The 57,671-nt window shown below is 60.5% G+C and carries 43 protein-coding genes and 1 tRNA gene (2 of these 44 cut by a window edge); 33 read left to right on the forward strand and 11 right to left on the reverse strand.

Features of this window, described 5'->3' with window-relative positions; all coding sequences use genetic code 11:
• From ACQZAB_RS04815 to ACQZAB_RS04850, 8 genes are all read left to right on the forward strand, one after another.
• Positions 1 to 420 carry the 3' end of an ABC transporter permease gene (locus ACQZAB_RS04815; RefSeq protein ID WP_428387579.1) on the forward strand. 519 nt of this gene lie to the left of the window's left edge, so the window shows 420 of its 939 coding nt (coding positions 520-939); the start codon falls outside the window, past its left edge; it ends in the stop codon at positions 418 to 420.
• A 213-nt stretch (positions 421 to 633) separates the two neighbouring features.
• Positions 634 to 1,047, forward strand: a complete 414-nt coding sequence (gene mce, locus ACQZAB_RS04820) for a methylmalonyl-CoA epimerase (RefSeq protein WP_428387581.1) — start codon at positions 634 to 636, stop codon at positions 1,045 to 1,047.
• Positions 1,048 to 1,128: 81 nt separating this feature from the next.
• Entirely contained in the window at positions 1,129 to 2,670 is a 1,542-nt protein-coding gene (locus ACQZAB_RS04825) for an acyl-CoA carboxylase subunit beta (RefSeq protein ID WP_428390138.1), read from the forward strand.
• A 28-nt stretch (positions 2,671 to 2,698) separates the two neighbouring features.
• The gene (locus ACQZAB_RS04830; RefSeq protein ID WP_428387582.1) at positions 2,699 to 3,082 is read left to right on the forward strand and encodes an OadG family transporter subunit; all 384 of its coding nucleotides are present in this window, start codon (positions 2,699 to 2,701) and stop codon (positions 3,080 to 3,082) included.
• 36 nt (positions 3,083 to 3,118) lie between these two features.
• Positions 3,119 to 3,508: a biotin/lipoyl-containing protein gene (locus tag ACQZAB_RS04835; protein WP_428387584.1), complete on the forward strand. Its 390-nt coding sequence runs from the start codon at positions 3,119 to 3,121 to the stop codon at positions 3,506 to 3,508.
• Positions 3,509 to 3,605: 97 nt separating this feature from the next.
• Positions 3,606 to 5,006, forward strand: coding sequence for a sodium ion-translocating decarboxylase subunit beta (locus tag ACQZAB_RS04840; protein WP_428390139.1), 1,401 nt, complete (start codon positions 3,606 to 3,608; stop codon positions 5,004 to 5,006).
• A gap of 13 nt (positions 5,007 to 5,019) precedes the next feature.
• The gene (locus ACQZAB_RS04845) at positions 5,020 to 5,772 is read left to right on the forward strand and encodes a biotin--[acetyl-CoA-carboxylase] ligase (protein WP_428387585.1); all 753 of its coding nucleotides are present in this window, start codon (positions 5,020 to 5,022) and stop codon (positions 5,770 to 5,772) included.
• Between the two features lie 72 nt (positions 5,773 to 5,844).
• Entirely contained in the window at positions 5,845 to 7,347 is a 1,503-nt protein-coding gene (locus ACQZAB_RS04850; protein WP_428390140.1) for a succinate CoA transferase, read from the forward strand.
• 11 nt (positions 7,348 to 7,358) lie between these two features.
• On the opposite strand, the gene lgt is transcribed toward ACQZAB_RS04850, so the two are convergent.
• The 4 genes from lgt to ACQZAB_RS04870 form a co-directional block, all read right to left on the reverse strand.
• Positions 7,359 to 8,345, reverse strand: a complete 987-nt coding sequence (gene lgt / locus ACQZAB_RS04855; protein ID WP_428387587.1) for a prolipoprotein diacylglyceryl transferase — start codon at positions 8,343 to 8,345, stop codon at positions 7,359 to 7,361.
• Positions 8,346 to 8,381: 36 nt separating this feature from the next.
• Positions 8,382 to 10,748, reverse strand: coding sequence for a ribonuclease R (rnr, locus tag ACQZAB_RS04860; protein WP_428387589.1), 2,367 nt, complete (start codon positions 10,746 to 10,748; stop codon positions 8,382 to 8,384).
• A gap of 20 nt (positions 10,749 to 10,768) precedes the next feature.
• Positions 10,769 to 11,788 carry a HEAT repeat domain-containing protein gene (locus ACQZAB_RS04865; RefSeq protein WP_428387591.1) on the reverse strand — a complete coding sequence of 340 codons (1,020 nt, stop codon included), beginning with the start codon at positions 11,786 to 11,788 and terminating at the stop codon, positions 10,769 to 10,771.
• 79 nt (positions 11,789 to 11,867) lie between these two features.
• Positions 11,868 to 13,493 carry a sigma-54-dependent Fis family transcriptional regulator gene (locus tag ACQZAB_RS04870; protein ID WP_428387593.1) on the reverse strand — a complete coding sequence of 542 codons (1,626 nt, stop codon included), beginning with the start codon at positions 13,491 to 13,493 and terminating at the stop codon, positions 11,868 to 11,870.
• Positions 13,494 to 13,725: 232 nt separating this feature from the next.
• Between ACQZAB_RS04870 and ACQZAB_RS04875 the strand changes: the two genes are divergently transcribed.
• The 13 genes from ACQZAB_RS04875 to ACQZAB_RS04935 all read left to right on the forward strand — a co-directional run bounded on the left by ACQZAB_RS04875 (position 13,726) and on the right by ACQZAB_RS04935 (position 25,518).
• Positions 13,726 to 15,102 (forward strand): phage portal protein, encoded by a 1,377-nt coding sequence (locus ACQZAB_RS04875; RefSeq protein WP_428387594.1) that lies wholly within the window; start codon positions 13,726 to 13,728, stop codon positions 15,100 to 15,102.
• Positions 15,103 to 15,133: 31 nt separating this feature from the next.
• The gene (locus ACQZAB_RS04880) at positions 15,134 to 15,547 is read left to right on the forward strand and encodes a hypothetical protein (protein ID WP_428387596.1); all 414 of its coding nucleotides are present in this window, start codon (positions 15,134 to 15,136) and stop codon (positions 15,545 to 15,547) included.
• Between the two features lie 49 nt (positions 15,548 to 15,596).
• Entirely contained in the window at positions 15,597 to 16,775 is a 1,179-nt protein-coding gene (locus tag ACQZAB_RS04885; protein WP_428387597.1) for an SU10 major capsid protein, read from the forward strand.
• A gap of 80 nt (positions 16,776 to 16,855) precedes the next feature.
• Positions 16,856 to 17,485 (forward strand): hypothetical protein, encoded by a 630-nt coding sequence (locus ACQZAB_RS04890; protein WP_428387598.1) that lies wholly within the window; start codon positions 16,856 to 16,858, stop codon positions 17,483 to 17,485.
• 21 nt (positions 17,486 to 17,506) lie between these two features.
• Positions 17,507 to 17,881, forward strand: a complete 375-nt coding sequence (locus tag ACQZAB_RS04895; RefSeq protein ID WP_428387600.1) for a hypothetical protein — start codon at positions 17,507 to 17,509, stop codon at positions 17,879 to 17,881.
• Positions 17,874 to 18,569 carry a hypothetical protein gene (locus ACQZAB_RS04900; RefSeq protein ID WP_428387602.1) on the forward strand — a complete coding sequence of 232 codons (696 nt, stop codon included), beginning with the start codon at positions 17,874 to 17,876 and terminating at the stop codon, positions 18,567 to 18,569. Before ACQZAB_RS04895 ends, ACQZAB_RS04900 begins: the two co-directional genes overlap by 8 nt.
• Positions 18,566 to 19,738: a hypothetical protein gene (locus ACQZAB_RS04905; protein WP_428387603.1), complete on the forward strand. Its 1,173-nt coding sequence runs from the start codon at positions 18,566 to 18,568 to the stop codon at positions 19,736 to 19,738. The genes ACQZAB_RS04900 and ACQZAB_RS04905 overlap by 4 nt, the downstream gene beginning before the upstream one ends.
• A 16-nt stretch (positions 19,739 to 19,754) precedes the next feature.
• Positions 19,755 to 20,213 carry a hypothetical protein gene (locus tag ACQZAB_RS04910; RefSeq protein WP_428387605.1) on the forward strand — a complete coding sequence of 153 codons (459 nt, stop codon included), beginning with the start codon at positions 19,755 to 19,757 and terminating at the stop codon, positions 20,211 to 20,213.
• A 173-nt stretch (positions 20,214 to 20,386) separates the two neighbouring features.
• A complete protein-coding gene (locus ACQZAB_RS04915; protein ID WP_428387607.1) occupies positions 20,387 to 20,977 on the forward strand; it encodes a LamG-like jellyroll fold domain-containing protein in 591 nt (196 codons plus the stop codon).
• On the forward strand, positions 20,974 to 23,067 hold the full coding sequence (locus ACQZAB_RS04920; RefSeq protein ID WP_428387609.1) for a hypothetical protein: 2,094 nt from the start codon (positions 20,974 to 20,976) through the stop codon (positions 23,065 to 23,067). Before ACQZAB_RS04915 ends, ACQZAB_RS04920 begins: the two co-directional genes overlap by 4 nt.
• 12 nt (positions 23,068 to 23,079) lie before the next feature.
• On the forward strand, positions 23,080 to 24,720 hold the full coding sequence (locus ACQZAB_RS04925) for a hypothetical protein (RefSeq protein ID WP_428387611.1): 1,641 nt from the start codon (positions 23,080 to 23,082) through the stop codon (positions 24,718 to 24,720).
• Positions 24,721 to 24,722: 2 nt separating this feature from the next.
• On the forward strand, positions 24,723 to 25,010 hold the full coding sequence (locus ACQZAB_RS04930; RefSeq protein ID WP_428387613.1) for a hypothetical protein: 288 nt from the start codon (positions 24,723 to 24,725) through the stop codon (positions 25,008 to 25,010).
• A gap of 13 nt (positions 25,011 to 25,023) precedes the next feature.
• Positions 25,024 to 25,518, forward strand: coding sequence for a hypothetical protein (locus tag ACQZAB_RS04935; protein ID WP_428387615.1), 495 nt, complete (start codon positions 25,024 to 25,026; stop codon positions 25,516 to 25,518).
• On the opposite strand, the gene glmM is transcribed toward ACQZAB_RS04935, so the two are convergent.
• Both glmM and ACQZAB_RS04945 read right to left on the reverse strand, forming a co-directional pair.
• The gene (gene glmM, locus ACQZAB_RS04940; RefSeq protein ID WP_428387617.1) at positions 25,515 to 26,873 is read right to left on the reverse strand and encodes a phosphoglucosamine mutase; all 1,359 of its coding nucleotides are present in this window, start codon (positions 26,871 to 26,873) and stop codon (positions 25,515 to 25,517) included. The two genes, ACQZAB_RS04935 and glmM, sit on opposite strands and share 4 nt — an antisense overlap.
• Positions 26,870 to 27,583 (reverse strand): HAD family hydrolase, encoded by a 714-nt coding sequence (locus ACQZAB_RS04945; protein WP_428387619.1) that lies wholly within the window; start codon positions 27,581 to 27,583, stop codon positions 26,870 to 26,872. Before ACQZAB_RS04945 ends, glmM begins: the two co-directional genes overlap by 4 nt.
• Positions 27,584 to 27,642: 59 nt before the next feature.
• Here ACQZAB_RS04945 and ACQZAB_RS04950 point away from each other — a divergent pair, with 59 nt between their 5' ends.
• The 10 genes from ACQZAB_RS04950 to ACQZAB_RS04995 all read left to right on the forward strand — a co-directional run bounded on the left by ACQZAB_RS04950 (position 27,643) and on the right by ACQZAB_RS04995 (position 44,096).
• Complete coding sequence (locus tag ACQZAB_RS04950; protein WP_428387621.1) at positions 27,643 to 28,155, forward strand: DUF2721 domain-containing protein; 513 nt, start codon at positions 27,643 to 27,645, stop codon at positions 28,153 to 28,155.
• A 111-nt stretch (positions 28,156 to 28,266) separates the two neighbouring features.
• Complete coding sequence (egtB, locus tag ACQZAB_RS04955; protein WP_428390141.1) at positions 28,267 to 29,556, forward strand: ergothioneine biosynthesis protein EgtB; 1,290 nt, start codon at positions 28,267 to 28,269, stop codon at positions 29,554 to 29,556.
• 31 nt (positions 29,557 to 29,587) lie between these two features.
• The gene (egtD, locus tag ACQZAB_RS04960) at positions 29,588 to 30,553 is read left to right on the forward strand and encodes an L-histidine N(alpha)-methyltransferase (protein WP_428387623.1); all 966 of its coding nucleotides are present in this window, start codon (positions 29,588 to 29,590) and stop codon (positions 30,551 to 30,553) included.
• Between the two features lie 99 nt (positions 30,554 to 30,652).
• A tRNA-Val gene (locus tag ACQZAB_RS04965) sits at positions 30,653 to 30,726 on the forward strand.
• Between the two features lie 271 nt (positions 30,727 to 30,997).
• Positions 30,998 to 37,111, forward strand: a complete 6,114-nt coding sequence (locus tag ACQZAB_RS04970) for a hypothetical protein (protein WP_428387625.1) — start codon at positions 30,998 to 31,000, stop codon at positions 37,109 to 37,111.
• Positions 37,112 to 37,146: 35 nt separating this feature from the next.
• Positions 37,147 to 38,532, forward strand: coding sequence for a dockerin type I domain-containing protein (locus ACQZAB_RS04975; protein ID WP_428387627.1), 1,386 nt, complete (start codon positions 37,147 to 37,149; stop codon positions 38,530 to 38,532).
• Positions 38,533 to 38,631: 99 nt separating this feature from the next.
• Positions 38,632 to 39,924, forward strand: coding sequence for a hypothetical protein (locus ACQZAB_RS04980; RefSeq protein WP_428387629.1), 1,293 nt, complete (start codon positions 38,632 to 38,634; stop codon positions 39,922 to 39,924).
• A gap of 250 nt (positions 39,925 to 40,174) precedes the next feature.
• Positions 40,175 to 41,245: a M20/M25/M40 family metallo-hydrolase gene (locus tag ACQZAB_RS04985; protein WP_428387631.1), complete on the forward strand. Its 1,071-nt coding sequence runs from the start codon at positions 40,175 to 40,177 to the stop codon at positions 41,243 to 41,245.
• Positions 41,242 to 42,480 carry a cyanophycinase gene (locus tag ACQZAB_RS04990; protein WP_428387633.1) on the forward strand — a complete coding sequence of 413 codons (1,239 nt, stop codon included), beginning with the start codon at positions 41,242 to 41,244 and terminating at the stop codon, positions 42,478 to 42,480. Before ACQZAB_RS04985 ends, ACQZAB_RS04990 begins: the two co-directional genes overlap by 4 nt.
• On the forward strand, positions 42,477 to 44,096 hold the full coding sequence (locus tag ACQZAB_RS04995; RefSeq protein ID WP_428387636.1) for a YfcC family protein: 1,620 nt from the start codon (positions 42,477 to 42,479) through the stop codon (positions 44,094 to 44,096). The genes ACQZAB_RS04990 and ACQZAB_RS04995 overlap by 4 nt, the downstream gene beginning before the upstream one ends.
• Positions 44,097 to 44,144: 48 nt before the next feature.
• Here the strand turns inward: ACQZAB_RS04995 and gcvP are convergent, their stop codons facing one another.
• Positions 44,145 to 47,036, reverse strand: coding sequence for an aminomethyl-transferring glycine dehydrogenase (gene gcvP, locus ACQZAB_RS05000; RefSeq protein WP_428387638.1), 2,892 nt, complete (start codon positions 47,034 to 47,036; stop codon positions 44,145 to 44,147).
• Between the two features lie 113 nt (positions 47,037 to 47,149).
• Between gcvP and polX the strand changes: the two genes are divergently transcribed.
• A complete protein-coding gene (gene polX, locus ACQZAB_RS05005; protein WP_428387640.1) occupies positions 47,150 to 48,961 on the forward strand; it encodes a DNA polymerase/3'-5' exonuclease PolX in 1,812 nt (603 codons plus the stop codon).
• Positions 48,962 to 49,010: 49 nt separating this feature from the next.
• Here polX and ACQZAB_RS05010 read toward each other — a convergent pair whose 3' ends face one another.
• Entirely contained in the window at positions 49,011 to 50,204 is a 1,194-nt protein-coding gene (locus ACQZAB_RS05010) for a 6-phosphofructokinase (protein ID WP_428387641.1), read from the reverse strand.
• Between the two features lie 164 nt (positions 50,205 to 50,368).
• Here ACQZAB_RS05010 and ACQZAB_RS05015 point away from each other — a divergent pair, with 164 nt between their 5' ends.
• On the forward strand, positions 50,369 to 51,676 hold the full coding sequence (locus ACQZAB_RS05015; RefSeq protein ID WP_428387643.1) for an ATP-dependent 6-phosphofructokinase: 1,308 nt from the start codon (positions 50,369 to 50,371) through the stop codon (positions 51,674 to 51,676).
• 110 nt (positions 51,677 to 51,786) lie between these two features.
• Here ACQZAB_RS05015 and ACQZAB_RS05020 read toward each other — a convergent pair whose 3' ends face one another.
• The 3 genes from ACQZAB_RS05020 to ACQZAB_RS05030 form a co-directional block, all read right to left on the reverse strand.
• Positions 51,787 to 53,022, reverse strand: coding sequence for a PEP-CTERM sorting domain-containing protein (locus tag ACQZAB_RS05020; RefSeq protein ID WP_428387645.1), 1,236 nt, complete (start codon positions 53,020 to 53,022; stop codon positions 51,787 to 51,789).
• A 228-nt stretch (positions 53,023 to 53,250) separates the two neighbouring features.
• A complete protein-coding gene (locus ACQZAB_RS05025) occupies positions 53,251 to 56,670 on the reverse strand; it encodes a hypothetical protein (protein WP_428387647.1) in 3,420 nt (1,139 codons plus the stop codon).
• A gap of 222 nt (positions 56,671 to 56,892) precedes the next feature.
• On the reverse strand, positions 56,893 to 57,671 hold the 3' portion of the coding sequence (locus ACQZAB_RS05030; protein ID WP_428387649.1) for a SulP family inorganic anion transporter. The gene runs 868 nt beyond the window's last position; the window shows 779 of its 1,647 coding nt (coding positions 869-1,647); the start codon falls outside the window, past its right edge; it ends in the stop codon at positions 56,893 to 56,895.

Raw genomic sequence — 57,671 nt, forward strand, 5'->3', positions numbered from 1 at the left:
TGGGGGAGGCCTGAGCATCTGGTGCTGCCTGCGATTGCGCTGGGGTTCTTTCCGGCTGCGTATGTGGCCCGGCTGGTGCGGTTGGGGCTGGCGGACGTGATGAGCAGCGACTACGTGCGGACGGCTCGAGCGAAGGGGCTGAGCCATGTGGGTGCTTTGTTCAAGCACGCGTTGAAGGTGGCGTACCTGCCGGTGCTGAGTTTCATGGGGCCGGCGGCGGCGTCGGTGATGACGGGTTCGTTTGTGATCGAGAAGGTGTTCGCGATACCGGGGATGGGGGATTACTTTGTGAACGCCGTTCTCAACAAGGATCAGTTTCTGATTCTGGGGGTGGTGCTGACGTATTCGACCATGCTGGTGGTTTTCAATTTGCTTGTGGATGTGGCTTACGCGTGGATAGACCCGCGGATTGAGCTTTGAGCCATCGTTAAGGGGGTTTTGAGGGGTGTTGACGGTCTGGAGTTGCAGGCTGGGCGGGGGTTGATTATCTTAAGACTCGAAAGTCGCATTTAGGCGGTTTTCGCCCGATAGAAGCCCAGGTCGTGCAGTTGCGACCCGTGACGGGGCCCATGGCGGCGAGCCCCATCCCTCTTGAGACGGCCCCGACGCCGGTTGGGGAAAGGCAGGCAGGCGATGATTCAGGCCGAAGCGGTGAATCACCTAGGGATTGCGGTGCGTTCGATCAACGCGCACCGGGCGTATTACGAACAGGTTCTGGGGGCGGAGTTTGAGTCTGAGGAGGTCGTGCCTGAGCAGAAGGTGAAGGTGGGCTTTTTCAGGGTCGGGGGTGTGCGGCTGGAGTTGCTTGAGCCGACGAGTGAAGACTCGCCTATTTCAGGTTTTCTGGACAAGCGTGGCGAGGGGCTGCACCACGTGGCTTACACCGTGCATGGGATCGAGGAGCGACTGGCTGAATTGAAAGAAGGTGGGGTTCGGCTGATCGACGAGACGCCGAGGGATGGCGCGCATGGCAGCCGGATTGCGTTTTTGCATCCGAAGGCATCGGGTGGGGTGTTGACGGAATTGTGTGAGCCGGCGGAGCACTGAACCGAAGCATGGATTCGGTCGCAGCGATGGCTGGGCCGTGAGAGGATTTTGACGATGGCTGAGAGCGCCGTACGCAGTGGGATGACGGTCAAGGAGCGGATTGAGGAACTGCACGCCAAGAAACAGGCGTTGCAGGAGATGGGTGGGAAGGATCGGGTTGAGAAGCAGCATCAGGCCGGGAAGCTCTCGGCCCGTGAGCGTGTGGATGTGCTGTTGGACGAGGGGTCATTCCAAGAGCAGTATGGCTTCGCGCAGCATCGGTGCACGTTCTTCGGCATGGACAAGAAGGAGTTGCCCGCGGATGGCGTGGTGACGGGGAGCGGGACCATCGATGGGCGTCTGGTGCATATGGCGTCGCAGGACTTCACGGTGGTGGGCGGTGCCTCGGGCGAGGTTCACTGCGACAAGATTGTGGCGATGATGAAGGACTCGTTGAAGACAGGCTCGCCCTTTATCTTCATCAATGACTCAGGCGGTGCGCGTATTCAGGAGGGGATCGACAGTCTGTCGGCTTACGGGCGCGTGTTCTACAACAACGTGCTGCTGTCGGGCGTCGTGCCGCAGATTTCGCTGATCTGCGGTCCGTGTGCGGGTGGTGCGGCTTACGCTCCGGCGTTGACGGACTTCATCATTCAGACGAAGAAGGCGCAGATGTTCATCACGGGTCCTTCGGTCATCAAGCAGGTGACCGGTGAGGATGTGACCGCGGAGCAGCTGGGTGGGCCCGAAGCACAGATGGCCTATTCGGGAGTCGTGCATTTCGTGGCGGAAGACGATGCTCATGCGATTGAGATCTGTAAGGATCTGCTGAGCTATCTGCCATCGAACAATATCGATGACACGCCTGAGGGTGAGCCTGGGGATCTGGAGCTGGATTTTTCGCTGAATGAGCTGATCCCGGACAACGCGAAGCAGGCGTACGACATGCACGAGGTTATTTCCCGGATCGTTGATGGCGGGAAGTATCTGGAAGTCCAGGCGACGTTTGCTCAGAACATCATCATCTGTTTTGCGAGGATCAACGGTCGGACCGTCGGGATCATCGCGAACCAGCCGAAGGTGAAAGCGGGTTGTCTGGATATTGACGCCTCGGACAAGAGTTCTCGGTTTATTCGGTTCTGCAACGCGTTCAATATTCCGCTTGTGACGCTGGTGGATGTGCCCGGCTTCATGCCTGGTGTGGAACAGGAGTATGGCGGCATCATTCGCCATGGTGCGAAGATGCTGTTTGTGTATTCGGCGGCGACGGTTCCGAAGGTGGCTGTGATTCTGCGGAAGGCTTACGGCGGCGCTTATCTGGCGATGAGCGGCAAGGATCTGGGGACGGATCGTTGTGCGGCGTGGCCGACGGCAGAGATTGCGGTGATGGGTGCCGAGGGTGCGGCAGGTGTGGTATTCCGTAAGGAGATCGCCGCGGCGGACGATCCGGAGGCCAAGCGGGCGGAGTTGATTGAGAAGTATCGCCAGACGTTTTCGACGCCTTATGTGGCAGGTGGGCGGCGGATGGTTGACGAGGTGATTGAGCCTGCGGCAACGCGGCGGTATCTGGCGATGGCTTTGGATACGCTGGTAAGCAAGCGTGAGCTGCGGCCCGAGAAGAAGCACGGCTTGATTCCGTTGTAAGAGAAGGGATTGTCTTCGGATGCAGATGATGAGCCCCATGATGCTGGCGGAATCGGGCGGTCTCCAAACGGGGCTGCTACTGATGATGGTTGGGATGACGGTGGTGTTCGGCTCGCTGGTGGTGCTGCTGTCGGTGGTGCAGTTGGTGAAGGCGTTGCTGTCGGATAAGCCGGAGCCTGTGCTTGCTGAGAAGCCCTCTGTGGCCCCGACGCCCGTGGCCGTGGCGGCCGTTGATCCACCTGTGGAAGGGCTTGTTGATGGTGCGTTGCTGGCTGTGTTAACGGCTGCGGCGACGGCTGCGTTGGGGACACGTGCGCGGGTTCGTGGGGTTCGTCTGATCGCTCGTCGCGATCGGGCTTGGTCGCAACAGGGCCGCCGATCGATCATGACTTCGCACCGGCCACAGCGTTAGTGGCAGCTGCGTTTTTCACTTGAATTGGAACTGATTATGAAGCTTCGGATCACCGTCGAGGGAAAGACCTACGAGGTCGACGTAGAGGTTTTGGATGAGGGAGCGGTTGGTGGTGTTGCCCCGGCGTCGGCTCCGGCGGCATCCAGTCCGGCGGCTCCTCCTCCACGTCCGGCTGCGGTTCGTCCGGCTCCGGCGGCAGCCGGTGATGCGGGGGCATCTGAAATTCCCAGCCCGATCGCGGGGAACGTGCTGGATGTGAAGGTGAAGGCCGGTGACACGGTTGAGGCCAACGATGTGCTGCTGGTCCTCGAAGCGATGAAGATGGAGACGAACGTTTCCTCGCCACGGGCGGGCACCATCGCGGACGTCAAGGTGGCGGCGGGTGATGCGGTGCAGTCGGGTCAGGTGCTGATCACCTTTGCCTAATTAGCGAGCGCGGTGCTTCATGGAACAGTTGTTAAGCGTCTTCGGCAGCTACTTTGCTGCATCGGGTTTTGGTCAGATCACGTGGCCGAATCTGGTGATGATTGGTGTGGGCTGCCTGTTTATCTGGCTGGCCGTTCGCAAGGGCTTTGAGCCCCTGCTGTTGGTGCCGATCGGTTTTGGGATTCTGATCGGGAACATTCCTTATGACACTTCGAGTCTGTCGCTGAGCGTTTATGACGGGCCGGTGAGCGATCATGACATCGTTTATTACATGATCGAAGAGGGGGAAGTGGGTGATGGGGTGGTGGTGCTGGAGGAGATCGAGGAGCTTGAGGCTTCACGTCGGACGGAGGGGGATTATCTGGTTCACGAGGGCGAGGCGGTGATGGTGAACACGCACTCGCTGTTCGCGGCGCCTGCGTGGGTGGCGGTTTCTGATCCGGAGATGGAGGATGCGCCAGCGGGGTTGATCGTAGAGATGGGTCAGGGGCGCAGGCTTTTTGTGTCTGAGTTGTCGCAGACACCCGATGGGAAGTACCCGGAGGTGTGGTCGCCTGAGCGGCAGGATGTGTTCAATGCGTCGATTCTGTGGTGGTTGTTTGCGGGAGTGGGTTTGGCGGGGTTCTATCCGCCTCTGATTTTCCTGGGGATCGGGGCGTTGACGGACTTTGGGCCGATGCTGGCGAATCCGAAAACGTTGTTACTCGGGGCGGCGGCGCAGTTTGGGATTTTTGCTGCGTTGCTCGGTGCGGTAGCGATCGGCTTTACCAACCAGGAAGCGGCGGCGATTGGGATTATTGGTGGGGCGGATGGACCGACGGCGATCTTTACGTGTTCGCAGCTGGCCCCTCATCTGCTTGGGGCGGTGGCGTTGGCTGCTTATTCGTACATGGCAATGGTGCCGATCATCCAGCCGCCGATCATGAAGCTGCTGACGACGAAGGAAGAGCGTCTGATCCGGATGGAGCAGATGAAGCCGGTATCGAAGCGGGTGAAGATCGTGTTTCCGATCGTGGGCTTTCTGCTGACGGCGTTCATTGCTCCTGGTGGTCTGCCTCTGCTTGGGATGCTGTTCTTTGGGAATCTGCTGCGTGAGTCGATGGTGACGGACCGTCTGGCGAAGACGGCGCAGAGCACGTTCATTGATATCGTCACGATTCTTCTGGGTGTGACGGTGGGTGCGAAGACGAGTGCGGCCAACTTCCTGACGCTGGACACGATCAGTGTGTTTGCTCTGGGCATCTGCGCGTTTGCGATTGCGACGGCGACGGGTGTGTTGTTTGCGAAGCTGATGAATGTGGTGTTCAAGGAGAAGATCAACCCGCTGATCGGGGCGGCGGGCGTGAGTGCGGTGCCGATGGCTGCTCGCGTCGTTCATAAGGTCGGTCAGGATGAGGACCCGCAGAACTTTCTGCTGATGCACGCGATGGGGCCGAACGTGGCGGGCGTGATTGGTTCGGCGGTAGCGGCGGGTGTGTTGTTGAGCCAGTTGGGCTAGGAGGCGTTTGGTCGTGTGGGTTTCGTGGCACGATTGTGTTGGATCGACGAACGACGTGGCTGCTGCGCTGGCGGCAGAGGGGCGGGTGTCGCCTTTTGTTGTGGCTGCTCGTCGTCAGACGGGTGGGCGTGGGCGAACGGGGAGGCGGTGGTCATCGCCTGAGGGTGGGGCGTGGTTCACACTGGCGTGGCGGCCACCTGAGGATTGGCGTGGTTGGGATCTGGCTTCGTTGGCGGTGGGTGTTGCGGTGCGGCGGGTGCTGCTAGAGCTTCTGGGTGCTGAGACGGCGGTTGCGATCAAGTGGCCGAATGACTTGCTGATTAACGGCCGGAAGGTCGCGGGGGTTCTGTGCGAACGGCCCTGGGCTGGAAGAGATCCTGAACAGGGTGGGGACTGGCTGATTGCTGGTGTTGGCGTGAATGTTTGTGTCGATCCGACGTCGCTGGGTGAGGGCCTTCGCATCCCGGCGGTTTCGCTGGATACCTATGTGGATCGGCCCGATGTTTGTGGGGTGGTGGAACGCTGTGCCGAACGGATGGTTGATGTGCTGCGGCTGCTGGGGGGAAGCGCCGGTTCGGAATGTGTGCTTAAAGACGTGGTGTCATCGCTTGCGTGGCGTCATCAGGTTGTGAGAGTGGGTGAGATTGAGGGCCGGCTGGAAGGGCTGGACTCTCGGGGAAGGCTGATGATAGAAACTCGTGCGGATGGTTTGCAGACCGTTGTCGCCGGTGATGTCGAGCGAGCCAGTCTGTCGTTGTGTTCGTAGACAACAAAGGCAGCTTTGCCGGAGTGAAGGATGTTTGAGATGTCGAGTTCGAGTTTAGGAAATGGACTGGCTATGGCGGAACGCGAGCGTTGTCAGCGTTGTCAGGCGATTACGAAGCTCACAGCCGAGGAAGCGGCGGCGATGATTCCTCATGGAGCGACGGTGGGGTTTTCGGGTTTCACGCCTGCGGGTGCAGCCAAGGCGGTTCCTCGTGCGTTGGCGGAACGCGCCAAGGCGCTTCATGCAGCGGGTGACCCGTTTGCGATTCGTGTGCTAACGGGTGCCTCGACCGGGAGTGCGTTGGATGAGGCTCTTGCGGAGGCGAATGCGATCAGCTGGCGTGCGCCGTATCAGTCGAGTTCGACGCTTCGGAAGCGGATCAATGCACAGGAGTCAAGGTTTGTGGATATGCACTTATCGCATGTCCCACAGATGATGGCGGCGGGTTTTTTTGGTGAGATGGATTTTGCGGTAGTGGAGGCGACCGATGTGACGTTTGATGGTCGTGTGTACCTAAGCACGTCCGGTGGGGCTTCGCCTAGTTATCTGCGTCATGCGAAGAAGGTGATTATCGAATTGAATCGGTATCACTCGACGCGGCTGGCGGAATGCCATGATGTGGCGGTGTTGCCGCCTCCGCCTCACCGGAGCCCGATTCCTATTCATGATCCGCTCTCGAAGATGGGCACACCTTTCGCGACGGTAGATCCCTCGAAGATTGTGGGTGTGGTTGAGACGGATGAGCCCGATGGTGTGGCCCCTTTTTCTGCGCCTGATGGTGTGAGCGAGCAGATTGCCGGGCATGTGATTCGGTTTTTGCTTGATGAGATGAAGGCGGGGCGGATTCCGCCTGACTTTCTGCCTTTGCAATCGGGTGTTGGGAATGTGGCGAACGCGGTGATGGCGGGTCTTGGGGCTTCTTCGGATGTGCCGCCTTTCTACATGTACTCGGAGGTCTTCCAGGATGCGCTGGTGGATCTGATGCTCAATGAGAGTCTGCTGGGTGCTTCGTGTACGAGCCTGACGCTGAGTGATGAGCAGATGCAGCGTGTGTACGGCAACATGGACTTCTTTGCGCCAAAGATCGTGATTCGTCCGCAGGAGCTATCGAACAACCCCGGTGTGGTGAGGCGCATGGGTGTGATCGCCATCAACACGGCGATCGAGGTGGATATCTATGGGCATGCCAACTCGACGCATATCTGTGGGACCCGTCTGATGAACGGGATCGGGGGGTCGGGAGATTTCATGCGTAATGCGTATCTCTCGATCTTTGTGGCCCCGAGTATGGCGAAAGGGGGCGCGATCTCGACCGTGGTGCCGATGGTTTCTCATTGCGATCACAGTGAGCACGATGTGCAGATTGTTGTGACGGATCAGGGGTTGGCGGACCTGCGTGGCCTTGGACCCGTGGAGCGTGCGCAGGCACTGGTCGAGAATTGTGCGCACCCTGACTACCGTGACTATCTGACCCGGTACATGGAAGAATCACCGGGTGGGCATCTCAAACACGATCTGAGCAAGTGTTTTGAGATGCACCGGGCGTTCCTTGAAACGGGCTCGATGAAGATCTGAAAGAGCTGGATTCAGGTAGTGGCTTGCTTGACCCAGGAGCCGAGTGGCTCGTTGCTGCATCGGTGTGCCTGTCTGATCAGGTAGAGGCCGAGCAGGAAGAGTAGGGCTGAGAGCCATTGTCCTCGGGTGATACCGAGGGCTGCGTACTCGCTGTTGAGCAGGTGAGCATCGGGCATGCGGAATTGTTCGTTGATGATTCTGGCGATGGCGTAGGTGCAGCAGAAGAGGCCGGCTATGAAACCGGGTTTGCGGGGCTTTAGCCATGCCGCAGCGAGGACGGCGAAGAGCACCAGGCCTTCGAGTGTGGCTGCGTAGAGTTGCGAGGGATGTCTTGGGGTTAGTGCGGGTTCGACGATCTCGATGATGCGGGGGTCGTTCTTCTGGACTCTGTCGATGGCTCGGTAGGCCCAGAGGAGTGGTTCGTTCCCGAGGTCGGGTGCCTGGGCCATCAGCGGGGCGAGTTGTTCTGCGGAGAAGTCGAGTAACTCCTGAGGGAATCTGGTGGCCCATCGGAAGTCTGCAGAAGTAGCGCGTCCGTAGAGTTCGCCGCCGATGTAGTTAGCGACACGTCCGAGGAAGATGCCGAGCGGGGCTGAGAAGGCGGCGAGATCAAGGATGTGTCTGAGTGGCACGCTGTTACGTCGAGCGAAGAGCCATGCGGCGAAGATGGCTCCGAGCATCCCGCCGTGCGAGGACATCCCGCCTCGGTTGATGGCGATGAGGCTCCAGAAGGGGGGCTCTGCGGTGAATTCAAGCAGGAGGTGGGGTTTGTAGAAGAGGACGTAGCCGACGCGCCCGCCAGCGACGAGTCCGAGTGCGATGTGGATGATGAGGTCGGCGGCGAGATCGGGTTTGAGTGGCGAGCGGCCGACCGTGAGTACGCGGCGGACAAGAATAAATGCGAGGAGAAACCCGGTGAGGTAGGCGAGGCCGTACCAGCGGATCGGCAGGCCAATGCCTGGGATCGTGAAGGCAATGGGGTCGAGGGTGTGGAGCATGCGTTGCTCGGTAGATAGCTAGAGGACAGCAGGGTCTTAGCGTCTTCTGGGCTTGCGTTTGCTTTTACGTCCTGTTTGTTTGAGGCTGGATTTCTTGGGTGGTTTTCGGGCTCCGGGTGCGAGCTGTCGGGGCTTGCGCTTGGAGCCGGTTTGTTTGTCGGCTGCTTTGGTCTTGCCGCCTGCTGCAACGACGGCGAGTTCGAGTTGTCGTTTGGGCAGGTCGACAGCGGCGATACGAACGGTGAAACGGTCGCCTATGGTGATGGTCTTGCCTGAGCGTTGCGCGACGAGAGCGCCTGTCTGTCGGTTGAGGGTCCAGCGTTCTGATGGGGGGCCGGGGAGCTCGGAGGTGCTGACGAAGCCGTCGACCAGGAAGCGGTCGATCTGGACGAAGACGCCGCGGTTGGTGACGCCTGTGACGGTGCCCGGGTAGTCGTCGCCTAAGTGGTTGGCGAGGAGTTGGAGTACGAGGAAGTTGCGGAGCTGACGCTCGGCGGCCTCGGCGTTGCGTTCGGTGGTCGAGCAGTGTTGGCCGGCTTCGGTGAGCTGTTCCTCGTTGGGGAGTCGCTGAGCGAGCTTCTTGGCTGCCGGTGACTTGCGTTTGAGCGGTTTGCCGGCGTTGGCTTTCTCGGCGGCGATGTAGTCGGTGAGGGCTCGGTGGAGGATGAGGTCGGGATAGCGGCGGATGGGTGAGGTGAAGTGGCTGTAGTGTTCGGAGGCGAGTGCGAAGTGTCCCACGAGCGCGGGGCTGTATTCGGCTTTGGCGAGGGTCTTGAGGACGGCGAGGTGAACGGCTGTCTGGGAGGGTTTGCCCTGAACGGACTGGAGGAGGCCCTGTAGTTCCTGGCGGGTTGGATGAGCGGGGATGTTGTAGCCGGCGACCCGGGCGAAGCGACGGAGGTCGGACATGTCGTGGGCGGGCGGATCGGGGTGGATCCTGCGGATCATCGGGATATCGAGTCGATCGAAGAGTGAAGCGGCTGCTTCGTTGGCCTCGACCATGAACATCTCGATCAGCTTGTGGGTGAAGGCGTCGTCTTCGGGCTGGGCGTCGATGACGTGGCCGGCCTCGTCGAAGACGAGTTCGACTTCGGGCAGACCGAGCACGATCATGCCGTTGCGGAGGCGTCGCTGGCGGATGCGTTTGGCGAGCTCGTCCATGTTCTTGAGCATGCGGACAAGGTCGCGGGGGTATTTGGCTTCGGTCTTGCAGTGTTTCTTGGCTTCGCGGATGTCGCCATCGATCACGGCCTGGGCTTCGAGGTAGGTGAAGCGTTTGTTGGAGTGGATGCGGGTTTTGGCGAAGCGTGAGGAAACGACGTTGGCGTTCTTGTCGTAGCGGATGAAGCAGGTGAGACAGCAGCGGGGCACGTCTTCCTGGAGCGAGCAGACGCCGTTGCTGAGTACTTCGGGCAGCATGGGGATGACGTGTCTCGGCAGGTAGACGGAGTTGCCGCGTGCTCGCGCTTCCTTATCGATGGCGGAATCGGGTTGAATGTAGAGTGCGACATCGGCGATGTGCACGGCGAGTTCGAGGACGGCGGGGGAGTCGTCGTCGATCTCGACCAGTGAGATGGCGTCGTCGAAGTCGCGGGCGTCGGGGGGGTCGATGGTGCAGGTGAGTACGTTGGTGAGGTCGAGCCGATCGGGGTTTTTTTGTTCGGCATCGAGCTTTTTAATGGCCTTGCGGGCGTCTTCGAGGACGGCTTCGGGGAATTCGCCTGGAAGATCGAATGCCTGGATGGTGGCGAGTGTTTCGATTTCCGGGATGCCGGCTTCTCCGAGAACTTTGGTGACGACGCCTTCGGCGAGCTCGTTGGGGGCCTGCGGGTAGGTGATGATTTCGAAGGCGACCTTGTCGCCTGGCTTGGCGTTGGCTGACTCTGCATCGCGGAGGACCACATCGTTGGCGAGGGCCTTGCCGTCGGGCCGGGCGATCAGCAGGCGTCCCTGCTTGATGACGGTGCCGGTGAATTTCTGAGCACCGCGTTTGACGATCTCGATGATCCGGCCTGTGTACGAAGGTCCATCGGAGGGTCCGCGTGCCCGGTCTCTGAGCACACGGGCTCTGACGGTATCGCCAGTGAGTGCGCCTGCGGTGTCTCGCGCGGGGACGAAGAGGTCGCTGTGGGAGCGGTCGTCATCGGGGGTGATGAAGCCGAAACCTCTGGGATGCAGGGAGAAGCGTCCACTGATCTCGCGGCCTGGCGGCGGGAGAGCGAGGGTGTCGGCGGTGCCGAGGATGAGGTGCTTATCTTTGAGCAGCTGCTCGATCGCGAGATCGAAGTCCTTGCGGTCCTCCGGGTCGATGTTGAGCTGCTTGGCGAGTTGGCTGGTAGAAGCTGGCTGGTAGCGTCTGTCGCTGATGTGACGGACGATGGCGGCTTTGATCCGCTCTGACATTCGTTTGTTGCCTGACTAAATTAGGGTGTGAGGGCGTCGCGGGCCGAGTCGCTAAGGCCGATGGCCGGTTCGATCATGAGGGCTGCCCATGTATCGAGGTCCTGATTGAGCGTGGCCCAGTTGGAACGGGCGAGGTTGCCCGCAAGGCTGTCGGGGGTTGGGGTATTGGGGAAGAACGTATTACGTGTAAGGCCGAGGATCTGATCGGTGATTCTGATCAACTCGGCTGCGTTTGGTGTTTCGGGGTCTTGGATTAGCTGGGAGATAGCTATTCGGGATTTTGCGATGGCGAGAGCGGTGGTTTCGGCGAGGAGTGATTCGATGTCGAGGCCTTCTGCGCGGCTGCGGATCAGCCACTGGAAACAAGCGGTGAGTGCTCGCTCATCGGCTGAAAGCGAGTCGTCTTCCCTGTTGATCAGTGCGTTGATCAGCCGGCTGATGGCTTCGGGATCGTTGTAGGCACCCAGGGCATCGATGATGCGGATGGCGGTGGGGTCGTTGGTCTCGGTGGCGAGGGCTGTGGCGAGGGCATTGATATATCGCTGGACATCTGCGGTGCTGATCTCGATGCGGTTACCGACATCCTGATAGCAGCGGGCGGCCCAGTAGCGGACGGCGGGGTTGGCGTCGTCGAGGGCCTCGCTGGCGAGGTCGAGAGCCTGAACCGTGTAGAGCTCGGATACGGCGATGATGGCGTTGAGGCGGGTCGCGAAATCATCACTTTCGAGGAGCGGCTCGAGTGCTTCAGCGGCGATGAGGGAGTAGGTGGTCTGGAAAGCTTCGGTTGCATCGGGACGATTGAGTGGGCCGACCAGCTCGCGGCGGGTTCTTTTACGCAGGTCGGCGTCGGGCTCGGCGAGCTGCGGGGCGAGACCGTTGAGGTAGACCCGGATCTGCTGCTCGAGGGTGGGGGTGATGCTCTCGGACTGGATCGTCTCGGCGGGGAGTCTTTCCTGCGCGTGGAGGTGGGGCGGCGTTGAGAAGACGAGTGCGAGACCCAGGAGGAGGGACGATCTTATTGGAGCTGCAGGGCGATTCATAAGCAGTTATCGCGCAGGGGTATGAATGACGTTTCGAGATGGGACGGTACCGCTGGGGCTGGTTTGCGTCAATCCGGGGTCAGTCCTGTGTTTGGGCTGATTCCGGGTCCTCGAGACCGAGATCCTTGACTTTTTTGTTGAGTGTGTTGCGGTTGATGCCCAGAAAATCAGCGGTGCGGATCTTGACGCCATCGTTCTGGGCCAGGGCTTCTCGGAGCAGCTGACGTTCGACCTCGTGGATGACCGTGGCGTAGATCTGGCCTTCTTCGGTCTGCTGCTGTTTGATGGCAAGCTGGGCGAGATTGGCACAGATGGCATCGAGCGACTGATCCGGGGTTGAGGTTCTGGTCTGCTGCGCGAACAGGCGGATTTGCAGGGGGAGCAGTTGCTCGGTGAATTCTTCGGAACTGGCGAGAACGACGGCTCTTTCCATCGCGTTTTCGAGTTCGCGGACGTTTCCGGGCCAGGGATAGCGCAGGAGCGTGTTCATGAGGCTGCGTGAGATCTTGTGGAGGTTCTTATTGTTTTCCTTGTTGTAGCGGTCGAGGAAGTGGTCCACGAGCTGAGGGATGTCTTCTCTGCGATTGCGCAGGGGTGGAAGGTGGATGGTGACGACGTTGAGGCGGTAGTAGAGGTCCTCGCGGAAATTACCCTTGCGGACCTCGTGTTCGAGATCGAGGTTGGTTGCGGCAATGACGCGGGCGTCGACCTGCTGGGTGCGGTGGTCTCCGACGCGCTCGAATTCGCGTTCCTGGAGGACTCGGAGGAGGCGTACCTGGAGTTGGGGATCGAGGGTTCCGATTTCGTCGAGGAAGATGGACCCGCCTTGGGCGGCCTCGAATCGGCCGGTTTTGTCGCGGATCGCTCCGGTGAAGGCACCTTTAACGTGGCCGAAGAGTTCTGATTCGAGGAGTTGGGGAGCAAGGGCGCCGCAGTTGACTCGTATGAGGGGCTTGTGGCGTCTCGGGGAGTTGTAGTGGATGGCCTTGGCGACCAGTTCCTTGCCGCATCCGGTTTCGCCCAGGACGAGGACTGTGGCCCTGGATTCGGCCACCTGGGCGATAGAGGAGAGGACATCCTGCATGGCGGGGGCGGTGCCGACGATGTTGCCGAAGGTGTAGCGGTCTCTGAGGTCGTCTCTGAGGATCTGGGTTTGGGCGAGCCAGTGGGACCGCTCGATCTGGACGAGGTTGTGGATGCGGTAAGCCTGTGACATCAGGCCGGTGATGATGGTGAGCAGCTTGGCGTCGGCCTGGAGTTGGGTGTCGCTGATAAAGGGTTTATCGATGCTAATGGCCCCGACGAGCTGCTGGTCGTCTTTGACGGGGATGCAGATGAAGCTGATGGGTGGGGCCTGCGGGGCGGTGTCGTCCTCGGACCGGGCCTGTGTGCGATTGAGGAAGTCGGGGTGTTTGCTGATATCGGGGATTATGGCGGGTTTGCCGGTTTCGAGCACCGTTCCGGTGACGCCTTCACCTCGGGCGTAGCGTCCGCGTTGTTGTTCCTGGGGTGAGAGTCCGACAGCAGCAACGGTTCGGTAGGAGTCGTCCTGCTGGTCCAGGAGGATCAGAGAGGCTCTGAGAACGCCTAGCCGCTGGGTGAGGACGGTCATGGCCCGCTGGAAGACCTGCGGCAGGTCGAGTCCATCGCCAAGGATTTGGCTGATTTCCTCCAGTATGTCTAATTCTTGTTCATATCCACCCATGCCATGCCTATTAAAGCATCACTTGTGCGGAATCTCAAGGCAGAAGCAGGATTTCAACAGGCTGGGCGCTGGAGCGTGTGGTTTGGGTGCCGGGTCTGAGTTGCTTTTAATGATTGTTTGTAATTGTCTTATTTGGATTTATCGCTGAAGAACAGTCGTTTCTGGGCGCACGGAGCTGTATGCCTGAGCTGGGGTGTCAGCTTTGATTGGCCTCTGGAAGGATGGTTGCTAGATGGCGCGTTACGAAGATGCGGATTTCCTTCTGAGTCGTGTGTCGGAGCATCGTCAGCAGCGTGAGCCGTGGTTGCGTCGGCTGTGGTCCTATTACAGGAACAATGTTCATTCGGTGCCGCATGGGGGCGGCATCCGGCATGCGACGGCTCAGGAGCAGGGTTTGCCGGAGCGGTTGCGGGAAGCCGACCGTGAGCTTGTGACTGAGAACGACATCGCGTGGCGGGTGCACGCCCTTGTTGACTTCATGTTCGGGAAGCCGGTTGCGATCCGGAGCGAGGCGGGCCAGCCAGAGCGTCGGGCGTTCATTGAGCGATTTCTGGCGTCGTTGTTTGAGCAGAGTGGGGGGGTGGCGTTCCTGCAGAACATGGCCTTGTTGGGGTCTGTTTATGGCTACGTCGATGTGCTGCTGCGGGTGGATGAGGATGGCGCGGCGGCTGCGGGCCTGAACGAGGCAGAGGTCTTGGCGTCTCGTCTGAGGCTCGAGCTGGTAGAGCCGCCACGAGCCGTTCCGCAGACGGATGATGAGGATTACCGTCGGCTGGTCGGCTATGCGGTGCAGAGGCGGCCTGGATCATCTGGTGCTCAGGGGCGGCTCGAGGTCTGGACGCCTGAGGCCTATCGGCGGTACTACGAGGCTGAGGATGGGAGCCTGACGGCGGAGGTTTCAGCCGAGAATGTGCTGGGCCGTGTGCCGGTCGTGCATATTCAGAACCTCGCACAGCCGCTTCGGTATTCCGGTTTGAGCGACGTTGAGCCGCTGATCCCGCTGCAGGACGAATTGAATACACGGCTTTGTGATCGTGCGAATCGTGTGACGTTTCAGTCATTCCAGATGTATCTGGGTAAGGGCATCGAGGGTTTCACAGACAAGCCGGTGGGGCCGGGGCAGATGTGGGCTTCTGACAACATGGAGGCGAGCATCGAGTCCTTTGGTGGAGACGCGTCGAGCCCGTCGGAGGAGGCTCATCTTCGCGAGTTGCGGGACGCGATGGACAAGATGAGTGGCGTCACGCCCATTGCGGCTGGACTCATCAGAGGGAAGGTCGGGAACCTGACCAGCGAGAACGCGTTGCGGGTGATTCTGATGGGAACGCTTGCGAAGACGGAGAAGAAGCGGGTGACGTATGGGGATGGGCTGGCTCGTGTCTGTGAGCTAGCGCTCTACACGCTTGACCTGATGGGTTGGTATCGGCATCCGGTTTCGGACCGGAAGGTTCGTCTCGAATGGCCGAGCGCCCTGCCAGAGAACGAGGAACAGGTTCTGAGGAATGCGGAGGTCAAGTCGTCCCTCGGTGTTCCCCGGGAGCGGATTCTGGATGAGCTTGGTTATTCGGGGTCGTCGGCCGGAAGCTCATCCGACTCGGCAGTCAACTGAGAAATTGGATATTCAGCAAGGAGTTCAATCGATGGATCAATCGACAGATGTTGTGCGCGATGAGGCGGCGGAAAGCACATCGGCTTCGAGCGAGAGCGAGGCTTTGGCGGCAAGGCTTGTCGAAGCAGAAGCAACGATCGAGCGGCTGGAACGGCGTGCTCGCATCGACGCCTTGCTGGCGGAGACGGACGTTGTTGATGTCGAAGCGGCGAGGCTGCTCACGGAAGCGGCGGTGGCTCAGATGGACGATGAGGACCTCGAGCTGGCCGTGGAGGACCTGAAGAAGCACCGGCCCTATCTGTTTCGCAGAAAGATGGTTGATGCGGGCATCGGGGTGATGGGTGAAGAGACAGACGGTGTGGACGGCGCTGCGGCGCAGCGTGCCCGGGCTTCCGGGAATCGGCGTGATCTCCTGGCTTATCTGAGGCTTCGGCGATCGCGCTGAATCGGTCGGTGATTGGTTTGTAACAGCTACCTGATGAAGGAGGTTTGGCATGGCATTTACGGGTAAGGCGACGTATTCGGGTGGTTCGGGACTGCCCGAACTGGCTGAGGATGTTTCGGACATTGTGGGGATCGTGAGTCCTTATGAGACGCCTCTGCTTGATGCGCTGGGCGATCCGACCAGGGCTGCGGCGGGAACGGTGCACGAATGGCTGGAGGACGCGCTGCTTCCGAATTCCGATCGGATCAACGATTCGAGCTTCACTGAACCTGATGCAGACACAACCTTTGTCGTGGAGCACGCGGATCGTTTTCGGGTTGGTGATCAGGTTCAGGTCGCTGGCTCTCAGGAGGTCATGCTGGTGACCGGTGTTGTCATTGGCACGAATACGCTGACGGTCGTCCGTGCTTATGGCGGGACCGTTGCCGAGAACCTGGCCGACGATCAGGAGCTTCGGATTCTGGGGAATGCCGCGTTAGAGGGAGATTCTTCGCCGGAAGCTCGGTTTACGAACCGGGAACGGCGACAGAACACCACACAGATTTTTACGTCTACGGTTGAGGTGTCGGGCACGATGCTGGCAGCCAGGCGGGTCGCGGTCTCAGATGAGATGGACTATCAGAAGCAAGAGCGGCTTCGCGAGTTGGCGAGGGATCTTGAGAACTGTGTCATTAATGGTGTCTCAGCGGGCAGTACGCCCGAGGGTAGTGGTACCGTTCGGCGGACGATGCGTGGGATCATTCCGCACCTGAGCACGAATGTCTTCACGGCAGGGGTCGCGGGCTTTGAAGCGGGCGAGACGATCAACAGTGTCGATCATCACCTGACCGAGTCACAGCTTAACAGTGCGATGCGATCGATCTGGGAATCATCGTCCGGCTCGGTGGATCTGATTGTTGTGGGCGGGGCACAGAAGCGAAGGATCAACGGCTTTGTGACGTCGAGCCGTGGGTATACGGCCGATGACACGCGTTTCCGCGATCTGGTGGGTGTCTACGAGAGTGACTTTGGTGTGTGCCGGGTCGTGCTCTCGCGGTGGGTGCCGGCTGATACGGCTTTGCTCCTGGATTCTTCGCGGATTGATGTGCTTCCGTTAAGCGGGCGGAGTTTCCACTACAAGCCGCTTGCTGCGACTGGTGACCGTGAAGCGGGTCAACTGATTGGCGAGTACACGTTGGAACTTCGTAACGAGCAGGCTCATGGTTTGATTCGGGGCCTGGCGGCCTGACCTGGTTCTGGGTGATGGGGTTTCGGGTCGCACTGGAAACAGTGCGGCTCGTTTTGGACGGGTATGACTGGAGGTCGATCATGAATTTCTCGCTAGACCGTGACCTGCTTGCTTACGAACCGATGGTCTTTGTTGACGTGCCATTTGCAGCTCAAGAGCGAGTCTCGGTTTCTGATGGTGTCCTGGATGGCACGATGCTGAGCAGCCTTACTGCCGAGTTTGTATCGCGTGGCGTGGATCCCGGGAGTGTTGTACTGATCAACCGTGTGGCCCACGAGGTGATCGCGGTGACGGACGAAGGAACACTAGAGATCACGGGCGTGCGTAATGCGGGTGATGATGCGTGCTCGGCTTCGTTTGACGGAGAGGGGTTATCGGTGATCGTCAGGACCTTTGCGCCCCAGGCCGCTCTGGTGCATGACCTGCTGCTTCGGCTCCTGGGTCTCGAAGGCGAGGGCGGGTTGAATGAGGATGCGGTGGTGTCGCTGGGGTCGATGGCGAGGCTTGAGTGTCTGGGAGCTCTGGAACTGATCTACTCAGCGGCGGTTTCTATGGGGTCACAAGATGAGGCTCTTCTGACCAAGGCGACGTTGTACCGAGAGCGTTTTCGGCGGGCCTGTCGAGCGACGTCGATCGAAGTGGATGTGGATGGTGATGGACGGGCTGATGAGCGGCGTCGGCTTGGGCTGATCTCGCTGTTTCGGGTCTAGGTCTCGTATCTGGGAGTTGTGATGCTAAGCCTTGACGGAATCGAGATCCTGAGAAATGTGGCTTGCAGGCGGGTGCGCATCGAGCGTCAGCAGCGAGTTGCCAGACAGGCACGTGTGGGCAGTGTCTCTGAAGATGTCACTTCAACGGGTGCCGGGCTTGCGTTGGTCTATGAAGCGGTGGTGTTGCGCGACCGGCGAGACGAAATTCATGAGGTGATTGAGCATCTGATGATCTGGATGGATGGATCGGCACGCAGTCTCGATGATGGCGAAAGACGATGGGAGCGGGCCCGGTTGGTTTCCGTTGAGGCTGGAGAGGTTGAGCGTGTGGGTGCGCGGCATCGCTGTCGCCTGACTGTGACGATCGAAGCGGAGGGAGCGTCAGGCGATGCATGAGGTTGGAGAATCATGTCGTGGGTGTCTAACGGCTGCGCTGATGCGGGGTGGCGGTGAAGACGCCGTGGTGGTGCGTGTCGGCTGGACTGGGCCGGTCAAGCCAGGACGGGCGGTTGCGGTGTGGGTGGATGGGGACCTGACCAGTTGGACAGACTACGTGGAAGATCGTGGTGTGTGGGTTCTGCTCGATCGTGGTGTGTCTCATCGCATCGATGTGCGTGAGGTGTCGCGTGAGGCGTTGGTTGAAGGGTTTGCGACAGCACCGAAGAATCACGGTGTTTCTATGACTCGCGACGCTGAGCTTCCGATCGATGCGTGGGTGACAGTCTCTGGGAACCGAGCACGTCTGAATCGGCGTGTCTGGCCGGGCGGTGGTGCACGCGGTGGGTTTGGAGCGCGTTTTGGCACATCGGCTTTTGGGCTTGGCGGCGAAGGCTCGCCGGGGCTGGGTCTCGGTGCCTTGGGTGATTCAGACCTTGGTCTGGATGGCGTACCGATCTGGCTGTCTGGTTCTGTACTCCGACAGCTCGGAGATTCTGTGCGGATAGCTGTGGCCACTGCGGAAGGGCTCGTCAGCCCGGCATCCGATGTCAGTCTGGCGGCTCTGTCGGAAGGGCCTTCTTATCGGGGGATCACATGGGTAGAGGGAGTCTTACGGCTCGAACCGAGGAATGAGGTGGCATCATGACAGAGTGGAGTCCGACTGATCTGGACTTGTTGCGTCTGAAAGAGGATGCGGTCACCGGCATCCCGTTGATCGAGACTGGTGAAAGCCCCTACTACCTTTCGTTCCGGAGGATGGTGGAGCGGCTGGCCAGGGTCCCCGAGCGAGCCAATGACCTGCGTGTGTATCAGGACGGTTCTCTGAGTCTTGGGGTTAGAGCGGGCCGCTGCCGGATTGAGGGGGCCGACTTAGTTGTTGCGGGTCAGACAGGCATCATTATTGAGGATGAAGCGACGACGAGCGTCTGGATCGATGCGACTGGGCTATTGAATGCAGAAACCACGGGTTTTCCTGCCGATCGACATCGGCATCTGCGATTGGCACAGGTGGTTGCAACTGGTGGAGAGATCCAATCGATCACGGATCTGCGGGGTGCATGCTTTCTTCATGTCCCGGACCCGGCTTCGCTGGGTCTGGCGGCCACAGCGGCAGAGATCGATCAGGCGTTGTCCGGGATAGGGGCTTCTGTCACGGCGGCGCGGTTCGACACTTTGTGCGGGGGTGCCGATTCCGAGGCGACCAACCTCCATACGCACAGCCAGTGGCTGGCAAGTGTTGATGGCGAGATGGCGTTTACGATCAGAAATCTCTCGGCAGATCCTGGCGCAGGAGCGGCTTTGGGCTGGAGTGTGCCGAATCGTCTTGCGAACTCCACGGTTCTGCGTGTGCTCCCTGACTCGGGGTGGCTTGAGCAGGAGATTGACGGCGAGACCTATGGGGTGGTTGGTGGTGTTCCGTTGCAGTGGTTCCGATCGGGTCCTCTGACCTCATCGGTTCTATCTCAAGTGGTAGGTCTGGTTCCGTGTGATGGCGTGATCGATTCTGTCTCACTGGTGGCGGGGAGCAACCTGGAGACGTCGGTGGGTGCTGACCAGTTATCTGTGACTTTGCGTCTGAATGGTGTCCCGGTGACGGATCTGCCTGCATCGCTTCGTGTCTCGGATGGCGCGGGGTATCGGAATACTGACCGAGGGGATGGAGAAGCGGCCCATCTGTTTGGGGGTGCTTTGGCGGAAGTGCGTCGCGGCGATGTGATCAAGCTGGATCTGATCAGGCAGGTAAACGGGGTTGTTTCCTCTGAGGCAGAGGACGTTGGCGTGCTCGTAGTGCTGCGATCATCAAAGGCTGTTTGAGCAAGGAGCTGGAAGCGTGACAGTACCCATTAAGCATCTTCGTGAGCAGGAACTGGACCTCCTTGTTGGTCAGCAGCATGTATCAGCGGGCTTTGTGTACCCGGAGCGGGGACTGAATCCCTACTACGGGTGGCTGATGAACACCCTCAAGTTGCTGGCAGACGGTTCGATGTCTGATTTCCGAGTCCTGGAAGCTGACGCTTTGGCTCCCAGTGTGGCGGTGCTACCTGGTCGGGCCAGTTTGGATGGTGTACCCGTGAGTTATGACGGGAGCGTTCTGGCTTTGGGTTCGTTTAACAACAGCGTTGCTTACATCTGGCTGAGGGAGAGCGGGAATCAGGCTGTGGTTGAAGCTGGCTTGAGTACGGGTGGCTGGCCGGTTGTCACGCATATCAAGCTGGCCGAGGTGACCGTATCAGAAGGGTCGGTGGTAGCGATTGTTGACCGGCGTAAAGAAACCATTCTTCAGGCTTGAGGCAGGCTGCAACTATGTTCTACCGACAGATTGACTTTGAAGTATCCGATTGGGGGGAGTTGGGGTCGCCACCGCGGACGGTTCCTGGCTATCGCGAACGGGTGATGTCTTTGAATCCGCTGGCTTACTGGCGGTTTGAAAGTCAGGAGCTTCTGCTTCAGGATGACATTGGCTTGAGCACCCTGAACGGCGTGGGTGGCGTTGCGGCAGATCCTGAGGGCGCTCTCGAAGGGGGGGTGGGTGGTTGCGTAAGGATGGATGGCGGTGGTAGCCAGCTCAACGCGGGCCAGGCCATCCTCCCTGCGGGTAGCGGAGCCATCAGCCTCTGTCTATGGATGCGTGCGACGGTGGCGACGACCTCAGCCCTGGTATCGCAGTATGTGGCACCGGGCACGGCGGGGTATGAGCATCGATTCGGTTTGCGTCTGGTCTCGGGTGGGGGCATTGGCTGGTGGCGTGCGGGTGTGGTCAAGGTGCAATCGTCGGCGTCGCTGTTGGATGGGAAATGGCACATGGTCGCCGCAGAACGTCAATCGACGGGCGTGCTGCGGCTGTGGGTCGATGGCGTGCTGGTTGATGAGGGCAGCGACAGCCAGCCATTTGTGGAGACTGAGACGGTGCTTGGTGCTTTTCCCGGTGTCTCTTCGTATGAGGGTTGGCTGGACGAGGTTGCTGTCTGTCCCGAGGCGTTGGGTGAGACAGCCATCAAGTCCCTCTGGTGCTGGGGGTGTGGGCTGCCACAGTTGTCGGGAGGTGCCGCATGACACATCTGGAGCAGCTGACGGAGAGTGGTTTTCCTGACAGGGGTACGACGGGCATCAGGGCGAACCTGTTGGAGGGTGATGCAGGCGCAGTGCTTGGACAGGCTTTCTCTACGGGTGACGACGTGCACGCTTTGCGGATGATGGTTGAGCCTCGCGGTCTGACAGAGGGTCGGGTGATTCTGATGGCTGCGTCTGATGATGATGGGCCACTATGGTGGTTAGAGCTAGATGGCGACTTGGGAGTGTTGAGCTTGATTGAGCGTGGTGGCGGCGACCTGAGCTGGTCGTGGTTGCGGGGGCCACGATGGAGTTGTGTTGAGGTGCAATCGGTTCCTGAAGAAGACCGTCTGACGCTTGAAGTGAATGGCATCGAGATCGGGAGCCTGGCGGGCGTGAGTCATGGCTCGCTGGTGGCGGCAGACCTCGGGGTTGTGTGGCGTGACGAGCGAGCCCGTGGCTTTGTTGATCTCGACGAGTGGGTGGCTTCGAGTGAGCGAATTGGACCACTGAAGATACCGGCGTCAAGCGACCTTGCTTCGGACCCAAAACGCTGGGCGGTGCTTTACCGGGCCGCCGACCCAGATTCCATCGCTTTTGCGGAGGTGTATGCGCAGCGGCATGGGGTTCCGTTGGGCAACCTGATTGCGCTTGATGTGCCTGAAGGTGAGACTTTCGATCTGGCTGGATATGACGATCTGCTCGATCAAGTGGAGAGCTATCTTTATCGGCAGGGTCTGGGCGAGCAGGTGTGCGGGATTCTTGTGGGCTACGGCGTCCCTGGCCTGGTCGATCTTGGGGGTGGGCTCAATCGGTTGCCGGTTGCGTCGCTGCTTATGTCGTCCGCCGAGGACCTCTCCCCTGTGGAGCACACGCTGCATCTCGAAGAGGATGATGCTCTCAGGGTTCAGAGCCTTTCTGGTATCAGGCTTTCAGCAAGAATGGATGGACCGTCGCTTGCGGAGGCGCTTGATCTGTTGGATCGCGCGGATCTGGTTTCGGCTGGGTCAGTTGGCTCATCCGGGGATGAGCGACTCTATGTGGACACGGACGGACTGCTGGCGACAAGCGCTCCTTCGCTGGCTCAGGCTCATGCATCGTTTGTTGAGAGTGACCTCGCCAAGGCCACGCGGTTAGACGTGGTGGCGGGTCATGCCAGTCCGGATCTTGGGATCGATCGTGTGTCGGAGGACGGCCTGGTCTGGATCGGGCTCGGGGGCGTCTATCCCGGTGATCTCTTTGGGGAACCGAGGGGATCGAGGGCATGGTTCGTGCAAGCGGGGGCGAACAGTGCTGCTCTGGCTTCCATCAGAGAGATTGTGGGTGGATCGTCGTGGGCCAGACAAGCTATTGAGGCTGGCTATGCGGCCGTTGCTGGAGGCGTCAGCTCGTTCACGCTGTCAGATTCGCCAGGCATCGCAATCGCTGTCGATCGGCTGATGCGTGGCTGGACACTTGCGGAGAGTTGGGCCGCGTGCCTGCCGAGGCTGCGTGGACCGTTGGAGCTGATCGGTGATCCACTGATGAGGATTCCCCTTCCTAAGGCGGGGTGGGACCTGAGGATTGGGTCTGGCGAGGCTGCGGATGGTGAACTGCTGGCAAGTGGCCGTGGCGGCCAGCGTGTCGTTGACATGAATGAAGTCGCGTCTGGGTCTGGTGTAGCAAGGCATGTTCTTGTACCGATGGACGCTGAGGGCGAACCCGCAGATGTTGCGTGGGGCATGCGATTCATCTCGGATCATCAGGGGCATCGCGATGCTGGCGTTTCCTGGGTTTGGCCGACGCGCCCGGGCTGGCCGCTGCACGCGGATGATCAGTTCCTCTCTGGCTGCATCATCTGGCCCTGCAGCCTGAGGGAAGCCGGCGTCGCTTCCGTATCGGTACTTACCGAAACCAGCACCGGACAGACCCGATCGAAGATCAGCTATGCCCCCGGTGATCGGCGTATAGACTGGCTGGCTGAGATCCCGGATGCGCGATCTCGTCTCTGTTTCGAGGTCAGCATGGACGGTGGCACGATCGTAACAAGCCCTTGGTCTGCCTGGCATCAGGGGCGAACTCAAGAGCTCAAACAACCAGCTGTGCGAGGGTGAACGATGCGCGTGATGTCCAGCAACCTATCTCATCCGTCCGGCGAGGCGGAGCCATTGATTATGGTTCATGGTTTCCCGGTGGACGACGCAGAGTTGGTGTCTTACGAGGTCGCCGGGCGTCTTGGGAAGCGCGACGTCACGGTGGCTCTACCCGGTAGTTGGATGCGAGGTCAGTCCATCGAACTGGCGTGCCCCTATCGATTGTCAGATGAACGCACCGGTCTCAGAACGATCTATCGAGGACAGCATGCTGAGAAACTGAGTCAGACGGATTCATCGGGTCGCAGGCAGCACTGGAAGCTGAAGGACAGATGGGGCCAGCGCCTCAACAGCCGGCTCCGAGACCTGCCGTCGGCCTGGTTACTGGGATCTGGGGAGCGGACGCTGGCTCTTCGAGCGGGGGTGGGAGCCAATCGTGCCCCCGAGGCGATAGCTGTCAACGGACTCAACATCTATCCTCCCGTGGAGAAGGGTCAAGGCAAACCCTGGCAGGTCGATCAGGCTATTCAGCTGCTGCTGAGCCTTGCTGATTTGGAGATTCACTGGCTTGTTCCAGCGTCTGTCTCGCAGGCACGCCTCGAACAGGATCTCTTTCTCAACCAGCGCCTTGAACAGGCACTACAGCAACTGGTAGATGACCACGAGCTGCGGATGAGGCGGTCAGAAGATCATGCGTGCGTAGAAATTACTGCTGACCAATCAGGCTTACACCGTCGTGTTACGGTGGGGATCGAGCGATTGAATGGCCGCCTCGTTGAAGGTTGTCTCGAAACGCCAGCCGTTCAGGGCCGGGCAGAAGCGAGTGGCTGGCGGGTTGAATCGACGTTTGAACTGCACCCGGCCTGGGATCCGGCGCTGACCATAGAGCCAGACTCAGCCTATTCACCGAGAACCTCATGCAACTTTGAGACTGTGAGCGATGTCTTTCGCCGTTGGGTGCTCAATGAAGATGGCGCCTTTGTTGATGCCCCTTATTCGCTGCCTGTCTTTGATCTATGTGCGTTCTTCGACGACCCACAAACGCCGGTTGCCCCGCTTCGGTTCATGCCCCCTCTTTCGAGGACCACGGATAACGAACCCATGTCTTCGCTGGTGGAGATAAGCGAGGACAGTGGCAGTACCTGGCGTGTGGTCACCAATCGTAGGATTCTCACGGAACGCGCGGGGGTGTGGCTCAGCGACCACGAGCTCGGCGCGTCATATCTCGAAGCGGCTCGACAGGGCCATGCAAGATGCCGGATCACGGCAAGTCTTCGTAGCCCTTTGCCTGTTGTCACCAGCTACACCAAGGGGCATGCGTTTGGGGGCAATCCCATCCAGCGCATCTATGAGGCTACCAAGGCATACAGCTTCACGCGGCTCGCCCATGGCAGCCGCTTCTACGACCAGGTGCGAGCTGGCAGCCGTACCGCTGATGTACGTGACGATACCGAACGCATGAGAAGCTGGCTGCGGAAGCAGGTGTGTGGGGCGTCTGCCAGCAGGCCTGCACGGATTGAACTGATCGGCAAGCAGTTCTGGTTTCAGCCTGGCGATCGGATCTGTATCGATGAGCTGGGGTATGAACCACTTCGCTGCGAACGTATCCGTTGGCACCATAGCCGGTCTTCAGCCACTGGCCGTACGCTACTCGAAGGCATTCTGGAGGTTTAATCATGATCGATGCGGATCTGGCACCGATTGCGCAGCTCGGGGCTGCGGGTGTGATGGGGTTGCTCTGGGTTTGGGAGAGGAACCTGTCGGGCAAGCGAGAACGCGAGTTGACCGAAGCGCACACGAAGCTGATGAGCCGTGAGTTGGCCCTGCACGAAGTCGTCGAGCTGGTGCGGCAGAACGCCTGTGCCCTCGAGCGCTTTGAACAGACTGAGCAACGCCTGGCCAGGGCGGTAGAGCTGCTCGCAGAGCGTATTGGCGGGGTCCAGCATGTTCAGCAACCTGGTTGATTAATATGGTGAGATGCGAGTTTTCTGGTTGATGACGGCGTTGCTGGTGGCTGCGGGCGCACTGTTTGGCTGTCGCTCGGACCCCGAGAGCGACTGGCGGGACCGGGAATTACCCGGCGGTATCTGGGTCGCTGAGCCGGAGGGGCTTCGGATTCACCCATCGACCCGGTTTGTGGAAGAAGAGGGCGAGCGTTTCCTGGACGTGCGCGTGGAGGTGGTGGATGTTTTTGGAGACAGCATCAAGCACGCGATGCGGTATCGCTTTGAGTTGTGGGCTGGCGGTCTGGGCGGAACAGCGCAAACACGGGTTGAGGACTGGGAAGCCGAAGCGATGACGGCCATCCAGCAGCGTAGCGCCTACGACCCGGTTACGCGTTCTTACGTGTGGCGACTGAGCATCGACCCACCGTTGACCGAGCTCCTGCGTCCCAGGCTGCTGGCTCTTGCTCAGACGCCCGATGGTAAGCGGCTGCAGGCCGAGGCGAATCTCAGACGGTTTGAGCCTTAAGCCTCCAGAGCCTCAGCGGCCTCGCTGGCCAGTGCTTCCGCTTCATTGAGGGTTGGGGCTTCAGCAATGAAGCGCAGGATGGGCTCGGTGTTGCTGGTACGAACATGTAGCCACTTGTTGGCGTAGTCGAATCGGACGCCGTCTGTTTGATCAACCCTGGCGTCACTCAGCTTCTGCATCAGTGCTTCTGTAATCTGCTCAAAGGGTCGATCGGGCCGTGGCACCTTGTTCTTGGACATCACGTAAACGGGCAAGCTGTCACGCAGTTCGGCCAGTGTTTGATCGGTTTCGGCCATGTGTTCGAGAACGAGCACCATCGCGACAAGGCTGTCACGTATGTGGCTGAGTCGGGGGTCGATGACGCCGCCGTTGCCTTCCCCGCCCAGGACGGCATGTTTCTGTTGCATGACAGCGGCCACGTTGGCTTCGCCGACCGCACTGCGTACCACGTCTGCGCCGACGTTGGCCGCCAGATCGTCGATCATGCGGCTGGTTGAGAGGTTGGCGACGGCGACGTCACCCTTCTGGAGCCTGTGACGAGCCGCGAGTGCCAGCGTGCACTCTTCGCCGATGTAGCGTCCGGTGTTATCGATGATTGCTAATCGATCGGCGTCGGGGTCCTGCGCGAACCCTGCATCGGCACCATGCTTACGAACGGCTTCAGCCAACTCGGTGAGGTTCTGTTCGAGCGGTTCCGGCTCGTGCGGGAAAGCGCCAGTGGGCTCATCGTGGAGGTGGATTAGCTGGACGCCCAGTGCTTCCAGCAGTGCACGGGCTTCGGCACCCCCCGCGCCGCAGACGCTATCAACCACGACTTTGAATGGCCTGGCCTGAACGGCCTGGACATCGATGAGTAATGCAGCGGCCTGAGCGTGCTCGGCCGAGGCATCGAAGTCGGAAGGGTCAATCTGTGTCCTTTCGGGGGATGAGGGAGGAGCGATGTCAGCGAGCTGCTTAAATCGATCCACGACTTTCTGGGCCTCATCGGCACGTGGTGCCGAGCCATCGGGCTTAATCAGCTTGATACCGTTCCAGGGTGTCGGGTTGTGGCTGGCGGTCAGCACGATGCCGAAGCTGTTGAGCTTCTTCGCGGCAATGCCAACCGCTGGTGTTGAGCAGATGCCCAGGTCGACAGCCCTTACACCTGCCTCGGCCAGTCCTGCGGCGACCGAAGCGGCGAGTTCAGGGCCGGAAGGACGAGAATCCCGACCAATCAGTAATTGGTCGATCTTCCCGGTCTCTCTGATGATCTGACCTACAGCCAGGCCGTACCTGTAAGCAACCGCGGGCGTCAGCGATTCACCGACAATGCCGCGCAGTCCGCTGACGCCGAGCATGAGAGGGGCTTTGCTCATAATTGACTCTTAAATGTTGTGCGGATCCAGTCGGGGTCGATGCCCTCGAGATGGGGCAGGATATGCTCCGCCTCACCGAGATCAGAAGCGGGCTGGTTCGTCGTAAGCCCCAGCCGTCTGAGGCCAGCCTCCTTTGCCGATCTCAGGCCGGCGGGAGTGTCTTCGATGGCCAGCAGGCGCTTGGGTGACAACAGGTGCTGCGGGTGGGCGTGGGCGAGCAGATCTGCGGCCAGCCGATAGGTTTCCGGATCGGGCTTGGATCGCTGGACGTCGTCGGCCGCCACGACAATCTGAAACAGGTCGGTGGCGTTGTGAGACGTGAGCACGCCTTGAATATCGGCATGGGTTGCTCCGCTGGCAATCGCGATAGGAATCTCCTCTGCCTGAAGGGCCCGAGCCAGTTCCAGAGCCCCGGGCACGAGTGGGATCCCATCGGCAACGATGCGATCGAAAGCCGACTGCTTGGCTGCCATGAGCAGCCTGATGGTCGCGGGGTCCACCGCTTGCGATGCCTGGCCAAAATCTGACAGGATCGCCGCGAAGGCCTCTCTGTCATCGAAGCCGATGTAGCGCTTGCGGTAGTGGGCCTCGTCAAAGCTGATGCCGCGATCGGCGACTGCTTCGAGCATAGCCCGATAGTGGGCAACCTCCGAGTCGGCGATGACACCATCGAAATCGAAGATGACGCCTTGTATCGTGGAGTCCTTCATCCGTGGGAGTGTAAGGCATCGCTACGGATATCTGGGCAAGCCATAAAGGAACCATCGACTTGAACGCTTCCATGATCAACGACGTCATCACACCGGCCTTGATGATCTCTGCCTGCGGGCTTCTCTGTCTGGCACAGTTCGCCCGGTACACGGCGCTCATTGGGCGGGCCAGAGGCTTCAATCACGAGCGGCATGGTCATCTCAGGCGGCTGGAGCAGTTGGGTCAGGACAGCACCGAGCGACGGCTGCTGGAGGGTCGTATCGAGGCGTTGGCGTTTCAGACCGACCGTGTGATCGTGCACGCGAGACTCATCCGCGATGCACTGGTTTTGCTGGTCGGCTGCATCATGTTGATGGTGGTTGCTTCGCTGCTGATCGCTGCTTCATTTGTCGTGCCGGGCTGCGAGGCGGCCGCCTTCGTGGCTTTCGTGCTAGGCATGCTCTGCGTGCTGCTGGGGATGGCTTTTGTGCTGTGGGAGATGGTGATCTCTTTGTCACTGGTAAGGTACGAAACGAGGCATGTCGAGACTTTTGGGGCCGTTGATCAGGGCAGGCAGGGATCAGCGATGTAAGGATGCCCTAATCGGGTCTGCGGGGGTTGCAATCCTGACTGCTTGGGTTAGGGTCAGGATTCGTCAATCTTTGTGAGCCCTCGGGCGAAAAGGGGTGACCCCTTGGCCACCATCCAAACACCAGCCGTGCCCCATCATGGGTCAGGCGGTCTTATTGGCACTATCATCGACCGTTTCGAGGAAGTCAGGGCCCAGAGCCTTGAGATCTGTCGCGGCCTCGACGCAGAGGACTACGTGATCCAGTCGATGCCCGAGGTGAGCCCACTCAAGTGGCATCTGGCTCACACCACCTGGTTCTTCGAACAGTTCGTGCTGGAGCCTCGTACGCCGAATTACGTCTGGCACCACGAGCACTACCCCTACCTGTTCAACTCCTACTATCAATCGGTCGGCCCCATGCACTGCCGTGCCGACCGTGGCCTGATCTCCAGACCCACGGTTGCAGAGGTACTCACCTACCGTGAACAGATCGAGCAACGGATCCATGCGCTGATCAAGTCGACGGACGCCGCTCTGCTTGCAGAACTCGCAGATGTGATGGAGCTTGGGCGTCACCATGAGCAGCAGCATCAGGAACTGATGCTGACTGATATCAAGCATGTGTTTTCCAGCAATCCACTGATGCCTATTTATCGACCTGAGCCCGGTGAACTGGCTCTGGGTAACAATGAATTGACCTGGACTGAAAACACCGGCGGGGTTGGTGAGATCGGCGCCGCCGCTGAGGGCTTCGCCTTTGATCACGAGCGACCGCGACATCAGACCCTGATTCACCCACACGCCCTCGCAAACCGACTGGTGACGAATAGCGAGTATCTCGCGTTCATTGAGGATGGCGGCTACGACAAACCCGGCCACTGGCTGTCGCTCGGCTGGGATCGTGTGCAAAAAGAAGCGTGGCAAGCCCCACTGTATTGGTACCGAGAGGGCTCGCAGTGGATGGAGTTCACTCTTCATGGGCCCAGGCCGCTTCGAAACACCGAACCGGTGGTCCACCTGTCTTACTTCGAAGCCGATGCCTACGCCCGCTGGGCCGGAGCGAGACTGCCAACCGAAGCCGAATGGGAAGTCGCGGCGGCGTCTTGTCCTATCGAAGGCACACTCCTGGAATCAGATCGTTTTCACCCCGTACCGGCCGGTGAGGCATCTGGCCCCCAACAGATGATGGGGGATGCGTGGGAGTGGACCAGCAGCGCCTACAGTGCTTATCCAGGCTATCGAGCCCCCGAAGGCGCATTTGGCGAATACAACGGCAAGTTCATGTGTAATCAGTACGTGCTGCGTGGCGGTTCATGTGCCACCCCCGCTTCTCACATGCGTATCTCCTACCGGAATTTCTTTGCCCCAGAAACACGCTGGCAGTTCACGGGCTTCCGGCTGGCTCGCGACCTCCCTATCTAATTCCCCTGACCTATCGAGAGAAAACCCTGCCATGACCACTTCCAGTGCACTGGACCTGATCGATCTGCATCCCAAGCTCGCCGACATCAAGTCGGAATGCCTGAACGGGCTGCTCGGCAAGCCCAAGACCCTGCCAAGCATGTTTCTATATGACAAGAAGGGGTCTGAACTCTTCGACGCCATCACCGAGCTGCCCGAGTACTATCCCACGCGCACGGAGATGCGCATCCTTCAGGACAACGCGTCTGATATCGCCGAGTCGGTAGGTCCTGGCGCCTTGGTGATCGAGATCGGCTCGGGTTCGAGCACCAAAACGGAGATCCTGCTCGAAGCGCTGGAAGACCCTTCGGGCTACATCCCCGTCGATATCTCCAAACAACACCTGCTCGAAGCCGCAGACCGAATCGCCGAAGACTATCCCGATCTACCGGTCCAACCCGTCTGTGCGGATTACATGAGTGAATGGGAATTCCCGGAGTGGGAGACACCCGTTCAATGCCGGATCGCGTTCTTTCCCGGCTCGACCATCGGGAACATGCATCCCGATGAATCTCGAGCTCTGCTGAAGAACATCGCCCGGATTCTTGGGTCAGACGGTCAACTGCTCATCGGCGTCGATCTGCGTAAAGACCCATCGATTCTGGTGCCGGCTTACGACGACGCTCAGGGCGTGACCAAAGCCTTTACCTACAACCTCCTGGCGCGCCTGAACAGGGAAGCAGGGACCGACTTCCATCCCCAGGCCTACGACTATCACGTCCGCTGGAATGACCAGGCCAGCCGGATCGAGATCCATCTGGTCAGCCAGAAGGACCAGGTCGTGACCATTGCCGGCGTCGAGGTTCTGATCGCATCGGGCGAGTCGATCCGCACCGAATGCTCTTATAAGTTCACCATCGATAGCTTCGCCCAGCTCGCCAGCCCCGCCTACCGACCCAATCGCGTCTGGACCGACCCCGAAGGCCTCTTCTCTTTTCACGACCTGGAGGTCGTCTGACCCAGCAAGTGCTGGCCGCATGCAACCCCACGGCCAGCGGCTTGGACGCACCGCGGGCATGGGCTATACTTCGCGACTCGGCCAAACCGAAGCCGACACGGGCCATTAGCGCAGCTGGCTAGCGCGCCTCGTTGACATCGAGGAGGTCACTGGTTCAAGTCCAGTATGGCCCATTACTTACAAGCTTTCTGGGGTATTGAATAATGTGTCTCCTCGTGAGCATGGAGTGAAAGGACTGACGTTCAACTTCTCCAAGCTGCCCACTCAGCCATTTTTCGCCGAGGCTTACGTCTCGCTTGGATGGGCACGCGTGATATCTTTAGGCAGGCTTGTCGTTTATCCAAATGAAGGCGGTCGGAGAAGCTGGCTGTTTCACAGCTGTCTCTCATTCATCTGAGTGCCTATCTCAAGAGTCTTCACGTCATCCGGAGTAGGGAACCCCCCATGAAGCAGACCGCACCCGTGTCGTCAATCCGCCAGACCGCCGCGATGCTCTCAGCCTGGCTGATGGCGGGGCTCGGCTCGTCAGCGGTCGCTGACAACCTCGTGGTCGATACCGACCTGCTCACCATCACCAACACCACCACATCGACCACCTGGGGCATTGGCCAGGGACTAGTCGGCGCCTCACATCAGAACGGAATCGCAACCTTCACCTTTGGCAGTGACTTTATCCTGGGCGCTGGCGATGTGCTGACCGGTGTCGGTTCGGCACCGGCAACGTTCCTCGTTGGCAACAACGCCATCATCGACAGCGGAGCCACCATCGACTTCTCGGCCCTCGGCACTCAGGCCGGACCGGGGGGTGGCAGCGGCGGATTGGGGATGTCCGGCGGAGCGGGTAGCACTGGCGCAGCAGGTGGTAGCGGGGCGGGTGTCCAACCATTGGTCGGCGGCGGAGCCTTCGCGTTCTTCCTCGGATTCAACCCGCCACCCGTGCCTTCGTTCCCGGGCCGAGATGGCCGTGAGGGCAGTGCGGCAACAACTGCGGACCCTGGGATCGCAGGCGGATCAGGCAGTTCTGGTTTCGGGCAGTTCGGAAGTGGCGGCGGAGCCGGTGGAGCGGCCGGCCTACCGGGCGGCAGCACGTCTTTCCTGTCAGGGGAAGGTGGCTCGGGCGGATCCGGCGGGGAACGCGGGATCTCCCTGCCCTTCGAGTTCATCAGCGGGCCACTTACTGGCAACGTACTTAAACCCACCGACGGTTCGGTCGGTGGCGAGGGCTTTGATGGACAAAACGGCGGAGCGGGCGGAACCGGGCGCGGCGGGACCAACCAGCAGAACAGCTTCAATCTCACCGGTGGAGCGGGTGGCGGCGGTGGCGGGGGCGGAGGCGGTGGCGAAGGCGGCGGCGGAGGGGGCGGCGGGGGCGGCGGGGCTTCAGGCGGCGGGGCTTGGGCCATAGTGGCAGTTCCCAACCCGACCACACCCGGCTGGTCCTTTGGCGGCACGGGCGGCATCGGCGGCAGGGGCGGCGACGGCGGAACGGGCGGAAATGGTGGCATGGGTGCCGACGGGGCCGACGGCGGTGCAGGCGGCGGTGCCTTCTCGATCGAAGCACAGGGCCAGGTGATCTATCAGGGAACCGGGCTCGCCACCGGCGGAACGGGTGGCTCAGGCACAACGGGCACCTCAGGAACCACGGGCGGAGCCGGCCAAAGCGGCGGCTTCTTCCAGAATGGCACCATCGGCCTGCCCGGCGTGCAGACCTACTCCATCCCGTTCACGCCCGTCATCTTCATCGGCCCGAACTTCCCGGGCCAGACCGGCGCCGATGGTGAAATCGGCGGAGCCGGCGGCGATGGGGGAACCGGCGGGCGAGGCGGTCACGCGGGCGGTGGCTCGGGCGGCACCATCAAACTGGTTGGAACCACCGTCTCGGGCAGCGGTTCCAGTATCGACCTCGGCGGCGGCCTTGGCGGGGACAGCAGCAGCAGCCTCGATGATGGCGGCCAGGGCCGTTTCCTTGTCGGCACCAACGCTGTCCTGCCAGGCGCTTCAGCAAAGAGTGTCTTCGGCGGTTCCGTCACAGGGCAGGACAGTTCCACCCGTGTCGGCTCATTGTCAGCCAACCCATTTATCGCCGATGCCCCGCTTGTCCCCAACCTGCCGAATCTCATCGGCGGCGCCGAAGCCTTCGGACTGACCGATCTCGACGCCACCCTCATCGAAGTCGAGCCGGGCGTCACACTCGTCAGCCAGACACCCGCGAACGCGCTGGGCGGTATCGCGCGCTACGACCCGAGCGTCGAGGGTGTCGATACTTTTGTCGGCTACGACCTGCTTGTGCTCTACAGCGCTCGCCCGGAAACACTCCAGAACCCCCGCTTCGGTGTCGGGCAGGAGGGCTTCAGCGAGCGACTGCTCATCGGCGGCTCAGCCAACGACCCGTTGTTCGGCGGTGTTGCCGATCAGGTCCTGCCCGGCTTAGAAAGTTTCGGGGTCTACACCACGCTCATCCCCGAGAACGCAGAGCACTTCTACTTCTCGTTTGAAACCGCGGGCAACGTCTACTCGGCGCAGCAGCAGATCCTGAACGACGGCGAGTTCATCTTTGTCACCGCCTCACCAGACAACCCCGTCTACGACGCCATCTGGACGACCAGTAGTAGCGGTAACTGGTCCGATCCCTCGCAGTGGACCGTCACCAACAACGAGACCGGCCTACCCCCTGGTCCGGGTGAACTCGTTGGCTGGCCGGGCTTCCCGCAGAACGTTCTTGGCGGCTACGCCTTCAACGTCGAGGTCGGCAGCCAGACCACGCCGGTCTTCGCGCAGGTCACCCAGGATGTCACGGTCGCGATCGATCAGCTCAACATCGCCAACCTCTCTTCGATCACCATCAGCCCCGGCCAGTCGCTGACGATCGAGCAGTTCGCCGAACGCTCGGGCAGCGGCAATATCACAAACAACGGCACCATCCAGCTCAACAACGCCACCGGTGCGACCGGCACGCTGCGCTTCACCGGTCCCGACATCGTGATCGAAGGCACGGGTGCCATCGCCTCATTTGGGGGCGCCCTCACTTCGCTGCAAGGCCTGCGCTCGACCGACCGCATCGTTCAGCGATCAGGGCACACGCTTTCGATCGATGGTGTCCTTGGCAACAACCAGCTGCTCATCGTGAACGAGGGCACCATCACCAACGCTCCACTCCTGGCTGGCGCCACACTGGGCGAGCTGGTCATCGATCCAACTGGCAACGCGATGCGAAATACGCCGGGCCTCGACAACAGCGGGAACATCCTTGGCGTCGCCCCGCTGACGATCCAGGACACCTTCCTGCTCAACCGCTTAGGCGGGACGATCTCCGGCACCACGATCAACCTCAACGACGTCCGCCTGCACAACGATGGCGCATTCATTGCTACCAACCTCAACATCAACAACAGCGAGGGCCTGATCGGAGGCACGGGCACCTACGACGTCACCAACCTGAGTTTCAGCCTCAGCCAGATCGCGCTCACCATCCCGCTACGCGTCAGCGGAAGCTTGAGCGGAAACAACCTAGAGCTGTACAACGACTCGGTGATTGGTGCGGCCGGGAATATCGACTTCGAGGATTCGTCTTTCTACGGCGGCACCATCGAGGTCGGCGCTCAGGCCCGCTTTGAATTTAGCAGCACCTTCCAGGATGTCGCCTTCGTCGGCACGGACCCTACCGGAAATACAAGCATCTTCATTACCGAAGCAGCGTCTGCAGGCCAACTACAGTTCCAGGGCATCGATGAAGTCTTTATCGACACACTGATTCTCGATGATGACGTGACAATGACCGTTGATGTGGGCTCAAACTTTAACGGTCTCACTTTCGGAGAGATTTTCGGCGGAGGCGATTTCAACCTCAAACTGACCGGAGACACGTCAATCACCTACTTCGAGTTCGGTAACGTGAATGACGACGACACGCTCGTCAATCTCGACGTGGGCGATGGTATTGTCAGCATGTTCGGATCTACCATCGACCCACGAGGCGACATGGATTCGGCCGTGCCCGGCTTCACGGTGAAGGGTGGCATCGAGGGAGACATGTTCCTTATCGATGGCACCTTCGACTTCCGCCAAGCCGACACCACCGAGGTATTCTCGCTAGACACGCAGGATGCAACGGTGCTCGGCGGTGAATTTATTCAAGATCGTATCGAAGCCTTCAATACCACGTTCGTTAATTCACGGCTTGCTGCTGGCTCCGAAATGGAACTCGACGGTACGCTACGCAACGTCACACTCGGCGACGCCACCGAGATCTTTGTGGGCACACTCCGCGTCGAGGGCCAACTCGGTCTCACGCCCGGGTCCTTCGTGACGTTTGATGGTGGCACCATCGTCCTCGCCAACGACGTCACCATCGACAATGGCGGCCTCCAATTCTTCGGAACAGAGCTGACCGCCGAGTCGGCTGGGACCCGTGTGGTGCTCGGGCCGAACGCGAATATCTTCTTGGAGGGAGGCGGTTTCTTCGGTACCGTCGGCAGCGATGAGATTATCTTTGAGAATAACGGCTTCATCGACTTGGGCTTCGACTCTCAGCTCGACCCCTTCGGAACCGGCGATGGCGGGACCATCGGCCTGATTAACCGCGGCACGATCACGGGCGATTCATCAAGCGCTCCGCAGCTCGTCGACGCTACGATCGACAACGAAGGTGGGTTTATCTCCGGTGGTGGTTCTTTCGTCTGGATCATCGGCGGCACAGTCGGTGACTTCGATGCAGAGGATGTCGTCCTCGAAGACCTAACCATCACCGGCTCGGTGTTCACCAACACAGGCTCGCTCGAGCTCATCGGAACGATCACCGTCGAATCGCAGGGAAGCATCCAAGCAGGGTCAGGCAACGGGCTCTTCATCGGAGCTGGCGGCGTGACCATCGAGGGTTCTGGAACAGTCAGCATCTTCGATGAGATCTTCGCCACCAACGCCGGCGACCGACTCAGCATCGGCGAGAACATTACGCTGGACCTCCAGACAGACCTCTATAGCGGTGGGGGTTTTGATCTCGGCGTGACCAACTTCGGTGAGATCACCACCAACGACCTGTTCATCGAAGGTATCCAGGGCATTGTCACGGTTCCGGGTGGGTCTTTGGTGGCGAACGAGTCAGATCCGGTGGTTGCCGAGCTCGCCAATATCCAACCGGGTGAGGAAGAGAACTTTACCGGCGATACCACCAACGCCTTCAACGAACTCCAGACTGATACCCAGTTCGTGACCAATTTCGCATTCGTCAACCGCGGGTCCCTTTTCGCCAGTTTCGTAGAACTGTCAGGGGAAGCCATGGATAACCGGAGTGGCTACATCGAAGGCGACACGCTCGGCATCGACGGCGGCGTGCTGCTCAATGGTTCCGATGGTCAGGGTGGTCCTGACGGTGAGCTGGTTTTCAACAGCATCGAACTGACCGGCGCCCAGATCCGTGGTGGGAGCATCCAAGGAAATGTCGAGATCCGCTCGGGCGGCAACACACTGCTCGAGGACGTCAGTGTCGACATCCTGATCCTCGACACATTCGGCGACAGCCTCATCCTTGGCGGCCACACATTCGTCAGTGATCTTGAGAGTTCGTCCGGAAGCATCATCGAAGTCGCACCACTTGCCAACGCCGAGCTGCCCGATCTCGACAACAACTTCCTGACCACCGGGTTGGAAATCGTTATTGACCACGCCGATGCTCAGCTCACCATCGCAACAATGAATGGCGGCTTGGAGGGGATTCAACTCACGGCCGGCCGGCTCAACGTCGGAGAGTTCATCACCTTCGACGCCGACCCCTCAACCTTCACCCAGGACGGCGGCATCTTCTCGCCGGGTGCTCAGGCCGATAGCCCCGCCAATCGCTTCGCTGGAACAGCCCGATTCGAAGGCGGGATGGGCTACGACCTCCAACCGGGCGCGATCCTGCTGCTCGAGATTGGCGATGCCCCCTTCCTCTTCGACCGCTTGCTGATCGATAGCGACAGCTCCGCCAACTTCGAAGGTCTCCTACAGATTGACCTGATTGGTAGTCGACCCGCCCCCGGCACCTCCTACCAGATCCTCGATATTGATCCAGCCGCCACCATCACCGGCTGGTTCGACACCTCGCTGATCGACACCACCCTCTGGGACATCAGCCTGCTCCAGAGCCAGGGCATCATCACGGCCCTGCAACTGCTTGGTGATTTCAATCTGGATGGCGGTCTCTCGCTCGCCGACCTCGATCTGCTCTACACAGCCGTTGGCGGCACGGACCTCACGTTCGACCTCACCAGCGACGAGATCGTTGATACCAGTGATATCACTGAATGGCTCACCGCCATCCTCGGCTCATCGCAAGGTGACGCCAACCTAGATTTGAAGGTTGATCTCATCGACCTCTCAACACTCGCCAGCAATTTCGGCCAACCGGCGACTAGTTTTGGCCAGGCCGACTTCAACGCCGATGGCGTCATCGACCTGATCGATCTTTCAACACTGGCAAGCAACTTCGGCTTCGATGCCACAGCCGTACCCGAGCCATCGGCGCTGGCCCTGCTCGCGTTGCCAACCGTGCTGATCCGTCGCAGAGCCAATGCCGCCTAGTATAAACAGCAGCTACTAGCCGAGACCTCTAGAACATGTCACGAGTCCGTCAGATCGCGACCTTCACGACCGCATTCCTCGCAGCCGTTGTCTCAACCCCGACAGCCGAGGCACTCGATTACTACCGAGTCGGCAACCAGGCCGATGCCACCGCCATCACACAACCCGGCCTGCTGCTCGCTGGCGGCGGTAGCGATGTGGATTCCGCCATGAGCTGGTTCCTGGATCGCGTCAATGGCGGGGATGTTGTCGTCATCCGGGCCTCAGGCAGCGATGGCTACAACCGCTACCTCTACGAACAGCTGCCTGGCACCTCACCAGACTCTGTTGAAACCCTCGTCTTTAGAAGTCGCTCCGACGCCAGCAATCCGTTTGCACTCAACCGTCTGCAGAACGCCGAGGGCATCTTCATCGCCGGTGGAGATCAGTCTGATTACGACGCCTACTGGCGCAACACCGTCATCGAGGACATCCTCAACCAGAAGGCGCTCGAAGGCATCCCCATCGGCGGCACAAGTGCCGGCCTCGCTATCCTCGGTTCAACCTCCTATGTCGCCCGAACGCAGTCGGTCACTTCCCAGCAGGCACTTGCCGACCCCTACCACCCCCGGGCCACACTCGAACACGATTTTCTCACCATCCCCTTGCTTAACAAAACGGTCACCGACTCCCACTACACCGAGCGAAACCGTGAAGGCCGACTCAATGCCTTCATGGCCCGCATCCTCGCCGACACCGATAGCACCGAGGCCCGGGCCATCGGCGTCGATGAAGGTGCCGCCATCACGATCGACCGCCGAGGCGACACCCGTTACCACGGTCCCGTAGGCCGCTCCGCTACGCTCCTCCGCACATTCCATCGCGATATCGACTTGCCTGCTGGCCAGCCGCTCGATCTCGAGCCCATCCTTTCCTACGAGCTCACCACAGGCGGCAGCTTCGACCTCACTAGCTGGACAGCCAACGCCGTCACCGCATCCACCGCAACATGGTTCGCCTACGACAACGGCAATCGTATCGAGCTAGGCGATCTCTTCGATATCAATAACGACAGCACCATCGACGCTGCCGATATCGATGCACTGACATCAACCCCGGCAGACCTCAACCGCGATGGCGTGAGCAATCCGGCCGACCGCACCTACCTCATCGAACGCGTCCTCGGTACCACCCTTGGCGACGCCAACCTCGACGGCACCGTCAACCTCACCGACCTATCCAGCCTGGCTTCACACTTCAGCCAGCCTTCTGTCGGCTGGTCCCAGGCCGATTTCGACGGCAGCGGAACCGTCGATCTCATCGACCTCTCGCTGCTGGCCAGCTCATTCGGCTTCGACCGAGACGCCAACCCTGCTCCTGAGCCCCAAACCGCCTTCTTGCTGCTCTTGCTGTTCGCACTGAAGCCCAAGATAGCCCAGTGAACAGCGATCTTTTCATCCAGCCGGGACCTGATAGAATAGCATCGTGTTGCGGTAGCCTGCCCGCACAGACACCCTTCTAAAACACGGAGAAATCCCACGATGAGCCTCCATCGCCACGCCTTGATCGCTATTGCACTCGGCACCTGCACCCTGCCAGCAGCAGCAGACGTCACCTACACCTTCGATGATGTCACCATCACCTCCACCCAGAATCTGGTCTTCTCCAACACCTTCGTCATCGACACCACGGTGGGCGAGACCTTCGAGGCCATCCGCCTGACCTTCGACTGGACCTCCATTGGTGACGATCCCGAAGTCAACAACGACGGCGCCTTCTCGAGAGACCTTGGCGCTACCGTGATCTCCGACAACAACTTCGTCGAATTCGGTGCCACCAGCCGGATCCCGGGCACCTTCTCGGACGACCTGCCCATCGACGACCTCGAAACCACCCAGAACTTCAGCGTGGTCGAAGGCTCGGGCAGCGGCTACAGCATCGCCTTCCAGATGTTCGACGACAGCCTGTTTGGCTCCACGAGCGTCGTTGTCAGCGACATCCGCCTCACGCTCCTGAACAACGCCATCGATGTCCCGACACTGGCCGAACTCGCTGAGCCGCTTTTCCTACCCATCAACTCGACCCTCAGCGGCGACACCAGCATCGGCAGCACCGATGACGTCGATGGCCGATTCGGCCCCGGCCCCAGCACCACCTACAACGGTCCCGATGATGTCTGGCCACTCAACTGGCCAGGCGGCGACCTGCAGCTCTCGCTCGACTTCGACGACACCATCGGCGATCTCGATCTCTTCCTCTTCGACAGCACCGATACCCTGGTCCGTCGCTCGGCCAACGTCGGTGGGCCCGAGTCCCTCATCGAGCCGGAACTGACCGCCGGCCTCTACTACGTCGTCGTCGACGGCTGGCAGGGAGACAGCGCCCCCTACGAGCTCACCGCCTCCGTCTTCGTCGAGATCGATGGCGACTACGACCTCGACGGCGCACTTGATCTGGGCGACCTCGACCTGCTCTTCGCAGAGTTGCTGCTGGATCCCATCGACCAGGACATCGCCACCTTCGACGCCAACGGCGACACCGTCCTCGACAGCGCCGACATCAGCTTCTGGGTGAGCTCACTCTTTGGCTCCGCGGACGGCGACAGCAATCTCGACGGCACAGTCGACCTCATCGATCTTTCCAACCTGGCCAGCAACTTCGGCGCAGTAGGCCAACCGCTCTACGACGCCGGCAACTTCAATGGTGACGACGCCGTCGATCTCATCGACCTGTCACTGCTCGCCACCAATTTCGGCTTCACCAACACCATCCCCGAGCCCGCCTCAGCCCTGTTGGCATTAGGCGGTCTGCTCACACTCCGCCGCCGTGGCTAAGCCACAATTCAATCACTCCCAGCATCGTGCACAACGCCGGCCTCAGGGCCGGCGTTTTTTGTTGCCACGGATGCAGCCCCATTCCCTTTATCATGCCCATCCTGTGAGCCCCCGAAGCACACCAACCCGATCCAGGCCATCACCCAGCGACCTCTCGCTGCTCAAGCGTCTGCTGTCTCTGCCCACCAGTTCCTTCCATGAACAGAACATCGCCGTCTTAGCCGCAAGAACCGCAAAGAAAGCAGGTTGGGTGACCACCGCTGATGCTTTTGGCAACCTGCTGTTGAAACCCACAGCACGCATCCGGCCCAGGCTCATCTTCACAGCGCACATGGATCACCCCGCCTTCTGGGCGCTGCGAACCATCGGCCCCAATCGACTCCTCGCTCAGTGGATGGGGCGCATCCCCACCAAAGCCATGCCCGGACAGGCCGTCCGCTTCTGGACCGCCGGCCGAAAGCTCAAAGAATCTCAACTTCCAACTCCTTGGCTCGATAGCGACCCACCCCTACGACTCTCGGGCAAACCCGTCGATGGTCGTGTCCGCCGTGTTCTGGACAGCAACGAGTTAGGCGATCCCGGACTCGTCGAGATCGACATCAAACAACCCGTTCAACCCGGATCGATCGGCATGTGGAAACTCAGCGACCCGGCCATCCGTCGCAACCAGATCCACGCACGCGCTATCGATGATGTGGCCGCCGTAGCCGCACTCCTGAGCACAATGAGGAACCTGAGCAAAGCGGGACTGTCACCGCCCATCGCCATCCTGCTGACACGCGCCGAAGAAGGGGGGTTCTTCGGCGCCATCGATCACGTCAAACAGATCAGGAATGCAAGCCAAGCGCCCACCTATATCACGCTCGAAATGTCGATGGCTCGCCCTGAAGTCCTCGTGGGTTCAGGCGTCGTGATCCGGCTCGGCGATCGCCAGACAACCTACGACCCCCCCACCGCTAACTGGCTGTCAAAGACCGCGAGCGAGTTGGCAGACACCGACCCCCGCTTCACGTATCAACGCCAGCTCATGCCCGGCGGAACCTGCGAGTCGACCGTGTTCCAGGCTGCCCTCGGTCGAGCCGGTGCCCTCTGCCTCCCCCTCGGCAACTACCACAACCTGACACCCTCAGGCTCAATCGGCCACGAATACATCAGCCTGGCCGACTACCGGGACCTCATTACACTTTGCACCCACCTCGCCACGCAACCACGAGGCAGCAAAGACACCAGCCTCGAAACGTTCCACAAACGCTGGCGCTCCTTCGCCGATCGCCACCAACACCTCTACCACCACCCCGACGCCCCCGCGAGCTTGCCATGAAGCAATCACTCCTCACAGCATTGGCCATCCTCATCGGCATCTGCCTGGCCAACCCCCTCAAAGCACAAGCGCCCACCAACGGCCACCTGCTTATCATCGGCGGCGCTCTCGACTACGAAGACCCGAAGATCTACCACCACTTCCTTGATTTAGCTCGACAGAACACGAAACAGCGACCGGTACGTATCGCCGTGATTCCCACCGCATCCGGCAACCCCGAACGGTCCGGGCGACTCACGGCCGAAGACATCCTCAAGCACGCGGCCACACACCCCTCGTATGAGCACTTAAAGATTGACGATCATCTTCGCGTCTCAATCCTGGAGATCACGACAGCCAACCCGGAAGCCGCACACGACCCCGATATCGTTGCTCAGATCGATGCTTCCGATGCCCTCTGGTTCACAGGCGGCGACCAGTCCCGCATCACCGCCGTCTTCCGACCCGAAGCTGGCGACACGCCTGCCTTCCGCGCCGTACGTCGGCTGCTCGAGCGCGGAGGCGTCGTCGCCGGCACCTCCGCCGGCGCCGCCATGATGCCCGAGCGCATGATCCGCTGGGGCAACTCCGAAGAGGCCCTGCTGATCGGCCGCTCCGACGTCATCGAAGACCGAGGCGTCGGCGTCGGTCAGGGCATGGGCCTGATGGATGATGTCATGATCGATCAGCATTTCTTGGAACGTCAAAGAATGGGCCGCCTGATCGTCGGAATGCATACCGAAGGGATCTGGCTCGGGCTGGGTATCAACGAGAATCGAGCGCTGGCTGTTGACCTCCACGAGGGAACCGGCAAAGCCATCGGCCATCACGCCGTATTTGTTGTCGACAACCGATATCGCAGCAACGACCCCAGAGAACGGCTGATGACAGATGGCTACCGGATGTCCCTGCTGAGTGATGGCGATGAGATCGAACTCGCCACAGGTTTGATCCACACGCATCGCGAGAATGCAGAGTTTGAATCAACAACCTTATTTGGTGAAGCCATGGGTGCACCCGATAATGTGGTCGTCATTCCTGTCTGGGATCGATTCCATCGATCGACCACCGACGCGGTTTTTTATGCCCGCGTCCATATCAGCCGCGACTTCTTTCCCGAACCCGATGTTCGTCAGGCAGCTAAGCGACTCCGGGCCGAGATCGATGAGCAGCTCGCAAATCTCCAGTTAACCGAATCTCCACCACCAATAGCCTGGGACCCTTGGAACGAGACCCTTCAGGACACCCCCGAATGAATCAGCCAGCCCCCAAAGCCTGGGCCATGCCGCCCGCCCTGGTCATCCTGAGTTTCGTCCTCCTCTTCGCCGCGGTCGCCTCACTCGTGGTGCCTCGCGGCAGCTTCGAGCGCGAAGACCGCTTCTTCCCCACGCTCCATCGTGTCACCATCACCACACCTGACCCCACCCCAACCGTCCTCGCCTTCACCAACGGTCTCGATCCCGAAGACACCTGGACCGCACTCGACCCCGAAAGTCGACTGCCCATCGATGACCTCACCGCTTATGTCGATCGCGACGTCCTGCTCGCTGGCTCCGATGGCTGGAACCGCACGGTGGTTCTGCCCGGCACGTACCAGTCACTAGCGGACGAAAGCCAGGCCAGCCTCAACGACATCCCCGCCGTGCTTGGCCGCGTGCTGCTAGCACCCATCCTCGGCCTGCAGGACAAAGCCTCCATCATCGGCTTCGTGCTGCTCATCGGCGGAGCCTTCGGCGTCATGCTTGGCACAGGTGCCATCGACCGCGGGCTCCGCGACGCCGTCCTCGGCCTCGAACGCGCCCGCCTCCGGCTGCTCGTCATCCCTATCAGCTTCGCCCTCTTTGCACTCGGCGGGTCGGTCTTCGGCATGGGTGAATCAACGATCGCCTTCGTCCTCGTCACCATCCCGCTCGCCATCCGCCTGGGCTACGACACGGTGACAGGCGTTGCGATGTGCTACTTCGCCTCGCAGATCGGCTTTGCCGCCGCGTTCATGAACCCCTTCACGCTCGGCATCGGCCAGTCCATCGCCGAACTGCCTTACCTATCCGGCTTCAACCTCCGAGTTATCCTCTGGGGCCTCTTCACCACCCTCGGTATCGCATTTGTGCTCTGGCACGCCGAACGCGTCCGTCGTGACCCGACGCGCTCGCCAACCCTACAGCTGGATATCGAGCGCCGCCAGCACGCCGAAGCCGTCACCACCAGCCACGACCCACTCACGACACGCGACATCCTCGTGCTGATCGTGACCGTCGGCTCGATGTTCCTCGCCGCATGGGGCGTCTCCAGTTGGGGCTGGTACATCAACGAGATGGCCGCCATGTTCGTCGGCGCCGGTCTGCTAGCCGGCCTCGTGGCTGGCCTCGGACCCACCGCCATCGCCAACCGATTTGTGTCAGGTGCTTCCCTGATGATCGAGGCCTGCCTGATCATCGCCGTATCAGCAGGCGTCGTCATCGTGCTCTCTCAAGGCCAGGTGCTCGACACCCTCCTCCACGCCCTCGCCAACCCGCTCGACGCCCTTCCAGGCTGGCTGGCCCCAACTGTCATCATGCTCGTCCAGGCCTGCATCAACTTCTTCGTGCCTTCAGGTTCGGGCCAGGCCGCCATGACCATGCCCATCGTCGCCCCGCTCTGCGACCTCGTCTCGATCGATCGCCAGATCGGCGTGCTTGCCTTCCAGTTTGGTGACGGCCTCGGCAACACCCTCATCCCCACCTCAGCGGTGCTGATGGGCGTCCTCGGCGCAGCCCGCGTCGACTGGGCCACCTGGGTCCGGTGGGTCTTCCCCTTCGTACTCTTTCTGCACCTGATTGCCGCCGTCGTCCTAATCGCCGTCACACTCGGACCAGCAGCCTGGCTGCAGTAAGCAGCATACTGCTTACCCTTGGCCCGGAACAGCATCGATCAAAACGAATCAGGCAAGCTCTTCCACCGACGGGCACGTGCACGCCGGATTCCTGTCACCATAAGCGTTATCCGTCCGAGAGATCGGAGGCCAGAACTTGCGTGCACGTACCCAGTCAAGCGGATAGGCCGCCTGCTCCCGAGAATAAGCACGATTCCAGGCATCCGACATCAGGTCTTCCGCCGGATGCGGGGCCCGCTTGAGCGGGTTGTCGTCACGCGGCCACTCCCCTGCAGCAACCCGGTCGATCTCACGACGAATCTGAATCATCGCATCGCAGAAACGATCCATCTCCTCGAGGTCTTCCGACTCCGTCGGCTCGATCATCAGCGTCCCCGCCACCGGCCAGGACATCGTTGGCGCGTGAAACCCGAAGTCCATCAACCGCTTCGCGATGTCCTCCACGGTCAGACCCGCAGCAGCTTCAAACGGACGACAATCGACGATGAACTCGTGTGCCACTCTGCCGGTCTTGCCCGTAAACAGCACCGGGTAGTACTCTGCAAGCCGCGTGGCCATGTAATTCGAACTCAGTATCGCCGTCGCCGTCGCACGCCTGACCCCCGCCAGCCCCATCATCCGCAGGTACATCCAGGAGATCACCAGAATCGACGCAGACCCATAGTTGGCCGCGGACACAGCACCTACATGGTTACCCTGAGCCTCCAGAGGATCACCCGGCAGATAAGGGCGCAGATGAGCAGCTACCGCAATAGGCCCGACGCCAGGACCACCCCCGCCATGCGGAATGCAGAAGGTCTTGTGCAGATTCAGGTGACAGACATCCGCCCCGTAATCACCCGGCCGGCACAACCCCACCTGAGCGTTCAGATTCGCCCCATCCATATATACCTGCCCGCCATGCTCGTGGACGATCGCGCAAGCCTCCGCCACACCCGGCTCAAACACGCCATGCGTGGATGGGTACGTCACCATCATGGCCGCCAGCCGATCCGAATGAGCCTCAGCCTTCGACCGCAGATCGTCGAGGTCGACATCGCCATGCTTGTTGCAACTCACCGGAACCACTCGCAGCCCGGCGATCACCGCTGAGGCCGGATTCGTCCCATGAGCCGATGTCGGAATGAGCACCACGTCACGCTCAGACTGACCATTGGCGGCGTGATAAGCCTTGATTGCCAGCAACCCCGCATACTCGCCCTGCGACCCCGCGTTCGGCTGGAGCGATGCCCCATCAAATCCCGTCAGCTCCGCCAGCCAGTGCTCCAGCTGACCGATCATCGACTGGTAGCCCCGCGTATGCCGCTTGGGTGCATACGGGTGCAGGCCATTCCAGGTGTCCCACCCAATCGGTGCCAACTCCGCCGCCGCGTTCAGCTTCATCGTGCAACTGCCAAGCGGAATCATCGACTGTGCCAGCGTCAAGTCCTTACGCTCCAGACCGTCGATATAGCGCAACAACCGTGACTCACTCCGATACGCATGAAACACTTCATGCTCCATCAGCCCACCCGTTCGCTTGAGCGAGTTAGGCAAGTCGCCCGCCTCGTCAACCAACGCATCATTGACACCCAACGCACGCAGCACACCCAGCAGGTTCTCGTCTCGCGTTGTCTCATCAACACTGATGCCAACACGCCGTTCATCAATCCGTCGAAGCAGTAGGCCCTCTGCCTCAGCCGCTGCAAGTACAGCATCGCTTTCGGAAACGGTCACCACGATGCTGTCGAAGACCGGCCCCTCAGACACTTCGAGTCCCGCCGCCTGGAGCGTTTGCCGAAGCCGCTCGGCAGACGATCGCACACGCTCCGCAATCTCCCGTAGCCCCTCCGGCCCGTGATACAACCCGTGCATCGATGCCACCACCGCCAGCAGCACCTGCGCCGTGCAGATGTTTGAGGTCGCCTTGTCCCGACGGATATGCTGCTCACGCGTCTGAAGCGTCAACCGCAGGGCACGACGACCCGCCGCGTCCTTTGAGACACCCACGATCCGACCCGGGACCTTCCGCAGATGAGCCTGCTTGGTCGCGAAGTACGCCGCATGCGGGCCACCATAACCCAGTGGCACACCAAATCGCTGAGCCGAACCGATCGCGATGTCCGCGCCTTCCCCGCCCCATGCACTCGGCGGCTGCAGCAGCAACAGTGATAACGGATCACACGCGGCCACAACCAGGCAGCCCGCCTCGCGCGCCTGCTCACACAATCCATCAAAACTGTCGATCCGACCAAATGTATCCGGCCGCTGAACGAGCACGCCCGCCACCGCTTCAAGGTCAGCTTCGGCCAGCGAATGAGGATCGACCACACGAAGCTCAACGCCCATCGACCCACAGCGTGTCCCCAAAACCACAAGCGTCTGAGGATGACACCGATCCGAAGCCAGAAACACACGCCGCTGCCCCTTGGCCACCGACACGCAAAGACTCATCGCCTCAGCAGCCGCCGTTGCTTCATCCAGCAACGAGGCGTTCGCCACAGGCAAACCCGTCAACTCCGCGATCATCGTCTGAAAGTTCAGGAGAGCCTCAAGACGCCCCTGGCTGATCTCTGACTGGTACGGCGTATAAGCCGTATACCACCGCGGGTTCTCAAGAATGTGCCGCTGAATCGCCGGCATCGTTACAACCCCGTGATACCCCTGGCCAATCATCGGCTTGAGCACCACGTTCTGGTCGGCCAGGGCCCGCAACTCAGCCAACGCCTGAGGCTCATCCACCGCATCAGGCAAGTCAGGAACACCCGAAGACCGAACCCCAGCGGGCACCACCTCATCCATCAACTGGTCGAGGGTCGACAGGCCCAGCACCGAGAGCATCCGCCGCTCGGCATCGGGAGAAACCCCCACGTGCCGGCGCTCGAAACCACTCGCGGGCTGCCCACCCAGCGGGGTCATCTCTAACACCGTCTCACTGCCAGCCCGTTCGCCATGTTTCATCATCATCGTCATAGAAGGTCTGCATCCTGCCTTGACCATAGGGAAGAAAAGGATGGAATTCAGCAAACGGCCGGCTACACGCACCCCGCCAGCACGCGTAAGCTCAGAGCATCATGCCCAAGACCAATGCCGAACTGGCCGCAATCCTACAGGAGATGGCTCACCTGCAAGAAATCCTGGGTGCCAACCGCTTCAAGGTGATCGCTCTCCAAAAAGCCGCCCGCACCGCCGAGGACCACCCCACACCACTGGCCTCTCTCCCCACCGCCGAACTCCTGGACATCGACGGCATCGGCAAAGGCGTCGCCGGCCGAATCACCGAATGGGCAGAAACTGGCGATATCCAGGAACGCAAAGACCTCCTCGCCAAAATCCCCACCGGGCTCCCGGCCCTGCTCTCCGTCTCCGGCCTTGGCCCGAAGACAGTCCAGCTGCTCTGGAAAGAGGCCGACATCACCTCGATCGAAGACCTCAAACAGGCCCTCGAAGACGACCAGAAATCGGCAGAAGTCGCCGCGATCAAAGGCCTTGGCGAAAAGAAACTTCAGGCCATCCGCAAAAATCTCGCGTTCCTCGATTGCTCAGCCGGCCGCGTCCGGCTGGGAACGGCCATGACACTCGCCAAAGCAGTGCTAGAGGCAGTTAAAGGCTTCGAGCACGTCGACGAAGCCGTCTACGCCGGCAGCCTGCGCCGGGGTAAAGAGACCATCGGCGACATCGACATCCTCGTCCGTACCGATGCCGATGAGCCCAAACGCAAGAAGATGGCCAAGGCGTTCAACAGGCTGGACCTCGTGACCGAGATCCTCGCCGAGGGCGCGACCAAGGCCTCCGCCCGTATGCAGAGCCACCCTGACGGCCCAGAGATACAGGTCGATCTCCGCATGGTTCCCAGCACCAGCTTCGGCGCCGCCCTCATGTACTTCACCGGATCCAAGGAGCACAATGTCCGCCTGCGCGCCCGCGCCCAAGACCGCGGACTCTCGCTCAACGAATACGGCCTCTGGAAAGGCAAAGCCCCTCAGCAGGGCCAAGGCGACACCAAACAACTCGTCACCGGTGCCGCCGAAGAAGACGTCTTTGCCGCCCTCGATCTGGCCTACGTCCCTCCCGAACGCAGAGAAGACCGAGGCGAGATCGACCAGGCCCAGAAGGCCTTTGAGAGCAAAAACCGAAAGCTCCCCAAGCTGATCGAGCAAGCCGATATCCTCGCCGACCTGCACACACACACCACAGCCAGCGACGGCAGTCTGTCGATCGATGAGATGGCCGAAGCCGCCATCGCACGGGGGCTCAAGATCCTGGCCATCACCGATCATTCAAAGAGCCAGGTCCAGGCCCGTGGACTCTCTGAAGAACGAATCCGCGAGCACATCCAGGCCGTCCGCGAGGCCAACAGCCGCTTCGGCAGGAAAATCACCCTGCTCGCCGGCAGCGAAGTCGACATCCTCGCCGATGGCAGCCTTGACTACCCTGACGATCTGCTCGCCGAGCTCGATATCGTCGTGGCCTCACCCCACGCCGCACTCTCGCAAGACCCAGACACAGCCACGGCCCGGCTGATTGCCGCCATCGAACACCCCCACGTCCACATCATCGGCCACCCGACCGGCAGGCTCATCAACCGCAGAGAGGGCCTGAGTCCCGATATCACAGCTATCATCGACGCCGCAGAAGCTCATGGCGTCGCCCTCGAAATCAACGCCAATCACTACCGGCTCGACCTCCGCGACACCCACGCCACCCTCGCGATCGAAGCCGGCGTGCCCCTCGCCATCAACACCGACGCCCACAGCCAGCAGGATTTCAATCAGCTCCAGTACGGCATCCTTACCGCCCGCCGCGCCGGCGCCACCGCCAATGACGTGCTCAACGCCTGGAAGCCCAGGAAGGTTCTTGACTGGCTGGGATCACACAAAAAATAGCCCCGGGCCGAGACCCGGGGCCAAATCACATCAACAAAAGAGTCGCTGGCTATAGCAGCGTCTCGACTTTCGGCAGCTCACCAACAATCGGCCCCAGGTAATCCTTAAACGAAGCATCGATGTCACAGCCATCCACGATGTACTTGGGATCCAGTGTCTTGGTCTTCGCCGCCACATCCGTCAGCTCGATCCGTTGATACTCGACGGTGTATGGGTTGTCCGAGGTCCGAACGATCGCGATCGATCCGTCAATGTCGCCACTCGTCGCCAACTCCGCCGCCTTCCTGCCGGAACCACGAGCCTCGCGCGCGTCCGCTTCCGAGACCACACCCGCAAAGCAGCGCTGCAGATACCCGAACGTGTCCGCACGCACCCGCTTCGCACCCAGCTTCTCCTTAATCAGGTTTGCGAGCAGATCCCCAAGCGCCCCCGTGCCCGACAACTGCACGTTCCCGTGCGCATCCTTCTCCACATCCTTCGCGAGCTTGGTCACCAACGGCTGCCCGTCCGAATCGTGAATGCCCTCCGACACCGCGATCAGACAACGCCCACGCTCCTTGAAGACGCGGTCGACATCCGCCAGAAACTTCTCCTCGCTGAAAGCAACCTCCGGGACATAAATCAGGTGCGGGCCATCTGCCGCAGATCGACGACCGAGCATGGAAGCCGCCGTGAGGAAACCCGCGTGCCGGCCCATGATGACGTTGATCTTGATCCCGGGCAACGCAGCATTATCAAGGTTGTCGCCCATGAAGGCCTGAGCCACAAACTTCGCCGCGGAACCAAAACCCGGCGTGTGGTCATTCTTCACCAGATCGTTATCGATGGTCTTTGGCACGTGGAAGCAGTGCATCTCATAGTCCTGTGCCTTTGCCATCTCATTCACAATCCGGCAGGTGTCCGAAGAATCGTTCCCGCCGATGTAGAAGAAGTAACGCACGTTCTGCTGCTTGAAAACCTCGAAGATCTTCTCGCAGTACGCCGCGTCAGGCTTGTCCCGTGATGACCCCAGACCCGCGGAAGGCGTCGCCGCCAAAGCATCAAGCTGCGCCTGACTCAGGTCCTGCAACTCGATGAAGTCGTTCTTGATAATCCCGCTCACCGCGTGCCGAGCCCCCAGGATCTTCTGCACGCCCGGCTTGCCCTTCAGGCCCTCAATCACACCAACCAGCGACTGGTTAATGACCGCGGTCGGGCCACCTGACTGACCAATCACAGCGTTGCCCTGTAAAGATGTCGTCATCTTTCACATCCTCGAATTAGGAGGTATTTAGTTTGATTTCGGCCGGTCTGGCCGAGACGGTGGGTGGCGAATTATAAAGGATTGAACGGTTTGTTTTTCAGACCACCTCCTTCAGCCGCCTTCAGCCATACCCAAGCGATATCGATAAGGACCCTCAGAAGATCATGCCCCTCCTTAACGCCCCCGATCTTAACGTCAGCACACTGGGACCAGCGACCCACCCATCTCCGCTGCCCGCCGCCCAGATGCTCCGATTGGCCGATGAATCCGGCCCCAACACCACCGACCGCCTGCTCTATCACGACACCCTCCGGGCCCTGCAAGCACTCCCCAAAGATCAGACACCACCTAGCTTCGAAGTCGCAGGGGCCTGGCCGGAGCTCTACTTCTACCCCGCCAGCACAAGAGCCGGAATCGTCACCTGTGGCGGTCTCTGCCCCGGACTAAACGACGTCATACGCGGGCTCGTCATGGTGCTCCACCACCGCTACCAGGTCACACAGATCGACGGCTATCGTTACGGCTACGAAGGGCTGAACCCCAGCTTCGGACACACCCCCCTCGAACTCACGCCCGACGTCGTCGAGAGCATCCACAAAGATGGCGGAACCATCCTGGGCTCGTCACGCGGACCCCAGGACATCGACACCATGCTCGATTACCTCGTCGAGCGCGAGATCAACATCCTCTTCACCATCGGCGGCGATGGCACCCAACGCGGAGCCCTCGCCCTGTCCCAGGCAGCACGACAACGAGGCCTCAGCATCGCCATCGTTGGCATCCCGAAAACGATCGATAACGACATCTCCTATGTCGAGCAATCCTTCGGATTCCAAACCGCCTTCACCCGCGCTTACGCCGCCATAGAAACCGCCCACAACGAAGCCCGCGCCGCCCGCCAAGGCATCGGGCTGGTCAAGCTCATGGGACGCCACTCGGGCTTCATCGCCGCCTACGCCTGTCTGGCCAGCAACGACGCCAACTACTGCCTGATCCCAGAAGTCAGCGTCCCGCTCGATGGTGACAACGGCCTGCTCCATCACCTCAAACAACGACTCGATCGCCGCGGCCACGCCGTCATCGTCGTGGCAGAGGGCTTCGGCCAGGAACACCTCCAACCCACAGGGACCGACCGCTCAGGCAACAAAAAACTCGCCGACATCGGCCCCTACCTGATCGACAGAATCAAGCAGACCATCCCCGATAGCGCCATCAAGTACGTCGACCCCAGCTATCTCATCCGCGGACTGCCCTCGACCCCGCACGACAGCGTGCTCTGCTTCCGCCTCGCCGCCTATGCCGTCCACGCAGCCATGGCAGGCCGCACCGAGATGATCGTCGGCAAGTGGCACGGCCGCTATCTCAACATCCCCATCCCAGCCGCCATCGCCAAACGACAACAAGTCAATCCCCAGGGCGAACTCTGGTTCAGCGTCCTCGAAGCCACCGGCCAACCCCGCTGGGGACTCTAAGCAGCGCATCGCTGGCAAAACAGCACAGATTCAACCGCTGCGTTGACACACCGGCATTCAAGACCACCTCCATCCACCATGACAACACCGAAGCCCACGAAGGAGCCCGCTCAGATAGCAGAGTCACGACGGCACGAAAGCAGCCGCCAAACACCCATAGCGATCCAAACGCCAGTCGAGGGCGTTGGCACCGGTTCGCCAAGCCTGGCGATCCACCCTTCCATCTGGCCGCTGGGATTCACGCCCGTCCCCGCAACCGTCAGGCCATCATCTGAAACACCCCTCGCCGGACCAAGGCGCCACCCGGCGAGATCGAGACCGAGGTCATCAACCAGATACTCATTGAGTAGCCGCATCCCCTCGCCCTCACGCCAGATAAACGCCTCAAACATCCCGCCACCAGCAGCCACCACCTCACCCACCACGACAGAACCATCCGCACTGACGCCATAGGCACGACTCAGCTCACTTCCACCCGCAAGATCACCCAGAGCCCGCATGCCCGTATCGCTTGTCCAGATGAAAGCAGCGTCCCGGTCGCGTCCAAACGGATCACGGCTGGCTGCTGAGCTGAAACCCACCACCGTGCCGCCATCAGCACTCACATCGAGAGCGATGCTGTTCTCATCCCCACCCGGCAGATCACCCAGACCCGACATGCCCCCATCGGCAGTAAAGACAAACGCCTCGTTCCTGCGCCCGCTCCCGTTCTGACGCGAGCTCTCGCTGTACCCCACGATCACCGAGCCATCATCACTCGCAGCATAAGCCCGGCTAAACGCGGTCCCCCCGGGCAAGTCTCCGAGACCAACCATGCCCGTCCCTTGCTGCCAGGCAAAACCCTCGACCCTATTCCCACCATTCAACCCAGTAGCTCCGCTGTACCCGACCACCGTTTGTCCGTCCCCGCTCACACCCTGAGCGAAACTCACCTCTTCCCCACCCGGCAAGTCACCCAGCCCGGACATCCCATCTTCAAACGTCCAGCGAAAAGCCTCGTGCTTCGGTTGCCCGTCGCCGGCCAGGGCACCGCTGTAACCAACCACCACAGAACCATCACCATTCACGCCCAGGGCAAAGCTGTCATTCCGCCCGCCCGGCAAATCGCCAAGGCCGATCATTCCCAAATCAGGACGCCAGAGAAACGCCTCGGTGCGCGCACCCGCAGGCCCCAGGCTCCCGCTGCTCCCAACCGCCACCCGCCCATCCCCACTCAACGCCTGTACCGAACTGAAGCTCGATCCTCCCGGCAGATCACCCAACCCCTGAAAACTCACCGCGTCGGCATCCCGCGTACCGACCCCGACCGACAGACAGACCAGCGCTAAAGCCACACTGCGATTCATCCAGCCATCCTCCAGACCCAAAAACCGCCCGCCATACCAAGCCTTCAGGATGGATAAGCATGCACCGGACCACCACCAAGGCAAGCCTCAACCCGCCAAAACGCGCACCTGACATACCCCATGACACAAGTAGCCATACCAGCAAGTGCAAACCTAACCGCTAACAGAACATCCAGGTTTCCCAGTCTGCCCAAGCCGCCTATACCATCCTCACGACTCGGCTATGCATCAGCCAACAACCACCAGCCGGGAGACCCGACCCTCGCGACGCATGATCGAAGCACTCAAATCGCGAGGCAGATCATGCCCCGAGATGGTTTGCACCCCGCCTTCAGGCTCATGCACTTCGATCACCGGATCCTTGCCGCCACGCCTGTAAACGACAGGCGTCTGACAGATCGTCAACGCCAGTTCATCAAGCTGCAGATCAAGACGCGCAAGTTCGCCTCGCAGGTCGTGGTAAACAAGCTGACCGGGCTCCCCAAGCCACTCAGTCTCATCGATCGCCTCGAACGCAAAACGATAGCATCCACCCTCAACCCGAATCCCTAACTCGTACCAACGCGTGATGACCTCCTCCTTCACCTGACCCGTCATGCCCGGCTGACGCGCTCCCGTTGCCCAGGCCGAGTGCGAATAAGCATCAAGCGGGAATGCGCCATACTCACTCGCCGTCTTATTGAAGCCCAACCCCGAACGGATGTCGCGATACAACGTACGCAACCGCTCCCCGCTTTCCGCAGAAACCGTACGGCCGCCCGACTCTTGGGCCGCCAGCAACAGCTTCGCAACCATGTGCCAGTAGATGCAGCCGTTCCCCTCGTAAGCAAACATGCTCCCCGATCTGCCCGTATAAGAACGATGCCGAAAAACCTCTTCGTGTAATCTGAACAACGCCAGCCTTGCCTCCCGGGAAAGCCCTTCGCAGCCATCCATCACCTTCTCTAAAGCCTTGCGATTGGTGATCGACCCTACAAACCGCATCGCGCCCCCGTCATCCCGCTGTATCACACGCCCATCGCCAGCCGCTTCGAGCTCGCGAAGAAGTGGATAGCGAGAAACCACGTCCTCAGGCACGCGACCCCGATCAAGAAAACCAGGCATCTCACGCCTCGGATACAGCATGAAGGTCTTCTGATCGTCCCTGTACAGGGACGATGCAAAGAGTGCCTCCAGCAACGCTATCGCCTCCTGGTCACCGAGCGCACCCGATGAAAGCACCGCCACCTGGCCCTCCAGCATGAGCGGCAGCCGCTGAATCTCAGCCGACCCCTCATCAAGATTGATCACGTTGTAGCTGTAGTAGAGTTGGTCTTCGCGACGATTGGCCGCAAGCCCTTCGCGACTGATCGCCCTGGCATCCCGCAACAACGCAACCAGACGCTCGCGATCGATCGAAACCGGATCCCCAGGGCCACTCGTATACACCTCGTTCCGGTAAGCCTCGAAGCAACGACCAAGCCGATCCATCGCCGCCTTCCGATCCACATCCGACATCCGCTCACCAGCCCGTGAAGCGATCTCCCCCAGCCCTTCAGCGAGACCCGTCAACCAGGCCAGCACCCGCTCCGAAACCACCAGGGCCTCAGACGGCACACGCTCGGCCAGTGCCTCGATAAAACCTGCGTAACGGTGCAGATAGGCAAGTGTCACTACCGAGATGCCGTAGCCCGCCAGCGCATTGTTCGCGTCATTCCACTCGGGACGCTGGGTGTTCATCCAGATCCCACCCTCAGGAACCAGGTTGGACAGCTTGCTCAGCAGCGGGACCAGAAGCTTCTCCAACAACCCCACGTGATGAACCTCACCTTTCGTGTCCAACAGCAAGCGCCCATCGGTCCCCAACCGTTCGACACGAACTGAAATCGCGCGGTCGAGTTCCGCGTCAAACAGGATCGTATCCCTCGGGTCTCGCACCAAATCGGCATAGGGCTTGATGCGATAAGGAACGTCCGCATAGGAGTAACACCGCCAACGCAGCATCTGCTCAAGCGCATCCGGATCGTGCTTGTCCAGTAATTCGAGCAGACGCAGCAGATAGATCAGCTGGTGGTCGCCCCAGTACCCGATGTTCGCCCAGGGATCCTCGGGGTTAGGCTTCTCCCAGTCGATGCCATCCCGCGTGATCCGATAGGGGTTGAACCCATCGACCGTGGACGCATTGACGAACTTGCTGATCATCTGAGGCAGAAACCCCGGATAACTCAGCGCCAGCGCTTCCCAGTTCTGGAAAATGTCCCGCCAGTTCCCCTGATGATTCAGAACCGGCTCCCCATGCTCATCCTGCACATGAATCGCGAAGTAGTTCCACGGCCGACTCGGGTCACCATGCCGGCGGCCAAAAGTCAGCGGCAGATACTCCAACAACAGGCGCTGCACATTCGGATCACCACCAGTCCGGACACGTTCAAGAAGCTCCAGAACGCTGACCTTCTCCCGACCCTCTACCAGAGCCTCGATCGCGGCCACGGCCGGTCGGTGCCTTGTCTCCGTAAAATCCAGCAGATCGGCCGCAGGCGCCGCGTAATGCTCAACCGGAACCCCCCCTCGCGCATTGTTGAAAAGCACATTGCTGACATGATGAGCGCTACTGACCGAATCGCCGGTCACCTGTGCCGCATCCGCGCTATCCACATTCCTGAGCAGAGCACCATGCGTGCGCTCGAGCGCACCCTCGATCGCAAGTACAGCCTCACCCTCGCGACCCAGCATCTGCTGCAAGGCAACAACCTGGCGCTGGCTGCGACGAGAATCCAGCACCACATGCCAGGTGCGTCGCTCACCCGGTTCAAGCCGGAAGCCGCTCTGAACCAGATACGCACTCCGCTGACCCTGAAGCAGGTGACACGCACCAATCGCCTCCCCATTCACAAAACGCTCAACGTCATGCACATCTAGCGTCAACGCCCGAAACGGCAAGCCCGTAGCCCAGGCCGTATTGGCATAGAGCGCCTCAGACGGCTCGGTCGAATCCACAATGCAGGAGGTCAGCGAGATCGTCGTCAACCCGGTATCCGGCAGAGCCTCGGCCTGCGTGTACGCATCAATCAGACAGGACGCCCGAGACAGTGTCGACAACTCGATATTCGCCGGCAACAATCCACGAAAACCATCCAACACCTCAACCTCCACCGACTCGGTCTGCGAGGTGTTCTCCAGCGTCACCGTCCGAATCAGACCCAGCTCAGCCGTCGGAGCCAGCTGCGCTCGGTAGAGCAGGCCATGCTCCCGATGATGCTCCTCGGCCATCAGCCGATCGCCCAGCACCGTCTTAGCCAGCGACCGAGACCGCTGCTCATCGGCAGCCCCCTCAAGCGGTCGCCAGACATCCGCTTCCCCACCTCTCGACACCCGAAGCACACTGACAGGTCCCGTATGCCCGTGCGCCTGATGGATCTCGTTGTCGGTGACATACGGAAAGAGGCAGTAGGCCGGCTCCACCCGCCCCGCAGTCAACGAACCCATCGAGGAGACAAAACACCACATGTCCCCCTCGGACAACAAACTCACCAGAAACGGCTCCATCCCTTCGAAGCCAGTGATCCGGTAAGCCGGATGCCCGGAAATCTCACACATCCCCTCGCCATCGGCGTGGCCACCCGCCGATGAAAATGCAGGCTGGGAACCGGTGGGTACAGCAGTGGTCATAGGTAACTCCGTAAGGTCGCAGATAACCGGATTCTCGCCGGGAAGGAAGAGGCACCCAGCCGTCAGCCGCAAGAACGCGCCGCCTGACCCTGGTGCTACATACGGATCACGCTCGAAGAGCCATGCCTCTACATGGTTCCAATTCTAAAGGATCGCACCCCTCAAACGAACCAGACCAGACCATGAAACAAGTAACACCCCCCTGACAGGGTCCTGAGAGCATCAACCCACGACCTCAGCCGCCCTCTTCAGAGCCTCGACACGCGACGCGTAGAACTGCAGATCAACCCCGCCCGTCTGCCCAAACCGTGAGAGGCGCTCCCGCGTCTGCCCCTCGTTGGCACAAATAAAGATGGGCACACCCGCAGCACGAGCCTCTCGGACGACGTTCTCCAAAGCCAGAGCCACCGTCGTGGAGAGCAACGGCACATCCAGAAGATCCAGCACCAGAACCCGAGCCTCCTTCAGCGCCTCGTGCTCACGGGAGATCGCCTTGGCCACACCAAAGATCATCGGGCCACTCAGGTGCAGCAACAGAATCTGCCCGCCGCCGCGCTCGAACCACACGCGCTCCTCAGGCGTTAAGGGCAGCTCCTCATCACTCGTCGTGATCGTCCGGATACCAGAGGCCTGCAACCGGGTCAGGCGATCGATCGTCAGGATGTTCGCAACAAACACCCCCACACCCACGGCAACAATCAGATCGACAAACACCGTCAGCGACATCACACCATACATGATGAGCGTCGCCGACCGAGACACATGATGAGCGCGCTTGAGGAAACTCCAGTCCAGAATGTCAAAACCCACCTTGAAAGCAATCGCCGCCAACACCGCCATCGGGATACTCTCCAGCAGCGGCGCAAGCACCAACACAATCAACAACAGAATCAAGGCACGGATAATCGCCGCCACCGGCGACTTCGCCCCAACCTGAATGTTCACCACCGTGCCCATTGTCGCACCGGCACCCGGAAGCCCGCCGAACAAACCCGAGGCCA

Origin of the sequence: Mucisphaera sp. (genome assembly GCF_965279675.1) — a bacterium.
Classification (GTDB): Bacteria; Planctomycetota; Phycisphaerae; order Phycisphaerales; family Phycisphaeraceae; genus Mucisphaera.

Bases quoted from the DNA above. Each gene is read 5' to 3' on its own strand.
- gcvP (WP_428387638.1), bottom strand. From the start codon at position 47,036: ATGAAACATGGCGAACGGGCTGGCAGTGAGACGGTGTTAGAGATGACC.
- ACQZAB_RS04870 (WP_428387593.1), bottom strand. From the start codon at position 13,493: ATGGGTGGATATGAACAAGAATTAGACATACTGGAGGAAATCAGCCAA.
- rnr (WP_428387589.1), bottom strand. From the start codon at position 10,748: ATGTCAGAGCGGATCAAAGCCGCCATCGTCCGTCACATCAGCGACAGA.
- ACQZAB_RS04850 (WP_428390140.1), top strand. From the start codon at position 5,845: ATGGCGGAACGCGAGCGTTGTCAGCGTTGTCAGGCGATTACGAAGCTC.
- ACQZAB_RS04925 (WP_428387611.1), top strand. From the start codon at position 23,080: ATGTCCAGCAACCTATCTCATCCGTCCGGCGAGGCGGAGCCATTGATT.
- mce (WP_428387581.1), top strand. From the start codon at position 634: ATGATTCAGGCCGAAGCGGTGAATCACCTAGGGATTGCGGTGCGTTCG.
- polX (WP_428387640.1), top strand. From the start codon at position 47,150: ATGCCCAAGACCAATGCCGAACTGGCCGCAATCCTACAGGAGATGGCT.
- ACQZAB_RS04890 (WP_428387598.1), top strand. From the start codon at position 16,856: ATGAATTTCTCGCTAGACCGTGACCTGCTTGCTTACGAACCGATGGTC.
- ACQZAB_RS04995 (WP_428387636.1), top strand. From the start codon at position 42,477: ATGAATCAGCCAGCCCCCAAAGCCTGGGCCATGCCGCCCGCCCTGGTC.
- ACQZAB_RS04920 (WP_428387609.1), top strand. From the start codon at position 20,974: ATGACACATCTGGAGCAGCTGACGGAGAGTGGTTTTCCTGACAGGGGT.
- ACQZAB_RS04825 (WP_428390138.1), top strand. From the start codon at position 1,129: ATGACGGTCAAGGAGCGGATTGAGGAACTGCACGCCAAGAAACAGGCG.
- ACQZAB_RS04840 (WP_428390139.1), top strand. From the start codon at position 3,606: ATGATTGGTGTGGGCTGCCTGTTTATCTGGCTGGCCGTTCGCAAGGGC.
- ACQZAB_RS04970 (WP_428387625.1), top strand. From the start codon at position 30,998: ATGAAGCAGACCGCACCCGTGTCGTCAATCCGCCAGACCGCCGCGATG.
- ACQZAB_RS04975 (WP_428387627.1), top strand. From the start codon at position 37,147: ATGTCACGAGTCCGTCAGATCGCGACCTTCACGACCGCATTCCTCGCA.
- ACQZAB_RS04990 (WP_428387633.1), top strand. From the start codon at position 41,242: ATGAAGCAATCACTCCTCACAGCATTGGCCATCCTCATCGGCATCTGC.
- ACQZAB_RS05015 (WP_428387643.1), top strand. From the start codon at position 50,369: ATGCCCCTCCTTAACGCCCCCGATCTTAACGTCAGCACACTGGGACCA.
- ACQZAB_RS05025 (WP_428387647.1), bottom strand. From the start codon at position 56,670: ATGACCACTGCTGTACCCACCGGTTCCCAGCCTGCATTTTCATCGGCG.
- ACQZAB_RS04900 (WP_428387602.1), top strand. From the start codon at position 17,874: ATGCATGAGGTTGGAGAATCATGTCGTGGGTGTCTAACGGCTGCGCTG.
- ACQZAB_RS04980 (WP_428387629.1), top strand. From the start codon at position 38,632: ATGAGCCTCCATCGCCACGCCTTGATCGCTATTGCACTCGGCACCTGC.
- egtD (WP_428387623.1), top strand. From the start codon at position 29,588: ATGACCACTTCCAGTGCACTGGACCTGATCGATCTGCATCCCAAGCTC.
- lgt (WP_428387587.1), bottom strand. From the start codon at position 8,345: ATGCTCCACACCCTCGACCCCATTGCCTTCACGATCCCAGGCATTGGC.
- ACQZAB_RS04835 (WP_428387584.1), top strand. From the start codon at position 3,119: ATGAAGCTTCGGATCACCGTCGAGGGAAAGACCTACGAGGTCGACGTA.
- ACQZAB_RS04830 (WP_428387582.1), top strand. From the start codon at position 2,699: ATGAGCCCCATGATGCTGGCGGAATCGGGCGGTCTCCAAACGGGGCTG.
- ACQZAB_RS04895 (WP_428387600.1), top strand. From the start codon at position 17,507: ATGCTAAGCCTTGACGGAATCGAGATCCTGAGAAATGTGGCTTGCAGG.
- ACQZAB_RS04885 (WP_428387597.1), top strand. From the start codon at position 15,597: ATGGCATTTACGGGTAAGGCGACGTATTCGGGTGGTTCGGGACTGCCC.
- ACQZAB_RS04865 (WP_428387591.1), bottom strand. From the start codon at position 11,788: ATGAATCGCCCTGCAGCTCCAATAAGATCGTCCCTCCTCCTGGGTCTC.
- ACQZAB_RS04930 (WP_428387613.1), top strand. From the start codon at position 24,723: ATGATCGATGCGGATCTGGCACCGATTGCGCAGCTCGGGGCTGCGGGT.
- ACQZAB_RS04945 (WP_428387619.1), bottom strand. From the start codon at position 27,583: ATGAAGGACTCCACGATACAAGGCGTCATCTTCGATTTCGATGGTGTC.
- ACQZAB_RS04935 (WP_428387615.1), top strand. From the start codon at position 25,024: ATGCGAGTTTTCTGGTTGATGACGGCGTTGCTGGTGGCTGCGGGCGCA.
- ACQZAB_RS04875 (WP_428387594.1), top strand. From the start codon at position 13,726: ATGGCGCGTTACGAAGATGCGGATTTCCTTCTGAGTCGTGTGTCGGAG.
- ACQZAB_RS04905 (WP_428387603.1), top strand. From the start codon at position 18,566: ATGACAGAGTGGAGTCCGACTGATCTGGACTTGTTGCGTCTGAAAGAG.
- ACQZAB_RS05010 (WP_428387641.1), bottom strand. From the start codon at position 50,204: ATGACGACATCTTTACAGGGCAACGCTGTGATTGGTCAGTCAGGTGGC.
- ACQZAB_RS04880 (WP_428387596.1), top strand. From the start codon at position 15,134: ATGGATCAATCGACAGATGTTGTGCGCGATGAGGCGGCGGAAAGCACA.
- glmM (WP_428387617.1), bottom strand. From the start codon at position 26,873: ATGAGCAAAGCCCCTCTCATGCTCGGCGTCAGCGGACTGCGCGGCATT.
- ACQZAB_RS05020 (WP_428387645.1), bottom strand. From the start codon at position 53,022: ATGAATCGCAGTGTGGCTTTAGCGCTGGTCTGTCTGTCGGTCGGGGTC.